Annotated in this window: 53 protein-coding genes and 1 pseudogene (2 of these 54 only partly in view); 25 read left to right on the top strand and 29 right to left on the bottom strand. The window is 58.3% G+C overall.

All coding sequences use genetic code 11. The annotated features are described in order from the left end of the window. Positions 1-190 carry the 5' portion of a hypothetical protein gene (locus GSQ77_RS15335; RefSeq protein WP_158903594.1) on the bottom strand. It extends 26 nt beyond the left edge of the window, so 190 of the gene's 216 nt are visible here — the first part of the coding sequence; its start codon is at positions 188-190; the stop codon falls past the left edge of the window. An 809-nt stretch (positions 191-999) separates the two neighbouring features. On the opposite strand from GSQ77_RS15335, the gene GSQ77_RS15330 reads away from it, so the two are divergent. The 3 genes and pseudogenes from GSQ77_RS15330 to GSQ77_RS29545 form a co-directional block, all read left to right on the top strand. Beyond that, entirely contained in the window at positions 1000-2136 is a 1137-nt protein-coding gene (locus GSQ77_RS15330; protein ID WP_174246445.1) for a sensor histidine kinase KdpD, read from the top strand. A 556-nt stretch (positions 2137-2692) separates the two neighbouring features. Then, positions 2693-3325, top strand: a complete 633-nt coding sequence (locus GSQ77_RS15325) for a LysE family translocator (protein ID WP_158903593.1) — start codon at positions 2693-2695, stop codon at positions 3323-3325. A 255-nt stretch (positions 3326-3580) separates the two neighbouring features. After that, positions 3581-3721 (top strand): annotated as a pseudogene (locus GSQ77_RS29545) (porin); the annotation flags it as partial. 35 nt (positions 3722-3756) lie between these two features. Here GSQ77_RS29545 and GSQ77_RS15315 read toward each other — a convergent pair. Continuing rightward, positions 3757-4668, bottom strand: coding sequence for a LysR family transcriptional regulator (locus GSQ77_RS15315; protein WP_158903591.1), 912 nt, complete (start codon positions 4666-4668; stop codon positions 3757-3759). 106 nt (positions 4669-4774) lie between these two features. On the opposite strand from GSQ77_RS15315, the gene GSQ77_RS15310 reads away from it, so the two are divergent. Further along, positions 4775-6079: an MFS transporter gene (locus tag GSQ77_RS15310; RefSeq protein ID WP_158903936.1), complete on the top strand. Its 1305-nt coding sequence runs from the start codon at positions 4775-4777 to the stop codon at positions 6077-6079. A gap of 25 nt (positions 6080-6104) precedes the next feature. Next, positions 6105-7430, top strand: coding sequence for an arylsulfatase (locus GSQ77_RS15305; RefSeq protein WP_158903590.1), 1326 nt, complete (start codon positions 6105-6107; stop codon positions 7428-7430). A gap of 271 nt (positions 7431-7701) precedes the next feature. Here the strand turns inward: GSQ77_RS15305 and prpF are convergent, their stop codons facing one another. Next, complete coding sequence (gene prpF, locus GSQ77_RS15300; RefSeq protein WP_158903589.1) at positions 7702-8898, bottom strand: 2-methylaconitate cis-trans isomerase PrpF; 1197 nt, start codon at positions 8896-8898, stop codon at positions 7702-7704. A gap of 102 nt (positions 8899-9000) precedes the next feature. Beyond that, the gene (gene acnD / locus GSQ77_RS15295) at positions 9001-11598 is read right to left on the bottom strand and encodes a Fe/S-dependent 2-methylisocitrate dehydratase AcnD (RefSeq protein WP_158903588.1); all 2598 of its coding nucleotides are present in this window, start codon (positions 11596-11598) and stop codon (positions 9001-9003) included. Positions 11599-12418: 820 nt separating this feature from the next. Here acnD and GSQ77_RS15290 point away from each other — a divergent pair. Together GSQ77_RS15290 and GSQ77_RS15285 are read left to right on the top strand one after the other, a co-directional pair. Further along, positions 12419-13144, top strand: a complete 726-nt coding sequence (locus GSQ77_RS15290; RefSeq protein ID WP_158903587.1) for a PAS domain-containing protein — start codon at positions 12419-12421, stop codon at positions 13142-13144. Positions 13145-13155: 11 nt separating this feature from the next. Beyond that, a complete protein-coding gene (locus GSQ77_RS15285; RefSeq protein WP_158903586.1) occupies positions 13156-13761 on the top strand; it encodes a nitroreductase family protein in 606 nt (201 codons plus the stop codon). 12 nt (positions 13762-13773) lie between these two features. Here the strand turns inward: GSQ77_RS15285 and GSQ77_RS15280 are convergent, their stop codons facing one another. Beyond that, positions 13774-14721 carry a LysR family transcriptional regulator gene (locus GSQ77_RS15280; protein WP_158903585.1) on the bottom strand — a complete coding sequence of 316 codons (948 nt, stop codon included), beginning with the start codon at positions 14719-14721 and terminating at the stop codon, positions 13774-13776. A 166-nt stretch (positions 14722-14887) separates the two neighbouring features. Between GSQ77_RS15280 and GSQ77_RS15275 the strand changes: the two genes are divergently transcribed. From GSQ77_RS15275 to GSQ77_RS15265, 3 genes are all read left to right on the top strand, one after another. Next, the gene (locus GSQ77_RS15275; RefSeq protein ID WP_158903584.1) at positions 14888-16075 is read left to right on the top strand and encodes a fumarylacetoacetate hydrolase family protein; all 1188 of its coding nucleotides are present in this window, start codon (positions 14888-14890) and stop codon (positions 16073-16075) included. A 34-nt stretch (positions 16076-16109) separates the two neighbouring features. Then, entirely contained in the window at positions 16110-17894 is a 1785-nt protein-coding gene (locus tag GSQ77_RS15270; protein ID WP_158903583.1) for an IlvD/Edd family dehydratase, read from the top strand. Positions 17895-17991: 97 nt separating this feature from the next. Further along, positions 17992-19293 carry an MFS transporter gene (locus tag GSQ77_RS15265; RefSeq protein ID WP_158903582.1) on the top strand — a complete coding sequence of 434 codons (1302 nt, stop codon included), beginning with the start codon at positions 17992-17994 and terminating at the stop codon, positions 19291-19293. Here GSQ77_RS15265 and GSQ77_RS15260 read toward each other — a convergent pair. Continuing rightward, positions 19197-21860 (bottom strand): MMPL family transporter, encoded by a 2664-nt coding sequence (locus tag GSQ77_RS15260; protein WP_254067669.1) that lies wholly within the window; start codon positions 21858-21860, stop codon positions 19197-19199. The two genes, GSQ77_RS15265 and GSQ77_RS15260, sit on opposite strands and share 97 nt — an antisense overlap. A gap of 61 nt (positions 21861-21921) precedes the next feature. Next, a complete protein-coding gene (locus GSQ77_RS15255) occupies positions 21922-22368 on the bottom strand; it encodes a hypothetical protein (protein ID WP_158903581.1) in 447 nt (148 codons plus the stop codon). A 333-nt stretch (positions 22369-22701) separates the two neighbouring features. On the opposite strand from GSQ77_RS15255, the gene GSQ77_RS15250 reads away from it, so the two are divergent. Together GSQ77_RS15250 and GSQ77_RS15245 are read left to right on the top strand one after the other, a co-directional pair. Continuing rightward, positions 22702-23754 carry an ABC transporter substrate-binding protein gene (locus GSQ77_RS15250; RefSeq protein WP_158903580.1) on the top strand — a complete coding sequence of 351 codons (1053 nt, stop codon included), beginning with the start codon at positions 22702-22704 and terminating at the stop codon, positions 23752-23754. A gap of 9 nt (positions 23755-23763) precedes the next feature. Then, positions 23764-24546, top strand: a complete 783-nt coding sequence (locus GSQ77_RS15245) for an ABC transporter permease (protein ID WP_158903579.1) — start codon at positions 23764-23766, stop codon at positions 24544-24546. 44 nt (positions 24547-24590) lie between these two features. On the opposite strand, the gene GSQ77_RS15240 is transcribed toward GSQ77_RS15245, so the two are convergent. Together GSQ77_RS15240 and GSQ77_RS15235 are read right to left on the bottom strand one after the other, a co-directional pair. After that, on the bottom strand, positions 24591-25460 hold the full coding sequence (locus tag GSQ77_RS15240) for an ABC transporter permease (RefSeq protein ID WP_158903578.1): 870 nt from the start codon (positions 25458-25460) through the stop codon (positions 24591-24593). Between the two features lie 14 nt (positions 25461-25474). After that, positions 25475-26266: an ABC transporter ATP-binding protein gene (locus tag GSQ77_RS15235; RefSeq protein ID WP_158903577.1), complete on the bottom strand. Its 792-nt coding sequence runs from the start codon at positions 26264-26266 to the stop codon at positions 25475-25477. 271 nt (positions 26267-26537) lie between these two features. Between GSQ77_RS15235 and GSQ77_RS15230 the strand changes: the two genes are divergently transcribed. Continuing rightward, positions 26538-27557 carry a LacI family DNA-binding transcriptional regulator gene (locus tag GSQ77_RS15230; protein ID WP_158903576.1) on the top strand — a complete coding sequence of 340 codons (1020 nt, stop codon included), beginning with the start codon at positions 26538-26540 and terminating at the stop codon, positions 27555-27557. A 103-nt stretch (positions 27558-27660) separates the two neighbouring features. Beyond that, positions 27661-28449 (top strand): glutaredoxin domain-containing protein, encoded by a 789-nt coding sequence (locus GSQ77_RS15225; protein ID WP_158903575.1) that lies wholly within the window; start codon positions 27661-27663, stop codon positions 28447-28449. A 44-nt stretch (positions 28450-28493) separates the two neighbouring features. Here the strand turns inward: GSQ77_RS15225 and GSQ77_RS15220 are convergent, their stop codons facing one another. The 14 genes from GSQ77_RS15220 to GSQ77_RS15160 form a co-directional block, all read right to left on the bottom strand. After that, on the bottom strand, positions 28494-28931 hold the full coding sequence (locus tag GSQ77_RS15220) for a nuclear transport factor 2 family protein (RefSeq protein ID WP_158903574.1): 438 nt from the start codon (positions 28929-28931) through the stop codon (positions 28494-28496). 64 nt (positions 28932-28995) lie between these two features. Then, on the bottom strand, positions 28996-29967 hold the full coding sequence (locus tag GSQ77_RS15215; protein WP_158903573.1) for a tripartite tricarboxylate transporter substrate binding protein: 972 nt from the start codon (positions 29965-29967) through the stop codon (positions 28996-28998). 58 nt (positions 29968-30025) lie between these two features. Then, a complete protein-coding gene (locus GSQ77_RS15210; protein WP_158903572.1) occupies positions 30026-30874 on the bottom strand; it encodes a 3-keto-5-aminohexanoate cleavage protein in 849 nt (282 codons plus the stop codon). Further along, a complete protein-coding gene (gene leuD / locus GSQ77_RS15205) occupies positions 30871-31380 on the bottom strand; it encodes a 3-isopropylmalate dehydratase small subunit (protein ID WP_158903571.1) in 510 nt (169 codons plus the stop codon). Before leuD ends, GSQ77_RS15210 begins: the two co-directional genes overlap by 4 nt. Next, positions 31380-32639 carry a 3-isopropylmalate dehydratase large subunit gene (locus GSQ77_RS15200; protein WP_158903570.1) on the bottom strand — a complete coding sequence of 420 codons (1260 nt, stop codon included), beginning with the start codon at positions 32637-32639 and terminating at the stop codon, positions 31380-31382. Before GSQ77_RS15200 ends, leuD begins: the two co-directional genes overlap by 1 nt. A gap of 345 nt (positions 32640-32984) precedes the next feature. Further along, on the bottom strand, positions 32985-34322 hold the full coding sequence (locus GSQ77_RS15195) for an ABC transporter ATP-binding protein (protein WP_254067638.1): 1338 nt from the start codon (positions 34320-34322) through the stop codon (positions 32985-32987). A 110-nt stretch (positions 34323-34432) separates the two neighbouring features. Further along, on the bottom strand, positions 34433-34834 hold the full coding sequence (locus tag GSQ77_RS15190; protein ID WP_216854906.1) for a hypothetical protein: 402 nt from the start codon (positions 34832-34834) through the stop codon (positions 34433-34435). A 59-nt stretch (positions 34835-34893) separates the two neighbouring features. Continuing rightward, the gene (locus GSQ77_RS15185; RefSeq protein ID WP_158903569.1) at positions 34894-35109 is read right to left on the bottom strand and encodes a hypothetical protein; all 216 of its coding nucleotides are present in this window, start codon (positions 35107-35109) and stop codon (positions 34894-34896) included. Positions 35110-35430: 321 nt separating this feature from the next. Then, a complete protein-coding gene (locus GSQ77_RS15180) occupies positions 35431-36459 on the bottom strand; it encodes an MmgE/PrpD family protein (RefSeq protein ID WP_158903568.1) in 1029 nt (342 codons plus the stop codon). Next, positions 36381-37046, bottom strand: a complete 666-nt coding sequence (locus tag GSQ77_RS15175; protein ID WP_216854905.1) for a tripartite tricarboxylate transporter substrate-binding protein — start codon at positions 37044-37046, stop codon at positions 36381-36383. The genes GSQ77_RS15180 and GSQ77_RS15175 overlap by 79 nt, the downstream gene beginning before the upstream one ends. 11 nt (positions 37047-37057) lie before the next feature. After that, positions 37058-37207 carry a hypothetical protein gene (locus GSQ77_RS15170; protein ID WP_158903566.1) on the bottom strand — a complete coding sequence of 50 codons (150 nt, stop codon included), beginning with the start codon at positions 37205-37207 and terminating at the stop codon, positions 37058-37060. Positions 37208-37355: 148 nt separating this feature from the next. Continuing rightward, the gene (locus GSQ77_RS29820; protein WP_301951157.1) at positions 37356-37484 is read right to left on the bottom strand and encodes a hypothetical protein; all 129 of its coding nucleotides are present in this window, start codon (positions 37482-37484) and stop codon (positions 37356-37358) included. A 36-nt stretch (positions 37485-37520) separates the two neighbouring features. Then, positions 37521-38408: a DUF1571 domain-containing protein gene (locus tag GSQ77_RS15165; RefSeq protein ID WP_158903565.1), complete on the bottom strand. Its 888-nt coding sequence runs from the start codon at positions 38406-38408 to the stop codon at positions 37521-37523. 142 nt (positions 38409-38550) lie between these two features. Then, positions 38551-38778 (bottom strand): hypothetical protein, encoded by a 228-nt coding sequence (locus GSQ77_RS15160; protein ID WP_158903564.1) that lies wholly within the window; start codon positions 38776-38778, stop codon positions 38551-38553. A gap of 348 nt (positions 38779-39126) precedes the next feature. Here GSQ77_RS15160 and GSQ77_RS15155 point away from each other — a divergent pair, with 348 nt between their 5' ends. The 8 genes from GSQ77_RS15155 to GSQ77_RS15120 all read left to right on the top strand — a co-directional run bounded on the left by GSQ77_RS15155 (position 39127) and on the right by GSQ77_RS15120 (position 48682). Then, positions 39127-40071 carry a MurR/RpiR family transcriptional regulator gene (locus tag GSQ77_RS15155; RefSeq protein WP_254067668.1) on the top strand — a complete coding sequence of 315 codons (945 nt, stop codon included), beginning with the start codon at positions 39127-39129 and terminating at the stop codon, positions 40069-40071. Next, the gene (locus tag GSQ77_RS15150) at positions 40068-41051 is read left to right on the top strand and encodes an isoaspartyl peptidase/L-asparaginase family protein (RefSeq protein ID WP_158903562.1); all 984 of its coding nucleotides are present in this window, start codon (positions 40068-40070) and stop codon (positions 41049-41051) included. Before GSQ77_RS15155 ends, GSQ77_RS15150 begins: the two co-directional genes overlap by 4 nt. A gap of 25 nt (positions 41052-41076) precedes the next feature. Then, entirely contained in the window at positions 41077-43074 is a 1998-nt protein-coding gene (locus tag GSQ77_RS15145) for a dipeptide ABC transporter ATP-binding protein (protein WP_158903561.1), read from the top strand. Positions 43075-43122: 48 nt separating this feature from the next. Next, positions 43123-44682 carry a glutathione ABC transporter substrate-binding protein GsiB gene (gene gsiB / locus GSQ77_RS15140; protein ID WP_158903560.1) on the top strand — a complete coding sequence of 520 codons (1560 nt, stop codon included), beginning with the start codon at positions 43123-43125 and terminating at the stop codon, positions 44680-44682. 140 nt (positions 44683-44822) lie between these two features. Continuing rightward, complete coding sequence (gene gsiC / locus GSQ77_RS15135) at positions 44823-45743, top strand: glutathione ABC transporter permease GsiC (protein ID WP_158903559.1); 921 nt, start codon at positions 44823-44825, stop codon at positions 45741-45743. Between the two features lie 7 nt (positions 45744-45750). Continuing rightward, positions 45751-46668, top strand: coding sequence for a glutathione ABC transporter permease GsiD (gsiD, locus tag GSQ77_RS15130; RefSeq protein WP_158903558.1), 918 nt, complete (start codon positions 45751-45753; stop codon positions 46666-46668). Beyond that, complete coding sequence (locus GSQ77_RS15125) at positions 46665-47849, top strand: P1 family peptidase (RefSeq protein WP_158903557.1); 1185 nt, start codon at positions 46665-46667, stop codon at positions 47847-47849. The genes gsiD and GSQ77_RS15125 overlap by 4 nt, the downstream gene beginning before the upstream one ends. After that, positions 47849-48682, top strand: coding sequence for a M55 family metallopeptidase (locus GSQ77_RS15120; RefSeq protein ID WP_158903556.1), 834 nt, complete (start codon positions 47849-47851; stop codon positions 48680-48682). The genes GSQ77_RS15125 and GSQ77_RS15120 overlap by 1 nt, the downstream gene beginning before the upstream one ends. Before the next feature lie 16 nt (positions 48683-48698). Here the strand turns inward: GSQ77_RS15120 and GSQ77_RS15115 are convergent, their stop codons facing one another. From GSQ77_RS15115 to GSQ77_RS15100, 4 genes are read right to left on the bottom strand one after another with little or no spacing between them, the layout of a single operon-like run. After that, entirely contained in the window at positions 48699-49511 is an 813-nt protein-coding gene (locus GSQ77_RS15115; RefSeq protein WP_158903555.1) for an ABC transporter ATP-binding protein, read from the bottom strand. A gap of 1 nt (position 49512) precedes the next feature. Continuing rightward, complete coding sequence (locus GSQ77_RS15110; protein WP_158903554.1) at positions 49513-50295, bottom strand: ABC transporter permease; 783 nt, start codon at positions 50293-50295, stop codon at positions 49513-49515. After that, positions 50295-51284: an ABC transporter substrate-binding protein gene (locus GSQ77_RS15105; RefSeq protein WP_158903553.1), complete on the bottom strand. Its 990-nt coding sequence runs from the start codon at positions 51282-51284 to the stop codon at positions 50295-50297. Before GSQ77_RS15105 ends, GSQ77_RS15110 begins: the two co-directional genes overlap by 1 nt. A gap of 55 nt (positions 51285-51339) precedes the next feature. Continuing rightward, positions 51340-52836, bottom strand: coding sequence for a chlorohydrolase family protein (locus GSQ77_RS15100; RefSeq protein ID WP_158903552.1), 1497 nt, complete (start codon positions 52834-52836; stop codon positions 51340-51342). 184 nt (positions 52837-53020) lie between these two features. Here GSQ77_RS15100 and GSQ77_RS15095 point away from each other — a divergent pair, with 184 nt between their 5' ends. The 3 genes from GSQ77_RS15095 (at position 53021) to GSQ77_RS15085 (ending at position 55270) form a co-directional block, all read left to right on the top strand. Next, positions 53021-53794: a MarR family winged helix-turn-helix transcriptional regulator gene (locus GSQ77_RS15095; RefSeq protein WP_254067637.1), complete on the top strand. Its 774-nt coding sequence runs from the start codon at positions 53021-53023 to the stop codon at positions 53792-53794. A 204-nt stretch (positions 53795-53998) separates the two neighbouring features. Continuing rightward, on the top strand, positions 53999-54217 hold the full coding sequence (locus GSQ77_RS15090; RefSeq protein WP_158903551.1) for a hypothetical protein: 219 nt from the start codon (positions 53999-54001) through the stop codon (positions 54215-54217). A gap of 159 nt (positions 54218-54376) precedes the next feature. Then, entirely contained in the window at positions 54377-55270 is an 894-nt protein-coding gene (locus GSQ77_RS15085; RefSeq protein ID WP_158903550.1) for a hypothetical protein, read from the top strand. A 29-nt stretch (positions 55271-55299) separates the two neighbouring features. Here GSQ77_RS15085 and hmpA read toward each other — a convergent pair whose 3' ends face one another. Together hmpA and GSQ77_RS15075 are read right to left on the bottom strand one after the other, a co-directional pair. Beyond that, on the bottom strand, positions 55300-56556 hold the full coding sequence (hmpA, locus tag GSQ77_RS15080; RefSeq protein WP_367889678.1) for an NO-inducible flavohemoprotein: 1257 nt from the start codon (positions 56554-56556) through the stop codon (positions 55300-55302). A gap of 117 nt (positions 56557-56673) precedes the next feature. Next, positions 56674-57671: the 3' portion of an MBL fold metallo-hydrolase gene (locus GSQ77_RS15075; protein WP_158903548.1), read on the bottom strand. The gene runs 19 nt beyond the window's last position; only the last 998 of its 1017 coding nucleotides appear in the window; its start codon lies off the right edge, out of view; its stop codon occupies positions 56674-56676.

Below are 57671 nucleotides of genomic sequence, written 5' to 3'. Positions count from 1 at the left end.
CAGTCGCGTTGGCCGCGTTGCGATTTTGCAATTCGAGCGCCATGCGTTCCCGAAACGGGCCGTCGCACTCCGCATAGTTGTCCCAGTCGCTATCGTAGACGTAGCCCTCTTGCGACACGGCCGATCTGAGGCGACGGATAGCAAAAAGGTGGCCCCAGTTATCGAGTTTCTGACTGACGAATGATTCCATGTAATTCTCCAGGAGCTCTTGTGTTTAATGGACGGGGTCTCGACTGTCGTCATTGGTGCGATCACAGGATCGGCTGTCCGGCCGCTGGCCGGACAGCGACAGCGAGATTGTTTCGCTTTGGCTCTAATCCTGGAGGCTGAGCACCGAATCTATGGTGCCGATGAGATAGGGTAGGGAGTTCGCAGGCAAGCTTCTGTTCTGGAGGAAGCGCAAAAAGGAGAGCATGCAAGTAACGTTCCACGGCGCGGAGGCGGCCTACGAGCAAATAGCCGACAGACACGCCACTCTTTTTACCTGTTAAGCGTTTTTTTACCGGTATGGTTGTTCGTCCGACGGTTGGACGGCATCTGCAACGGCGATCGTTGATGGCGGTGCCTGTAACCGTCCCAAAGCGCGTGACGCAGTAAGCCCCGCGAGTAGAGAACGCCATATTGCGTTGCGTTGGCGGCAGGGAGAGTGGGCCGTTCGGTCACGTCCTAATATTGGGGCGGTCGCCACGTCCCAGCGCATCGGTGATAAAAACGCAAACGGGTGCGAAGATTGCTTGCGCTAGTGCCATCTCGATACCCGTTTCGTTCCAATGCGTGTAGCTAGCGGGCGCATTTTCCTTAAGGTGCCAAAGGACTGCAATCTCACTAATCGATGCTTAAGCATCGATTATCTACAGAGCCGCGCCCTCCAATCTCGTGGAAGGTAATCGTCGAGTAGATGTTGCCCAAGCATGGCCCACTTCGCTTACGCAAATGTCCTGCCGCGACAATTGGCCAGTTGCCCCTTTACCTACGCAGAAAAATTCCAAGGCGCTGTCCATGATGCATGATTTTCTGGCTAACAACCGTCGCGATCTGATCGAACGGTGCCGGGCAAAGGTCGCACTGCGGCCTGGGCGTGCCGCAACCGCGCAGCAACTCGAAAATGGAGTGCCGCTGTTTTTGGAGCAGCTCATCAGGACGCTTCGGGTCGAGCAGACATCGGAGCCCATGGAAAGTCGTAAGATTTCCGGTCCCTCGGGAGGCGGAGTGTCTTTATCCGAAATCAGCGTGTCGGCTGCACAACATGGACGGGAACTACTAACCCTCGGGTTTACGGTGAATCAAGTCGTTCACGACTACGGGGATCTCTGCCAGGCTATTACGGACCTTGCATACGAGCGCGATGCCCCTTTCCTGGTCGATGAGTTTCGAACACTCAACCGCTGCTTGGACAATGCTATTGCCGATGCCGTCACGGAATTTAGCTACCAACGCGATTTTTCCATTGCAGACAAGCAGGCCATCGAGACCAACGAACGACTCGGATTTTTTGCGCACGAGCTGCACAATTTTCTTGGAAGCGCAATATTCGCCTTCACCGCTGCCAAGGTCGGAAATTTGAGTTTATCCGGGGCAACGGGTTCAGTATTGGAACGTAGCCTACTGGGAATGCGCGATCGAATTGATTATTCCCTGGCCGAGATCGGAGTGACAGCCGGAGACGTCGTGCAATCCCAAATCTTCTCTGTTGCGGACTTCATCGTGGAGGTCAAATACGCCGCAGACCTCGCAGCTCGGTCTCACGGGTACGTATTGACAGTTTCCACTGTCGATGCCCGACTCGCCTTCAGGGCGGATCGTGATCTACTCTTTTCGGCGGTTCAAAATCTCCTGCAAAATGCGTTCAAATTCACGGACCTTCACGCCGCGGTGACTTTAAACGCCCATGCGGTCGCCGACCGCATCCTGATAGATGTAAAGCACTATGGCGGCGCTCTTCCACTTGGCAACAACGAAAGAATGCTCTTACCTTTCACACAGAACGGCGAAGACACAACTGGACTCGGATTAGGACTGTCCGTCGCTCGGCGCGGTGTGGAGTTAAACGACGGCGTCCTCAGCGTGCGCGACGTACCTGGCACGGGCTGCATCTTTACGATTAGCTTACCCCGACATGCGGTGACTGAAACGTGAGGCAAGGCATAAAAGAATGGCAATAGGGTCGGTGCCACCTTCAGTCGCAAGCCACGGGATTGTGTGCCGCCCCGCGATTGCTTGACAGTGCTGGTCGTTGCACACAGTCGTGCGGGTTTCTGGGGCTTATCTATGGCTTCGTTGAAGGTCCGGTTGCCTAGGGCGGAGCGGACGTTCATCAGCGGATGACGATGGACCGCTTGTGGCCGAACGCGGAAGAACCCGACCGGTCTGAACATTGGCCGTCGCCCGATGCGGAACATCCGTATCCGGCCTCGTCACCTCGATCTCTCTGCCCCAGTGCGCGGACGTCCCTCGTCAAGCGATACGTAACACCAACGAACAAAATCAAAAAAAACGGCAAAGGAATCAGCAGAGGTTTCCAACCGGCTCCTTTTGCGACGGATATAGCGAAAAAGAAACCAACTACCGCGCCGATTGAAAGATAGGCCTTCGCATAGCGGGTAACAATTCTTGCTTCTCCGTGCCTAGCCCGACAATCGTGGCAAAATCAAGCTGTCGTTATTAAACCTTCCAACAAGGTAACGAACTACGAATGTCCCTTCATACTTGGTTTCTTTTTGCAACGGCATATCTTGTCACCACGATTTCGCCCGGTCCCAACGTTCTGCTCGTCATCCGTAACACGGTCAGGTACGGAAGCCGGGGGACCGCTTCCACCATTGCCGGGAACCTGCTGGCTCAGTTGGTAGTGGTCATCCTTGTTGCACTTGGCGTGGGCGCTGTGCTGGCTGCGATGCCCCCACTGTTTGTCGGCATGAAAGTGATCGGTGCCGTCTATCTCATGTATCTCGGCGTGAAGCAGTTAAGAAGTCAGGCGCCTAAGACGCCCCCTTCTGCCAACGCGCAGTTTGCGCACGTATTGAACAAAGGGAAGATTTTTCGGGAAGCGATTCTGGTTTCAGGCAGTAACCCCAAGACACTTATTTTCCTTTCGGCTTTCATGCCACAGTTCATCGCTCATGACCGTCCGTTGCCCGAGCAGTTCATCGTCATGTATTTGACCGTCGCTGCAATCGTGGCGCTTGTTCACACGATCTACTCGGTGAGCGTCCGTGGCATTCACAACGGCCTTGGGACGAGTCGGTGGCTAGGCGCAGTGAAACGCGGCAGCGGAGTGGTCTTTTTCGCCCTTGGTATCAAGCTGTTGACGGCCAAACGCGCTTGACGTCGCCCTCGTCGAATTGTCTACGATCTAGCCACCTCGGTCGACCGGCCGCTTATGGCCGAGGCTGTGTCAAAACAGTAAATCTAAAGGTTTCGACGGGTCGCTTTACCCTTACCAACATCTGCCGAGGCCGTTGTGGGCCATTCTCGCAAGCCGATTTCGACAGCCCTCGATTGAAGCATGCGTTTTGACACAGCCTCGGCCGGCTGCCACCGACCGTTGCGGCCAATCAACTCTTTTCCGGAGCTGGCGCGGGCCTATGACTATACCCATGGCTACGGTGTGAACGACGCGACATACGATCAGGTGAACATAGGCGCGGACTATTTCCTGTCGAAGCGAACCGCCCTCTATCTGGTCAGGCTTTATCAGCATGCATCGGGAACAGACTGGACCGGAAACGCGGCTCGCGCTTCATGAGCTGTACCAAGTCATCGAGGCGTCTTTGGTTGCGCGGCTTCGTCGCCCAGTTGCTCCATGAACGTGGTTGTCAGCGGAGACAACGAGCCATTCTTCCGCACAAGGCAGGCAATCTCCCGTGGCCAGTTTGCGTGACTTGCCGAGAGCACTTCCAACCCGAGTTGCTCGGCAATAGGCCGATGCTGGGTGCTGCAGATTCCCAGCATATCGGTGTTCGCGATCAGGAAGAACACGCCGACGGGCGAACTATAGTTACTTTGAACGTGGACTCGGGGCTCACCAAGGTGATACCGCTGAAAATACGCTTCGATCTGCTGCCGCGCTGACACGCTTCGACCTGGCAGGATCCATGGATAGCGGGCCAGATCTTTCGGCTCCACGGCTTTTCCCGTTGCACACAGCGGATGATCGTTTCTGCATACGATTGAGGTCGATTCACTCAATAACGGGACAGCGTGCAAGTCGTCTGGCAAGTCGACGGGCATGGGTGCAACAGCCAGGTCGATCTCTCCCTCCAGGAGGGCACGTATCAACGCGTCCGATAGCTGAACGGTGAGATCGAGGCGCAAGGCTGGGCGTTTCTTCAATAAAGACAGAAACGTGCGCCCCACCAGCGGCTCGGTCGCTGGCGTCGCGCCTACTCTGACCTTCGCGAGTTCACCGGAATGAAGTTCGGCGATTTGGCTCAGCGTGTCTTCGTACGTCGCGCGCAGCGTCATCGCGTGCCGCTGAAACTCAATGCCGTAGCGCGTCAGTTGCATGCCTTTGGGAGATCGCTCGAAGAGGGAGACGCCCAATTGGGTCTCTAGCCGGCGCACGGCCTTGGTCAGCGCCGGCTGGCTAATGCCGACCTGAGTGGCGGCACGATGCAGCAGACCGGTCTGCGCTACGGCCAGAAAATAAGTCAGGTCGTCCAGATTCACGATAACCAACAGTTATTGAATACGAAGGAAGTATGCTTGCCCCGCTAATTTTCGCTGTCAATACTTCTTTGATGTTTCGTACACACCAGCGGGAAAGGGCATGGAAATGACAAACGCAGCTTACGGGGCCGGCATTACCCCCCTCGACCAACAACGGCGTCTGCGCAGAGTGGTTGCGGCGGCCACGATCGGAACAGCCCTTGAGTGGTTCGATCTGGTGGTGTACGGCTTTTTCGCCGTGGTGATTGCGAAGCTGTTTTTCCCATCGGCAAACGAACTTACGTCGCTCCTTGTAGCGTTAAGCACGTTCGGCGGTTCGTATCTGATGCGTCCGCTCGGCGCGCTTCTGCTCGGGTCCTATGCAGACCGCTATGGCCGCAAAAAGGGACTCACGCTGAGCATTGCGCTAATGGCCGTTGGCACGCTAATGATAGCTGCAACGCCTTCGTATGCTTCCATCGGAATTGCCGCGCCGATTATTGTTGTAGCCGGACGGCTCGTTCAGGGGATCTCTGCGGGTGGTGAGTTCGGTGCCTCGACCAGTTTTCTCGTTGAACATTCGCCGCGCAATCAGCGCGGCTTCTATGCGAGCTTCCAGATGGCGGCTCAAGGCGGCACTGCTGTTATCGCCTCGCTATTCGGAACATTGCTCACCCACTATCTCACCCCTGAGCAGTTGCTAGCCTGGGGGTGGCGTATCCCGTTCATTTTCGGGCTGTTGATTATCCCCGTCGCTTATTTCATTCGTCGACACGTCGATGAAACGCCGGTCTTCGTCCATGACGCCCACGCCGGCAGTCCGGTACGGGAGACGTTCACCGACAACAAGATGCGCCTGCTGCTCGCGATCGGCATATACGTGCTCGTGACTGCGTCGTCGTATGTCATTGTCCTTTACATGCCGACATTCGCGATCAAGCAGCTCAAGCTGGATCCATCGCTGGCGTTTGCCGGGACGCTTCTGATAGGCGCCATGCAGATGTTTGCGTGTCCCCTTGCCGGCGCGGCTGCGGACCGCCTCGGCCGCAAGCGGGTGCTACTGGTTTGCGCTGTCGCTCTGGGTCTAATCGTGATACCGCTGTTCGTCTGGCTTATCGCGACTCCAACTTCTTTTGCGTTCATTGCCATCTGTGCGCTGTTGGGAGTCGTCATCAGTGGCTATCAAGGCCCGATGCCGGCCGTTCTCAGCGAGCTGTTTCCCAGCCGCGTGCGTACGACTGGGCTCGCACTGACCCACAACCTTGCCGTTGCCATCTTCGGTGGCTTCGCGCCGCTGATCTTGACATGGGGCGTCAGCGTCACGCATAGCAAGCTCGTTCCCGGGGCGTACGTCGCGGCAGCAGCGGCAATCAGCATCGTCAGCCTGCTGATCTGCATTCGTAAGTTTGGCGATCACAAGCCCACTGAATAACCCCGAATTTACCGTAGGTACAATCATGAGCACCAAACCGAACATCGTTCTTATCGTTGCAGACAACCTAGGCTGGGGCGAGCTGGGATGCTACGGTGGCGGCAAACTGATGCGCGGCGCAGCCACGCCGCGCATCGACGCGCTGGCTGAGAGCGGTATGCGTCTTCTCAACTACAACGTCGAAAGCGATTGTGTACCAACGCGTAGCGCGCTGATGACGGGCCGGCATCCGATCCGCACGGGCGCGTTCCAGTCTGTCCCACCGGGTCTGCCGCAGGGTTTGAAACGTACCGAATGGACGCTTGCCGAGATGGCATCTGAAGCCGGTTACACGACTGCGCATTTCGGCAAGTGGCATCTCGGCGACGTGCATGGTCGCTTCCCTTCCGACCGTGGCTTCGACGAGTGGTATGGCATTCCGCGCACCACTGACGAAACGCAATTCACGACCTCGATCGGATTCGACCCGGAAGTCGCAGATATTCCCTACATCATGGCAGGCAAGAAAGGGGAGCCGTCGACGAATGTGAAGGTGTACGACCTCGAAACGAGGCGCACGATCGACGAAGAACTGGTTGAAAGGTCCAAGGAATTCATCCGGCGAAACGCGCGGGCATCGAAGCCTTTTTTTCTATACCTACCACTGGTCCATCTACACTTTCCAACGTTGCCGCATAAAGACTTCGACGGTTCGACCGGGATGGGTGAATTTGCCGACTCGCTGGCGGAAATGGACTTCCGGGTTGGTCAGATCATTGATGAAATCGATGCACCGGGTCTGGTAGAAGACACGCTGTTCATCTTCTGCAGCGACAATGGCCCTGAGTTTCGCGCACCTTATCGCGGCACGGCCGGTCCGTGGACGGGGACTTACCATACCGCGATGGAAGGGAGCTTGCGCGTGCCGTTCATCGCGCGGTGGCCGGGAAAAATCCCGGTCGATGTCAACAATCAGATCGTGCACGTGGTCGACCTGCTACCGACCCTCGCTGAAATCATTGGTGGCAACGTACCGCAGGACCGGCCTATCGATGGCGTCAGTCAACTCGATTTCTTGACTGGCAAGAAGCCGGTGTCCAACCGTGAAGGGTTCCTGTTCTACATCAAGGACGAACTGCGAGCCGTGAAGTGGCGCGACTGGAAGCTGCATTTTGTCTGGGAGCCCTTTGTCAATGCAGGCGCGAACAAGTTGGAATCGCCTTATCTGTTCCATCTGATACAGGACCCGAAGGAAGAAACTGACATTTTGGTGCGGAACACCTGGGTGCTCGGACCGATGCTGAAGATGGTCAAGCGATTCAAGGAAAGTGTTAAAGCGTATCCGAACACAGCACCCGGTGAGCCTGACTGACACTCCGCAGTCAAGCGTCGGTCATCCATTGGACGGTGGCTGAATGTCCGATCCGGCCGATCGGCTCTCCCCAGAGTTGACCGCATGGCTGTCCTTGCGAGGAACAGTTCCGCCATAGATAAGGCTAGTGGCATATGTTGACCTTACCCTTAACACTGATTATCCTACGGACATTAGCTCTGGGTCTTGTTGGCGAAAGCCTCCCCCTGGAGACAAACGACAAAAAGCGGCCCACTTCGGTGGGCCGCTTTCATTCCTGGGTTGAATTCTGCTATCGCGTAATAGTATCCCCAGGTACGCGCACCCATCCCTCCATCAGCACACGAGCACTACGGCTCATGATCGCCTTAACCACAGTCCACTCGCCATTCGACTGAGTAGCTTGTGCGCCCACACGCAAGGTCCCGGACGGATGCCCGAATCGCACCGCCTCCCGTGCACCGCCACCCGCAGCAAGATTCACCAGCGTGCCCGAAATCGCGGCCGCCGTACCAATTGCGACCGCCGCCGTACCCATCATCGCGTGATGCAGCTTACCCATCGACATCGCCCGCACGAGCAAGTCAGCGTCACCAGCGCCAATGCGCTTGCCACTAGAGGCGACATACTCGACCGGCTTGGCAACAAACGCGACCTTAGGCGTGTGCTGGCGCGTAGCGATTTCGTCGATGTGCTTGATCAGCCCCATGCGCACCGCCCCATGCGCGCGTATGGTTTCGAACATCGCGAGCGCCTTGGGGTCGCTATTAATGGCATCCTGCAACTCCGCACCCGTGTAGCCAATCGCTTCCGCGTTGACGAAGATCGTCGGAATGCCCGCATTGATCATCGTGGCCTTCAGCGTACCGAGACCCGGCACTTCAAGGTCATCGACTACGTTACCCGTGGGAAACATCGCGCCGCCGCCGCCTTCTTCCTCGGCCGCCGGATCCATGAATTCGAGCCGCACTTCCGCGGCAGGGAAGGTCACGCCGTCGAGCTCGAAGTCGCCGGTTTCCTGCACGGCGCCGTTGGTAATGGGCACGTGCGAGACGATGGTCTTGCCAATGTTGGCTTGCCAGATCCGTACCGTGACCACGCCATTTTCAGGCACGCGGCTGGCATCGATCAGCCCGCTGCTAATCGCGAACGGCCCGACCGCCGCGGAGAGATTGCCGCAATTGCCGCTCCAGTCCACAAACGCCGTGTCGATCGAGACCTGGCCGAACAGATAATCGACGTCGTGATCGGGCCTGCTGCTCTTCGAGATGATGACCGTCTTGCTGGTGCTGGAGGTCGCGCCCCCCATGCCGTCGATCTGCTTGCCGTAAGCGTCGGGGCTGCCGATCACACGCATCAATAGCGCATCGCGAGCCGAGCCCGGCACCTGTGCCGCTGCGGGCAAATCCTGCAGACGGAAGAACACGCCTTTACTGGTGCCGCCGCGCATGTAGGTGGCGGGAATTTTGATTTGAGGTGCGTGTGCCATGGGAATGTTGTCCTGGTAAGGGCGGGCGGTACGGGTAGTAAGTCCCGATACCGCCCGAATACAATGAACGATGCGTTTTTACGTGATCTCTTGCGTTATATCTTAAGCAGCAGCCTTGGTCGATTCGAGGAAATCCTGTGCGAAACGCTGCAGCACGCCACCGGCTTCGTAGATCGACACTTCTTCTGCGGTATCGAGGCGACACGTCACCGGCACGTCGACACGCTCGCCGTTTTTGCGATGTATCACCAGCGTGAGGTCGGCCCTGGGCGTGCGCTCGCCAACCACATCGAAAGTTTCAGTGCCGTCGATGCCCAGCGTCGTGCGGTTCACGCCAGGTTTGAACTCCAGAGGCAACACGCCCATGCCGACCAGATTGGTGCGGTGTATGCGTTCGAACCCTTCGGCGACGATCGCTTCAGCGCCGGCGAGGCGTACGCCTTTGGCCGCCCAGTCGCGCGACGAACCCTGGCCATAGTCGGCTCCAGCAATCACGATCAGCGGTTGCTTGCGCTCCATGTAAGTTTCGATCGCTTCCCACATGCGGGTGACGCGGCCCTCAGGTTCGATACGAGCGAGCGAGCCCGCCTTGACCTTGCCATTTTCAAGCACCATCTCGTTCTTCAGCGTGGGATTGGCGAAGGTGGCACGCTGTGCGGTCAAGTGATCGCCGCGGTGGGTCGCGTAGGAATTGAAGTCTTCCTCCGGCAGGCCCATTTTCGTCAGATACTCGCCTGAAGCGCTGTCCGCCAGAATCGCGTTGGATGGCGACAGGTGGTCGGTCGTGATGTTGTCGCCTAGCACCGCCAGCGCACGCATGCCCTTGAGCGTACGCTCGCCGGCCAGCGCGCCTTCCCAATAGGGAGGACGGCGAATATACGTGCTCATCGGGCGCCAGTCGTACAGCGGGTTGGCCTTTTCTCCCGTGTCGGCCACCACGGCGAACATCGGCCCGTACACCTTGCGGAACTGCTCCGGCTTCACGCTGGAAGCGAACAGGGCGTCGATCTCTTCATCGGACGGCCAGATGTCCTTGAGCGTCACGGCGTTGCCATCGGCATCGATGCCCAGCACATCCTTTTCGATATCGAAGCGGATCGTGCCGGCAATGGCGTAAGCCACCACGAGCGGCGGCGAGGCGAGGAAGGCTTGCTTCGCATAGGGATGGATACGACCGTCGAAGTTTCGATTGCCGGACAGCACGGCGGTGGCATACAGATCGCGGTCCACGATTTCTTTCTGGATGACAGGATCGAGCGCACCGGACATCCCGTTACATGAAGTGCAGGCATAGGCGACTACGCCGAAGCCCAGTTTTTCCAATTCCCGCATCAGGCCGGCTTCTTCCAGATACAGCGTGACGGCCTTCGAGCCCGGAGCTAGCGAGGTCTTCGCCCACGGCTTGCGTGTCAGTCCGCGTTGGTTCGCGTTGCGGGCGAGCAGGCCGGCCGCGATCATGTTGCGCGGGTTGTTGGTGTTGGTGCAACTGGTGATGGCGGCGATGATCACTGCGCCGTCCGGCATGAGGCCCGGTTCGTTCTCGACCTTGCCGCTGATACCGCGGGCGGCCAGCTCAGACGTCGGCACACGCTTGTGCGGGTTCGACGGGCCGGCAATGTTACGCACCACGGTAGATAGATCGAAGCGGATGACGCGTTCGTACTCGGCGTGTTTCAGGGTATTGGCCCAAAGACCGGTTTCCTTCGCATACAGCTCCACCAGCTTGACCAGCTCGTCATCGCGGCCGGTGAGCTTGAGGTACTTGATGGTTTGTTCGTCGATGTAGAACATCGCGGCAGTGGAACCGAACTCCGGCGCCATGTTGGAAATCGTGGCGCGGTCGCCCAAGGTCAGATGTGAGGCGCCTGTGCCGTAGAACTCCAGGTAGGACGACACCACCTTCTGATTGCGCAGGAACTCGGTCAGCGCCAGCACGATGTCCGTCGCGGTAATGCCGGGTTGAGGCTTGCCGCTCAGCTCGACGCCGATGATATCGGGCAGACGCATCCACGAGGCGCGGCCCAGCATCACGCTTTCCGCTTCCAGGCCACCCACGCCGATCGCCATCACGCCCAGCGCGTCGACCATCGGCGTGTGCGAGTCGGTGCCGACCAATGTGTCGGGGAACGCTACGCCATCCTTGACCTGTACCACCGGGCTCATGCGCTCGAGGTTGATCTGGTGCAGGATGCCGTTGCCGGGAGGTATCACATCGACGTTCTTGAACGCCTTCTTGGTCCAGTCGATGAAATGGAAGCGATCTTCGTTGCGCCGGTCTTCGATGGCCCGGTTCTTCGCGAACGCATCCGGGTCGAAGCCACCGCGCTCCACGGCCAGCGAGTGGTCCACCACCAGTTGGGTCGGCACGACCGGGTTGACCATGGCCGGATCGCCACCCTGGGCTGCGATGGCATCGCGCAGGCCAGCGAGGTCGACGAGTGCGGTCTGGCCCAGAATGTCATGACAGACCACGCGCGCCGGGAACCACGGGAAATCCAGGTCGCGCTTGCGTTCGATGATCTGTTTGAGCGAAGCCGTCAGCGTTGATGGGTCGCAACGCCGCACGAGATTCTCGGCCAGTACGCGCGATGTGTAGGGCAGCTTTTCATAGGCGCCCGGCTCGATTGCCTCCACGGCAGCACGCGTGTCGAAGAAATCCAGCGAGGTACCGGGAAGGGGTTTGCGATTTGCAGTATTCATGGCTTAAGGGACAAAGACGGTGATGGTCAGGTGGCGGCAGTGGCCGAATTCAGCAGTCAGCGGTGCTCGGTCCTCCGGCGGGCTTGTTTCCCGTTGACGCTGGCGGGAAGCAAGGCGGCCGGGTTTGGTTCTCGCGCTGAGAGGAACGTCAATTAAGTGCAAAAAATGGGCCACACGGGGAATTCAAGCTAAGTGCTTGATTTTGCATGGGGCAGACGGGTCGTTTCAACGATTCTATTTCATAAATGAAACGTTCGGTTTCGTATTTGAACTAGGGTGCACACGTGGCGTTCGTTAGGTCGCCTCGTTGCGGGCCGTCTTGCCCTGAGCACTCAAGCCTTAGAGTGTACCCAACGTCGGCGCATTTAGAGAAGAAGGCGAATAGCGTGGGATGCCTGCGCTGCGCGTCGAGCCTTTGTAGATTCCGTGGGCACGGCGCGATCAGCCGCGGCGCGTTTTGAGGAAGAACGGCGAGGAGAACCGCGAGGAGAGCCGTACAGCAGCATTGCCGGATCAGGATCGCGATCAGTATGGATATAGCAGGCCGGCGATAACAGGTACCGTCAAGTGACGTACCGCCTGTAACACGGTTAATCGTATCGACGAGTGCTGCCGTGGGCGGTTGCCGATGAACCGCACTCGTGTGTTTCTTGATTGTGACTCGCTATCTCAAATGTATCGGGATTTCACATTTACAATGCTATGCGCAAATCGAATTTGCGATGCCAATTGATATTAATGAGATTCCGCCCTATAGAAAACGCTATATTGATTATAGCGATACATTCTACGGTTTCTTTATGTATACGAGGAATGCAGCATGATAAATGAGATGGCACTTAGGAAGATGGTCGATGAATCATCATGCTGCTTTGCGGGATACAAGGGTACCGATTATATCTTTCATCACGCGAATGCTGAATACGCAAAGATAGTTGGACTAAAACACCCGTGCGAGGTCGTGGGCAGAACCGCCTACGACATGCCTTCGCGAACCGCTGAGTGTGCTGCCCTGTTCCACGCTCAAGATGACAAAGTGATAAATACCAGGAAAGCGATTAACGTACTGGGCATTCACCCTGATGCTGATGGTGGTTTTAGAGCGTATAAGCATTTCAAAGAGCCGCTACGCGACGAAGCCAAAAATATCGCAGGTATATTTTTCTCCAGCAATAACATAACTTCCAGGGCGACGTATGAGCTCAGTATTTTTTTGCAAAAAATGCCCATTGCCACAGGCGGGAAATTGCTTCTCGACAGCGGCTGTTATCTTATTGGTAGAGACCATGTCGAAGTAAATATCACTCAACGAGAGCATGAGGTTTTGTTTTATTCAATCAGAAGAAAGCAGGCAAAATTCATTGCGAGCGTTTTAAACATAACACCAAGGACAGTTTATAAATACACGGAGTCACTGCGCAGAAAATTCGATGTTCGCACTTCTTCAGAATTAAAGGATAAGGCGAGAGAAATGGGATTGTTGGATGTCATTCCTTTGGGGGTGTTTAATGAAAGTATCTCAATTTCGTTAAATCAAAATAAGTAGGATTACTGATAATGAACGTGCTCGATGCAGTACACGCAAGACGATCTATCAAGCGCTTTGATCCGCAACACGAAATGCCTGCAGCCGACGAAAAGCAGCTGTTTTCGGCGGCCCTATGTTCCCCGACGGCCTTTAATATCCAAAACTGGCGGTTTGTCATGCTGCAAGACAGGGGGCTGCGCAATGCTGTGCGTGCAGTCGCATGGGATCAGCCGCAGGTAGCCGACGCCTCTCTGGTGATCGCGCTCTGTGCTGATCTCAATGCTTGGGAGCGTGAACCGAGGCGCTACTGGAAAAATGCGGCAAAGCCTGTGCAGGAAATGATCCTGCCTGCGATTGACCAATACTACCGGGACAAGCCGGCGGTCCAGCGTGATGAGGCAATGCGCTCATGCGGCATCCTGGCGCAGACGTTGATGTTGGCGGCCAAGTCTCTCGGCTACGACTCCTGTCCGATGGATGGGTTTGATTTCGACGCCGTCGCGAAACTTATCAATTTACCGGATGATCATGTGATTACGATGCTGCTCGCGATAGGCAAAGCCACCGATGCGCCCTGGCCGCGTGGAGGTCAAATCCCGTTGAGCGAGGTCATGGTTTTCAACCGATTCGAGTAGCAAGCCTTTTACTTATGCCCCGTAAATTTCCCTGGCAAGCTCGCGCACAATCTGCAGGAAGATTTTCGCGCCCGGTGACAGCAACTGATTGCGTCGGGTGATGATGCCGAATCCATCCATCTTGAAGGGCAGCTCGATGGGCAGGATGCGCAGTTTGGCGAAATCCATGTAGCGGCGTGCGATGTCGCGCGGCACCAAATGCAGGAAATCGCTCTGCTGCAGCAAACTGATGATGACCATGGTCGCGGTCGTATCGACCACGTGGGTAGGCGGTTCCAAACCGTTCCGACGGAACATCATATCGAAGCGATGCCGCAGGATGCTGCCGTGCTGCGACAGTATCCAGCTTTGCGTCGCCAGCTCCTGCAAGCTCAGGCGCTTGCGTGATTGCAGCGGATGCCCATCGCGCACGACCACGCAGATCGATTCATCCGACAATTCCTCGTAGAGCAGACTGGCCTTGTCGACATGGTCGATGACGCGTGCGATCAGAAAATCCAGATCGCCGCGCTTGAGCCTTTCCAGCAGCACGATGCTTTCTTCCTGCTGCACCCCGATGCGCAGCAGTGGCGACTGCTTGTTCATCTTGGCAATAGCCGGCGGCATAAGCGCCATGCCGGGCCCCATGATCACGCCGACATTGACCTGGCCCGAGAGTCCTGATTTCAGCGAGGCGATCTCGTCCTGCGCTTGCGTGAGACTGGTCAGCGCCATGCGCGTATGGCGGATCATGGCTTCGCCATAGCCGGTCGGCGCAATGCCGCGCGGCAGGCGTTCGAACAGCAGCACGCCCAGTTCGTCTTCCAGATCCTTCAGCAATTTCGACGCGGCCGGCTGGCTCATGTTGAGCTGCGCCGCTGCGCCATTGATGTTGCGCACATCGTCCAGCGCGACGAGCAGCACCAGTTGGCGCGTCTTAAGACGCATGCGAATCAGCGAGTTTGCGTCGTGATTATTCATGGGGGCCTTGCGTAGCGCAGAGGATCGGATCAGCCGAAGTATATAAAAATTCACATAGATTTCGCCAAATATTTCATTTGTTGCATATCCGTCTACTCGCTACCATCAATCGGATCTGCGCTCGAGATGCGCGCACGTAGAGTCGGTCACCCCATTAGAGAATCCTATGCAATCGATTTCCGCAGTTTCAGCATTGCCCGACGATTTGTCCGATGCCTTGCTCATTGGCCGGGTTTGGCGGGACGGTCATATCAACGGTCCCTGTGTTGTCGTGGTGCGCAAAGGGGAGGTGTTCGATATATCGTCAGCGGCACCGACGGTAGCGGATCTACTGGATCGTGAAGATGTCTTGGAGATTGCCCGTTACGCGCAAGGCGAATCGCTAGGCTCTGCTTTGACCTTGATCGACGACGCATTGGCGGCTCCTGCGCGGCCGAACGCGCCCAGGTTGCTGGCGCCGTGCGATGTGCAGGCAATCAAGGCATGCGGTGTCACGTTCGCCATTAGTTTGCTGGAGCGCGTGATCGAAGAGCAGGCAGGAGGCGATGCTTCACGCGCGCAAGCGTTACGAAGCGAGATGCAAGCGACGCTCGGTTCCGATCTGTCAGCCATACGACCCGGCTCGGACGCCGCCGAGAAGCTCAAGCAGGATCTCATCAGACGCGGTGCATGGTCTCAGTATATGGAAGTCGGCATTGGTGTCGACGCCGAGGTGTTCTCTAAGTCGCAGCCGATGTCGTCGGTGGGTTTCGGTGCGGACGTAGGGTTGCATCCTGAATCCGAATGGAACAATCCCGAGCCCGAGATTGTGCTCGCGGTCAACAGTCGCTCGCGGGTGGTGGGCGCGACCCTGGGCAACGACGTCAACCTGCGCGACATCGAAGGACGCAGCGCCTTGCTGCTCGGCAAGGCAAAAGACAACAACGGTTCGTGCGCAATTGGCCCGTTTATCCGGTTGTTCGACGAACGTTTCACCCTCGACACGCTACGCACGGCCAAAGTCACGCTGCTCATTGAAGGCGAAGACGACGGCTTTCAGCTCGACGGCGTCAGCCTCATGAGCGAGATCAGCCGCGATCCACTCGATCTGGTCGAACAGACCGGCGGAAGCCACCATCAGTATCCGGACGGTTTCATGCTCTTTCTCGGCACGATGTTTTCGCCGATCAAGGACAGAGACGCTCCAGGCGCCGGATTCACGCACCACCTCGGCGACCGCGTAACCATCGCAAGCGCATCGCTGGGAGCACTGATCAACCACGTGCAGCGCAGCGATGCCATTCCGCCCTGGACATTCGGCGTTCGCGCTTTGTATCGCAACCTGGCGCTTCGCGGGCTGCTCGCTGCAAGTTGAAGATGAGCATTGAACACGACAAGAGGAACACAGAATGACGGATAACGCGCAGAAGCCGCGGCGGTTTCGGTCGCAAGACTGGTTTGCGAATCCGGAGCATATCGATATGACGGCGCTGTATCTCGAGCGCTTCATGAACTACGGAATAACGGCGGGAGAGTTGCGTTCGGGACGGCCGATTATAGGGATAGCGCAAAGCGGCAGCGATATCAGCCCATGTAACCGGATTCATCTGGAACTCGCGCGGCGGGTGCGAGATGGGATCCGCGATGCGGGCGGCATTCCGATGGAATTTCCCTTGCATCCGGTGTTCGAGAATTGCCGCCGTCCGACTGCTGCGCTGGACCGTAATCTGGCGTATCTAGGGCTGGTCGAGATTCTGCACGGCTATCCGCTCGATGCGGTGGTGCTCACCACCGGCTGCGATAAAACCACGCCGGCGCAAATCATGGCGGCAGCGACGGTCGATATTCCTGCCATCGTCTTGTCCGGCGGTCCGATGCTCGACGGCTGGATGGATGGCGAGTTGGTCGGATCCGGTGCGGCCATATGGAAAGGCCGCCGTCAACTGTCCGCAGGCGTGATCGATGAAGAGAAATTTCTGCAGATCGCCGCAGCATCCGCGCCATCCGCCGGACACTGCAATACGATGGGCACGGCGTCGACGATGAACGCGCTGGCTGAAGCACTGGGCATGTCGCTGACAGGTTGCTCCGCGATTCCGGCGCCGTATCGCGAACGCGGGCAGATCGCCTACGAGACCGGGCGGCGCATCGTCGAGATGGCCTATGAGGATCAGCGGCCGTCGACGATCTTGACGCGCGACGCGTTCCTCGACGCCATCGTTGTCAATGCCGCTATCGGCGGATCCACCAATGCGCAACCGCACATCATGGCGATGGCGCGCCATGCGGGCGTCGAGCTCAGTTCCGACGACTGGATGGCCTACGGCTATGACGTGCCGTTGCTGCTCAATATGCAACCGGCGGGCAAATACCTGGGCGAACGGTTTCACCGGGCCGGCGGCGTGCCGGCGGTGATGTGGGAACTGCTGCAAGCGGGCAGGCTGCGCGCGGATCGTGCCACGGTGACAGGGCAGAGCATGGTGCACAACCTGGAGGGTCACGAAAGCGCCGACCGGGAAATGATTTGCCGCTATCAAGCGCCGCTCAAGGAGCATGCCGGTTTTATGGTGCTCAAGGGCAATCTGTTCGATTTTGCCATCATGAAGACGAGTGTGATCTCGCCCGAGTTTCGTGCGCGCTACCTGAGCGAACCGGGCCGCGAGGGCGTGTTCGAGTGCACGGCAGCGGTATTCGATGGATCGGCCGACTATCACGCCAGGATCAACGACGCCTCGCTCAATATCGATGAGAACACGATGCTGGTGATACGCGGTGCGGGGCCGGTGGGATGGCCAGGGTCAGCCGAGGTGGTGAACATGCAGCCGCCGGCCGCACTGCTCAAGCGTGGCATCACGAATCTGCCGACGCTCGGAGACGGCCGGCAGTCGGGCACATCCGACAGTCCGTCTATCCTCAATGCGTCGCCGGAAAGTGCGGTGGGCGGTGGTCTCGCCTTTTTGCGCACGGGCGACCGGATCAGGGTGGACCTGAATACAGGGCGTTGCGACATGCTGGTAGCGGACGCGGAGTTGGCGCGGCGCAAGAGCGAAGCGCTGCCGGCGATACCGCCGAGTCAGACGCCATGGCAGGAAATCTACCGTGCCACCGTGGGGCAACTGGAGTCGGGCGCTTGCATGGAGCTGGCGGTGCAGTATCGCGGCGTCGGCAATGTCTTGCCACGACACAATCACTGAGGTATTGCAACGGACTCACTGCAACCAAGGCAACGCATGTGACGTAACTCGGGCTGGCGGCAATAAAAAATCTTATAAAAAAACAGGAGACATCTTCATGAGCAGCAGCAGCTTCAGCAACGTAGGCGCTATACCGAATGCGCGCTGGTGGCGCATCATTCCGCCGGCAATTCTGGTCTATATCTTCTCATTCATGGACCGTACCAACATCGGCTTTGCGATGGCGGGTGGCATGAATGAAGGGCTGAAACTGACGGCTTCAATGTCCGGCCTGGCGGCCGGTATTTTCTTCATCGGCTACATCGTCTTGCAGGTCCCGGGCGGACACTGGGCCGAGCACCACAGCGCCAAGAAATTCGTCGGCATTTCGATTTTTATCTGGGGCGGCTTGTCGGTGTTGTGCGGCTTCGTGCAAGACGCCAACCAGCTTCTGATAGTCCGCTTCCTGATCGGCGTGGCGGAAGGCGGTGTCTGGCCAGCCATGCTGATCATACTCAGCCACTGGTTTCCCAGCGAAGAGCGTGGCCGCGCCAACGCGTACTTCATCATGAGCCTCGCACTTGGCTCGATCCTCACGGGGCCGCTGTCGGGCTGGATCATCAGCCACTACGATTGGCGCGGATTATTCATCGGTGAAGGCCTGCTCTCGATCGGCCTGATATTCATCTGGTATCCGCTGATCAGCGATTCGCCGTCGACCGCGAAGTGGATTTCCCCGGAAGAGCGCGACTACCTGATCGAGCGGCTTGCTGCGGAACAGGAGGCACTGAAAAAGAAACACGCCGAACCGGCCTCGTATCGTGAAGTGCTGCGCGATACGAATCTGTGGAAACTGATTTTCCTTTATTTTTTCTACCAGGTCGGCATTTACGGCTTTGCCATGTGGCTGCCCACCTTGCTCAAGGAATTGACGAAGACGGGGATGACCAACGTCGGTTTGCTGTCGATGTTCCCTTACATTGCGATGATCTTCGGACTCTATGCGTTCGCGCAGTTTTCGGACCGCAGCGGAAACCGTCGTCGGTATACGGCGCTGCCTATCCTGTTGTTCGCTGCATGCTTCCTGCTTTCCACGCTGCTTAAAAATCAGATTTGGGTATCGTTCGGTTTCCTCGTCGCTTGCGGTTTGTTCATGCAATCCGCTTCCAGCATTTTCTGGACGATTCCGCCTATGTTGTTTCCTGCGGAGGTGGCCGGAGGCACGCGCGGCATCATCAATGCCATCGGTAATTTGGGCGGCTTCGTCGGTCCGTTCGCGGTAGGTTGGCTGCGCACCTCGTTCGATAGCTATGATGCCGGCGTCTATTTCCTGGTCGTCATGCTAGCAGCGGGTTTCCTGCTCGCCTTGAGCCTGCCCGCCAAGACTGCCGGTCGTGGCTTGCCCATCAAGACAGGCTGAAATATCACCGCGCCGACCAGCATGCAGCACAGCGACAACGTGAGCAAGCGCCCCATGCTGGCGGTACCGGGCAGGTGCGATAGCCACAGGTTGCCGAACGCGGTGGCGGTGGTGGCCGCACTGAATATCACGGCGTGCGTAAGGCTAGACTGTAATAGACCAGTCTGGCCGTTACGCCAAGCCATCACGTAATAGATCTTGAATGCCACGCCCACGCCGAGCATCAGCGGTAGCGCAATGATGTTCGCGAAGTTGAGCGACATGCCGAGCAGCACGCACATTTCGAGCGTCACGGTCGCGGACACCAAAAGCGGAATCAGCGTACGCAATATGTCGTCAATACGCCGCAGCGCCACCCACAACAGAATCGTGATCGTCAACAAGGCCCAGCCTGCCGCTTGCAGGAACGCATCGATGATCGTCTTAGCCGAATGCAGGATCGATATGGGGCCGCCGATCGCCCCTGGCGCGGCAGCCTTCACGGCGTTCGCGAAGTGGCGCAGCATCGCGTCGTCGCCGGGATCGGCGCCCGGGGCGACCTTGGGGCTGATGTCGATTAGCGCGTGTGCGTCGGGCGAGATCCAATCGCGGGCGATAGTCGGCGGCAGGTTGGTGCGCGTGATCTCGCTGGGCTGCAGTAGCGCGGCCAGTTGCGCGAGTGCGATCTTCAGTGGCGCAGCCAAGGCAGTCTCTGCGCGGTCACGCGTGGCGGCGTCGGCTGCGGCGAGTTTGAGCAGCCCAGTGGAAAGATGTTCGGCTTGCGCGGCACCCGGGCCCGGGTGATCTTCGGCCGCGAGTGCGAGTTGCTGCGCCGCCTGTTTGAGCGCGGCAACGCGTATCGTGTCGGCGGCGGGCGGCGCCGGGAGCTGGGTCAGCACCGGCAGCAATGCTTGCGCGGCACTGGCGATGAGTGCGAGTTTCTTCGACTGGTCCTCGGGAATGAAGGTGGACAGTGTGGTGACGCGGCCGACTTCCGGCAGCGTTCTCAGACGTGCGGCCAGGCGGTCCGCGTCCGCGAGCGACGGCGCTAGCACTTGTACGTCGTTCACCGCGGCCTCGGGCGTGCCCTTCAGGGACAGTAGCGTAGCCATCGATTCCGTATGCGGATCGTTCAGATGCAGGGGATTGAAGTCGAAGTGCAGATGCAGCAACAGCGGCAACGCGCCGATGACCACCACGAGCGACGAAATCAGCACCGGCTTGCGGTAGCGTTCAAGAAAATCGTCGACCGGCGCCATTCGCTTGAAACCCGGCGATACCACTTCCGATGGCAGATTAAATACCGTCAATAACGCGGGCAGCAAGGTGATGGTGGTCAGATAAGCGACGAGCATCCCGACGCCGGCAATCACACCGAGTTCCGATACGCCTCGGTATGCGGTCGGCAGAAACGAGAAGAAGCTCGCCGCCACGGCAACGGCGGCCAAGGTGATCGGCACGCCGACCTTATGAGCGGCCTTGAGCAGTGCGGCCGGAAGACGGTCGTCGCGATACCGCTGCTCGCGGTATTTGACACTGAACTGCACGCCGAAGTCGACCCCCAGTCCGACGAACAGTACGATGAATGCGACCGAAATCATGTTGAACGAGCCGACCAATAGCAAGCCAAGCGCAGTGGTGATTGCTAGTCCGACGAACAGCGTGATGAATAGCGCGGCGATCATGCGGCCCGAGCGTAGCGCAAGCCACAGGATGGCAAGCATGAGGATCAAAGCCACAGTGCTATGGAGCGCCGCTCCGTCCTTCACCGAGGCGAACTCCTGGTCGGCGAGCGGCTGTTGGCCGGTCAAGCGGATCGTCGCGCCGTAGCGTGCGGCCAGCCCCAGGGAAGCGGCCGTGGCATGGATCGCTGAAGAAGCGCGGGCGCCCGGCTCAAGCGCGCCGTAGTCGACTATGGGATCCACGGTGATGAAGGCTCGCGCCGGGTCGGTCTTTACGTCCTTGTCGACCAGCGAGCGCCACGAAAACGCCGCGAACTGCTTGGCCAGCACACGATCGACAACGTTGGCACTTTGCGACAGTAGAGGGCTCATGTCGCTGAGTTTGACCTGACCGATCTGCAGCGGCAGCAGCAGGCTCGCGGTGAGCATGTCGGCGAGGCCGGTCAGGCTCGGGTCCTTCGCCAGCGCGTTGACCAGGGGGCGGGCCTGGGCCAATTGCCCGGTCGTGGACTGAACCTCATCCGCAGGCAGAAACAACAAACCATTGTGCTCGAAGAATGGGCCCGCCGCCGGCTGCGTGACCGCGGCGAACTCTTTGGGTTCGTTCTGCAACTGGGCCGCCAAAGCATCGGCTGCGGCGTCGGCGAATTCGGGCGCGTTGGCTTCGACGACGACTAGAAGCGTCTGGGCGCGCTGCGGGAACGCCTTGTCCATCGCGTGGTCAAGCGTGGCCCAAGCTTCGTCCGACTTTACAAGGCTGCCAATGTCGGTATTGAGCTTGAAATGGTGCGTGACATAGTAGCCGCTCAGAACGGCAAGCGCGAGCGAGACCACGATGACGTGCGCCGGGCGGCGTACCGCCAGGGCAACAACACGGACGATAGACGACTTCAGGTGGTAGGCGATGTTCAACCTCCGTCGCCAATGCTAGGCGAATTTTAGGGCACGGATACAGTCGTGTAACGCATCATGGACCGCTGCAGAAGACGACAGTAAGCAGCAGGGGTACGATTTCGCGCACGACCGCGTCGCTGCCAGCATCGCGTACCTTAGCTTTCACGGTGTCGGAGGGGCCGAACACTACGACACCATACCCCGATTTCGCAATGGGCTTGCCACTGCCTTGTTTGAAGATCGAGTCCCCTTGTTCATAGCCGAGCACGGCGTCGACGCGATAGCCGAAAGCGGTCAGATGGCTGTCGTGCATTGGTCGAAAAGCGTTCACCGAGTTCGCTTCGACACGCATCGGCATCGGATCGATGTCTCGACTGTCGAGTAGCGGCTTGATAAATGCGTGCGCGCTCAGTTGACAGTCTAGTTGGTCATCGAGCGCGTGCGCCCAGCACAACGCCGGCGTGCAGCCGATGGCGGTCACGACAGACAGGGCAATGGTGTTAAGAGCGACCTTCGTCATAGGGGCAATGGATTCGGGGTTGCGCCAGAGTGGCATGTCTGAGGGCTGCTGTCTATACGTTAGCGGCCGGCCGGCACGGCTTCCAAAGGCCGCGAAATTCCATTGTGCTCCCACAGCCGATTGCTTGCGCGCAAAGCGCCGGGGTTGGTGGGTAAGCAGGTGGGTAGGTGGGCGGGTAAAGCAGGCCGGTAAAAAATGCAGCGTGTGGGATCCAGCGGCTGCGCGGCACGATCCTTGACAAACTCTAAGCGGGGTCATACGATGGCTTAGATACCGGTAACATTGCTCTTTGAAAATGCTAGTGAGGAGCACCACGGCGCAGAGGAGGCTATCGTGCATAAATGGTGCAAGGCACTTTTGGTGCTGCTATTGATCGCCGTCGCGCCGGGCTTTGCCGCCGCGAAGGCCGACCAGAAAGTGACGATTACCAACGGCGGCGACGCGCTGCAATATTTCCCGATCTACATCGCCCGTGGCGGCGGCTTTTTCGCCAAGGAAGGCATAGACGTCGACTGGGTGAACGTGAATTCCGGGTCTCGACAGGCCGCATCGGTGATGGGGGGTAGCGCCGATTTCTCCGCGCTGGCGCTGCTGCATGTGATCAAGGTGGCCGCTCAAAACGGCAACGCGGCGGGCGGTGACCTGGTCGCTATTGCCAACGTGTTCAATGTGTACGGCATGACCTTGGTTCTTTCGAACGACGCCGTCGCGAAGTCCGGCATCAAGCCCGGCATGAGCATCGACGAGAAAGTGCGACGATTGCACGGGCTGAGGATAGGCATTTCCTCTCCAGGCAGCAGCACCGATGCTTTCGTGCGCAGCCTCTTCCTCACGCGTGGTCTCAAACCGGATTCCGAGGTCAAGCTGCAGCCTTTCGGTACCGGCGCTGCGATCTATGCCGCCTTTGAGAACAAGCTTACGGATGGGTTCGCCTACCCCGCGCCGATTCCGGAAACCGCGGCGGCGGCGGGGCTCGGCCAAGTGATCATTGATCCCTTTACGGGCGAGGTGCCGGAGCTCAACGGCGTCCCGTATGTCGTCTTGGCGACCAGCCGTGAGACCTTGTCCAGCAAACCTGCCGTGGTTGCCGCTGTGATGCGTGGACTGACAAACGCAGTCAACTTCATTGCCCAGCATCCGGATCAAGCCAAGAAAATGATGCGACAGTATTTCCCCGATATTGACGCGAAGGTGTTCGATCTCGCGGTCTCGAACTATATCAAGGGCTCCCCGCAAAGCCTGCTCATTACGCCGGACCAGATCAACAAAGCTGTCACCTGGATGAATGCCGGCGAGGAGAAGAAGATCAACGTCAATTACAACAGTGTTGTCGCGGCGCAGCCGGCGCAACAGGCCGCCGCCGCTGCCGCTGTTGTCAAGCAGTAGGGCGGTGGAATGTCGGACGTAGTGACCCCCCGCGACCGCGCTCGGCAGAGTGTGATGCTGCCGCGTGCGCTCGTTCTGGTCGTGCTTATCGTGCTCTGGGAAATTGTCGGCCGGACCAGCAGCGAACGGAAATGGATTAGCGCGCCCAGCCTTATCGCGGCACGTCTCTTGAAGTGGCTCACGGGCAATCTCTGGTTGCATGTCGGAACGACGCTGGCAGAGATGGCGATGGGGTTGCTCATCGGCGTCCCGGTGGGGATTTTCGTGGGTCTGGTGCTTGGCCGCTCGCCCTTGCTTGCGAGGCTGCTGCGGCCGTTCATCGTTTCTCTTTACAATGTTCCGCTCATCGCGATGGCGCCGATTTTTATTCTCTGGTTCGGCCTCGACATGCAGCCCAAGGTGATCCTTGTGGCGCTCGTGACATTCTTTCTGTTGTTCTTCAACACCTTCTCGGGGGCGCAGTCGGTCGACCGCGACCTGGTGCAGACCTTGCAGTTGATGGGTGCCTCACGTCGCGAAGTGTTTCAGAAGATCGTTTTGCCGGCAAGCGCCGTCTGGATTTTCACCGGGATCAAGATCGCGCTGCCGTATTCGCTCGTCGCCGCCACGACCGGAGAGTTGATGGCAGGGCGGCAGGGACTGGGTTTTTTGCTCAATCAAGCTTCGACTCAGCTCGACATGACCGGCGTGTATGCAGCTCTGGTTGTGCTGATGGCGGTTGGGGTTGCCATCGGCGAAAGTGCCGCGTGGCTGGAACGACATGTGCTGCGGTGGCGCTGTCGTTCGGTTTGACGGATGGCGTGTGGCGTACGTTCGAATCGAGCGCATGCAGCGATCTAGTTTTTCCAGCGTTGCGCCGATCCTTCCACTCGCGTCAGCGCTTCGGTAAGGAACACGCTCACCACGACGAGAACGAATATAGCGGCGAACACGCCCGCGGCATCGAACTGTCCCGCGGAATAGTCGATCAGAAATCCGATCCCGCTATTGCTCGCGATCAACTCGCCCAGGATCGTCGCAGTAAAAGCGTAGCGCACAGCGATGCGCAAGCCTGCAAATATCCAGGGCAGCGTTGCCGGAACCAGCACCTTGCGGATCACTTCGCCGCGTGTGGCGCCCATGACTTCCAGCCCTTCCGCCAAGTCCGGATCGACATCCTTGATTCCATCGAGCGTGTTGTACAGCAGCAGAAAAAAAACCGTGACGGCGACCAGCATGATCTTCGATTCGAGGCCGATGCCGAACAGAATGACGAAGAGCGGTGCAAGCGCGATTTTTGGCAGTGAATAAAGTGCCGTCACGAACGGCGCGGCCACCCGCGCGCCATAGGGCGCGAGGCCGAGCAGAAAGCCCGACACGATGCCCACCGTGCTCCCTACTATGTACCCGATACCCATAGCCAGCAGCGTCGCTGCGAGGTGGTGCCACAAAGAGCCATCGAGCACCCAGCCGCGTAGCACTTCAAAAACGGCTGAGGGCGAGCTGAACCAGAACCTAGGCAGGATCGAACCCGAACCCCATTGCCAAAACAGTAGCAAGCCCAGGAGAATCAGGACGCGCCCGAGTATCGTGAACGCCGGATGCGAGAGCATGCTTTTGCTATGCCATGCGCGCACGGCCACATCTCGCCGCGCATCTTGCGCCGTATTTTGCCCCGCATCTTGCTCCGCATCTTGCTCCGCATTTTGTTCACTACTGATCGTCATTTTTAGCACCGCCTTCATGCTTCCGTTCCCTTACGGACTTCGTCCTTGAGTTCCTCCCAAAGAATTTCATGCAGACGGCAGAATGTTTCCGTGAAGCGAATGCGAAAGACATCTCTGTCGCGGCCCAGCGGAATGTCCTTGATGACTTTCACACGCCCCGGCCGCCCACTGAAGACGACCACCCGATCGGCGAGCGCGATTGCCTCGCCCAGATCATGCGTGACGAAAACTACCGTCATTTGCCGCTGACGTGTGAGTCGCAGCAGTTCATCGTGCAGGACGAGCTTGAGTTGCGCGTCGAGCGCGCCGAATGGCTCGTCCATCAGGAGCGTCTCGGGCTCGTAAATGAGACTCCTCGCGAGCGCGACGCGCTTGCGCATCCCTCCCGACAATTCACCGGGATAGTGGCGCTCGAAGCCGCTGAGTCCGACGAGACTGATCATCTGCGCCACGCGAGCGTCGCATTCTTTACGTGAGACGTAGCGAGCTCGCAGTTCGAGTGCGATACCGATATTGTCCGCGACGGTTCGCCATGGCAACAGCGTATCTTTCTGCGTCATGTAGCCCACCGCGCGATTCGCGCCGCTGATCTGTTGGCCGTCGTAAGTGATATGGCCGCTGGACGGCTGCAACAGCCCGGCCATCAAGTTGAGCACGGTCGACTTGCCGCATCCAGACGGCCCGACGAGCGCAACGAAGTCCTGCTCGCCCACAGCGAGACTCACGGGCTGGAGCGCCGCGATCTGCTTTCCATGCGCAATAAAATACTTGCTGGCACTGTGCAACTCTATCTTGCTGTCCGACATGGATGTCTTCCTTGGCAAAGAAGCGACTGCATCGCGCCAGATTGCCACGCGTGACCATTCTCTTTTCGAGTTGATGTTACCGGTATCTGATGTATGCTATGACTGGCCTCCTGCTTTGTCAAGTTGGGGGTACCGAGGTCGCGGCCGAGGTTCAAGGTCGCCGCAGGGCGGCCAATGCACTTGTTAATGTACTTGTTGATGCGCTCGTGAACAAAGCACTGACGAGCTGCGATATTTCCTATTTCCCGATTGAGTTACCTGCTTCCCGCCTATGCCCAAGCGATCCGTCACCAGCTCCAATACCAAACTGATCGATCTCGCAAACCTTGCGGGCGTTTCGAAGATGACGGTATCGCGCGCGCTACGCTTGCCCGAGACGGTATCCGAGCAAACGCGACTGAAGATAGCTGCGGCAATCGAAGAGCTCGGCTACGTGCCCAACCAGATCGCCGGCAGCCTCTCTTCCAACCGCACCAACGTCGCGGCCGCCATCGTCCCGAGCATACGCAACTCGCTGTTTTCGAGCATGTTGCAAGGCATGGCCGAACAACTGGGCAGCAGCGGCTACTCGTTGATGGTCGGCGCATGCGGCTATTCGGAGGAAGCCGAAGAGCGGATGATCGAAAGCTTCCTGGCCCAGCGCCCCTGCGGCTTGCTGTTGCACAGCACGACACACAGCGAGCGTGCCACGCGACTGCTTGAGCGAGCCGGCATCCCTATCGTCGAGACGGGAAATGTGGTTCGCCGACCGTTGGATAGCGTCGTGAGCTTTTCGAACTTCCTGGCCGCAAAAGCCATGACCCTGCATCTGCTCGAGCGCGGTTATCGTCAAATTGCGTTGGTCACCGTTTTTATCGACAACAACGAGCGGTCTCGTGAGCGGCGCCGTGGCTACCTCGCAGCGCTTCGCCAAGCGGGTAAGAAGCCCGACACGGATTTGATGATGGATACGTCAGGCGGCTTTGACGCGGGGGCTACAGCGCTGGTCGAGCTATTGGAGAAGCGCCCGCAGATCGACGCCATTTTTTTTTGCGGTGACGTGTTGGCGATTGGCGCGCTGTTCGAGTGCCAGAGACGTGGTTTGAGCGTACCGGGCCGCGTTGCGATCGCCGGGTTCGACGATTTCGAAATGGCGACGCAGGTCGTTCCTACCCTAACCACGTTGGAAATTCCGCGCGGTGAGATCGGCAAGATCGTCGGTCGTATTATTCTCGCCCGCATCGAGGGCAAAAGTGTCGGACCCGAGCGCGTGGATGTCGGCTTTTCCGTGATGCCGCGCGCAAGCACTTGATACAAGGCAATCGGAGAGTCTGATCGTGCGATGGCAGGTGCAGGAAGTCCTATACTAGTTAAGCCGTTTTCTATCTTGAGGGTGACGGCATGAAGGAGTAGCCATGACTGACACAGCGATCCGTCCTCCGGTCAACGTCTATTGGGTGCCCGGGTGCAGCAGTTGCCTGCGCGTCAAGGAATATCTGACCTCGCATGGCGTTGCTTTCGAATCCAGAAATATCCATGACGATCTGACCGCCCTGGCCGATTTGGCATCACTCGGAGTACGGCGTGTTCCTATCGTTCAGATAGGCCAGCAATGGGCCGATGGCCAAGCGCTAAAAGATGTCGCTCAGCTCTGCGGGATCGACTTCACTGCACCGGGGCCATTGTCGCCTGAGGTCTTGGGCGAGCGGGTAGAGGCTATCCTGAATAAAGGGCTTGAAGAAGGCCATAACCTGAAGCCCGAAATCCTGGCCGAGGAGATACCCGGCGGTCAAGGGCGAACCTATGCGGACCTGTACTTTCACGTATTCCACATCGTCGAGACCTTCCTCAAACATGATGAGGGCGTGCCGGTGACGTTCGCGTCCTATCAACATCTCCCGGCGCCGGAGCGCAAGACGCTGGAGGACTTGTTGGCCTATGGCAACGATATCAAGCAATGGGTCTGCGCGTGGCTCAAACAGAATGTGCAAAGCTATCCGTGGGATGCCCCGGCAGACGTTTACTACGGTCAGCAAAGCATCCATGGTTTGCTCGAGCGCACCGCGTGGCATAGCGGGCAACACCTGCGACAAGTTTTGTGGCGTTTGGACAAAGTGGATCAACAAAACCGACTCGCCGCGGCCCAGCCGTTGTTCGAGCGCTTGCCCATGCCGAACGCAGTGTGGACCCAGCAAACCGAATAGGAAGCAACCGAATCGGGCCCGCGTCCCGCGAACGCTACGGCCAATCAAGCCCGCTTTGGAATCGCACTTGACGGCGGGGGCGCATCAAGATGAAGTTTGCGTTTCTTGAACGCCCATCGGCCATTTTGCTTGACGATCTCGTCCTGATAGATGCCGAGATGGGTCGTAACATATTCGCCGGTGTCCTTCATTTTGACAACGCGAGTCATATAGCACATCCCATACGCCGTTTCTTCGTTGCCCTCGATGACGAGATTGGTGTTCCAGTGTTGGGGATAGGTCCAGGGTTCAGTCGCGCGCGCTTCAAAGCGCGCTCTTCCATGTGCAATCAATGCAGCGCGCCCCTGCGTTAGGGTGCTTGTATGAGAAATGCCGTCTTCGGTGAAGCAGTTCGCCCAGTTCTCATAGTCGCCTAGATCCACGAAGATGTTATGACGGGCATAGAGTCCCTGGATGGCAAGTCGGTCTTCGAGGCTTAGCATGATCTCTCCGAGAGCCGGGCACGACTGCGCGCATTCGCACCGTTGTGGGTCTAAGGCGGCAAGCTCAGTCAGCATGCATATTCGCAGTGCGCGTGACCTTGCGCCAAAGTTCGGTCTGCTGCTTGATGAACGCGGTGTAGTCGGCGGTGGACATCACCGCGACGTCCATGGATAGGCCATTAAAATACGCCGTCACTTCTGGGCGGTGCATGACCGTAGCGACATCGCGCTGCAGTTTCGCCACGATCTCCGGCGGTGTTTTTGCCGGCGCATGCAAGCCGTGAAAAGACACCGCGTCGTAGCCGGGGACCACGCTGGATACCGGTGGCACGCCGGGCAAAGCTGGAAGCGCGCGAGGCCCGGTAACGGCAATCCCGCGAAGTTTTCCCGCTTGAATCTGTGCCTGCGCGGTCGATGCGGAACTCTCCGAAAATTCCACGTCTCCCGACATGAGGCCCATGATCGCCGGGGCCGCACCTTTGTATTGGATGGCCTCGGTGTTGATGCCCGCCATCTGATTCATCATTTCGATGAAAACGTGTGGCGATGTGCCCACGCCGGCCGAGCTATACCTGAGCATGCCGGGCTTCGCCTTTGCTTGCGCGATCAGGTCCTTAAGCGACGTGATTGACGAAGAGGTGGGCACGACCAACACGAGCGGAAACGTGACGAGCCGCGTGACTTGGACGAAGTCGTTGATGGGATCGAACGGCAAATGCGTGTACAAGCTTGCGGCAATCGCGTTGGTGCTGATATCACCGAGCAGCAGCGTATAGCCATCAGGCGGCGCCTTGGCTACCAGGTTTGCGCCGATGAGGCCGCCGGCGCCGGGGCGATTGTCGACGATCACCGACTGTCCCCACAGGTCGCCCAGGTTTCTCGCAAGCATTCGCGCGACGGTATCGCCCGATCCACCCGCCGAAAAGCCCACCACGATACGCACCGGCTTGTTTGGATATTCCTGTGCGACCGCGACAACTGAACCGCAGCAACAGAGTGCTGCACAGAGCAGCAAGATGGCGCGGACGTGTGTCATTTCGTTTGCCTCACCAGGCGGTAAATTACTACACGGCTACACAACTACAGCGCTACGACTACACCGTGGAGTGTTGCACGTGTTTTATCCCGAGCATTTGACGGGCGGTTTCGGGAGAGGCGACGGGACGGCCCCAGATCTGGGCGGTTGCGACCCACTGCTCCACCATGTCGGCGTTGGTCTTCGCGAGTTCTCCAGGACGAACGTGGACATAATCTTCCATTCCCGTGCGCACATGGCCGTCTTGGGTGAAGGCGCACATCTCGAGCGCGAGATGTTTTTGATGGTCGCCGGTCTGGGCCGAGACCGCCCACTGTGCGCCGCTGGGCAGGTGCTCCAGAAGCAATGGCAATAATCGCACATCGGGCGGCAGTGCACCCGGTGCGCCGAAGACGAACTGAATGTAGGCGGGCGCGCTCAACAGTCCTTCGGACACCAGCGTCTGGAGGAAGTGGAAGTGACCGAGGTCGAACAGCTCGACCTCCGGCCTGATGCCTAGCGCCTTCATGCGCGTTGCCATCTCGCGCAGATAGCTGGGCCGGTTGTCGTAGAGTCGCTCGCCGATATTGAACGAGCCCGCATCGAGCGAAACCATGTCGGCACCCGATTCGGCGATGCTCAGTCGTTGCGTGTGGTCAGCGCGCCCGCCATTATCGCCGGCGCTCAGATTGATGATAGCGTCGCAACCGGTGGCCGTAATCCGGTCGACGGTCTCGCGATAGTCGGCCAGGTCCATTGTCGTGCTGCCGTCCTCGCGTCTGGCGTGGAGATGAACCATGGCGGCACCGGCACGCCAGCAGGCGACCGCCGCCTCGGCAACCTCATGCGGCGTGACCGGGTGGTGGGGGCTTTTCGAGCGGGCGGGTGCGCCGCCGGTTACCGCAGCGCAGATGATGAGCGGGTTCATGGGTGAATCTCCGTTTGCCGTGCCATCCATTTCTTTTTCATGGAGGCGACGAGTCCACCGGCCTCGATGATGGCCAGGACTTCCGGTGAAAATGGGGCGATCGTGTATTGCTGATCGCCAACGCTGACGGTACCGGCTTCAAGATCCACCACGGCGCGCATACCGTCCTTGGCCGCGGCAACCGCGGCAGGACACACCACAGCCGGCAGGCCGATATTGATTGCGCTGCGATAGAAGATGCGCGCGAAGCTCGCGGCGACGACACAACTGATGCCGGCTGCCTTGATGGCGATGGGCGCATGCTCGCGCGAACTTCCACAGCCGAAATTCTCTCCGGCAAACACGAGATCGCCCGGCGTCACTCGTGCCGCAAAGTCGGGTGCCACCGGCTCAAAGCAATGCCGTGCCAAATGTGCGGGGTCGTCCACTGTCATATAGGTGGCAGGAATGATCACATCCGTGTCGATATGATCGCCAAAGCAATGGATGACACCTTCGTAGCGCATCACAGCATCTCCCGTGGATCGGCGATCGCGCCGGCAACTGCGGTTGCCGCGGCGACATAGGGGCTCGCCAGGTAAATCTGTGCGTCCTTGTGACCCATGCGGCCGTGGAAGTTCCGGTTGTGCGTGGCCAGACAGACGTCGGTCTCGCCGAGCACGCCCATGTGGATGCCGGCACAAGGTCCGCACCCGGGTGGGTTGACGATGGCCCCGGCTGTCAGGAAAACGTCGAGCAATCCCTTTTCCCTCGCCTGCTGGTAGACGATGTTGCTTGCCGGCGTGACAAGCAGCCTTGTGCCTTTGGCGACTTTCTTGCCGCGCAGAAGCTGCGCCGCCTGTTCCAGATCGATGATGCGACCGTTCGTACAGGTTCCGATCGTGACCTGCGTGACCTTGGTCCCGGCGACTTCTGTGACAGGCACGACGTCGCTCGGGTTAAAAGGCCTGGCGACGACCGGGGGGAGGTGGGAGACATCGATCTCTATGGTCTGCTCGAAAACAGCGTCCGTGTCGCTAAGCACCGGCGCCCAGGGCACAGGGGTGCGCGTGGCGAGATAAGCCGCGGTGACGGCATCCGGCGCTATCATCCCGGTTTTTGCGCCCATCTCGATCGCCATATTGGTAATCGTAAAGCGCTCGTCGACGGAAAGTTTGGCAAGCGCCGGCCCGCTGAATTCGATTGCCTTATAGCGGGCACCGTCCACGCCGAGGCGGCCGACGGTCGTGAGTATCATGTCTTTGCTGGTCACGAAGGGCTGCAGCTCGCCGCTATATACGACCCGGATCGTTTCGGGCACGCGTAGCCATGTTTCGCCGAAGGCGAATATGTAAGCCATGTCCGTGGAACCCATCGGCACGCCGAAGGCGCCTAGCGCGCCGTAGGTGCACGTATGGGAGTCGGCATTGCATACCAGCATGCCGGGCCGGATCAAGCCAAGTTCGGGAACGAGGGCGTGATCCATGCCCTCGCCGTATCCAAAGAAGTTGTGTATGCCCTGCGATTTGCAGAAGCGCTCGAGCGAGGCAACGGCGCCCGCGAGGGCGCTATCGCGAAATGGAGCGTGACGACCGGCCACGATGCAGACGCGCTCGGGATCGAACACGCGGTCTATCCCGGCGGAACGCATACTCTCGAGAGCAAGGGGTGCGGTGAAGTCGTTTGCCATGGCCAGGTCGACCCGCGCCGTCACGATTTCGCCCGCCATCACCTGATTCCGCCCGGCTGCCACGGCGAGGATCTTCTCCGACATGGTGCTGCCCATAGTCCTCTCCAGAGAAAAATGTTACCGGTATCTAAAAACCATCCTATGACCGCGATCAGGGTTTGTCAAGGTAGGGCTTACCGGTGTCTCTGTCGATGTTTAAGGCTTGCGTCCGTCGCTGACACGACACTTCCTTTGACCATCATATCGGCCAATGCTTTGATTGTCGGATGGTGCGGGTAATTCTTCGGAGGAGCCAATCGTCACGAAAGTGAGGGCAGCGATTATCGTTCGATGGCGTGCGTGGCGATCACAGCAAGTGCGGTCGACCTCGAGGACCATAGGCGGGCATGAGGAGATGTTTGATCTGTGCCTTTTTCTACTCTCAGTTCATCGATGACGTCGTCAATGTCGAACCTCAACAATCGTTTTGCTTTTGCCAAGCTCATCCAATATGTTGTCGATGGCACGTCTTTTTTCACTGTCCAAATTAGCGTCCCACTCGTCGAGTAAGAGATATTTTATCCCCTCAATTTCGAATATTTCCTTAAGAAAATTGCCGGTCTTTTGTCCCGTCGATAGAGCCGAGCCGTCCGATTTCCACATCAAATCACCGTGATGTGCCGGGAAAAGAAAACTCGCATCTTGAAATATATTTTTTAATGAAACCAGCACAGTCGACTTTCCGCTGCCATTCGCACCCGTTATCTTGAATCGACCGCTACCGGCTTGTGCCACGATTTGCGCCACTTGCATTGCACTTGCGACTGGCTTTCCGTTGATTTCAATGCGGCTTACGGTACCGGCGCCTGTACCCTTGCTTGCAGAAATCAATGATCCGGTATCAAACAGAACGTTCAACCTTACTCTCATCGAGGACGAGTCGAGCACTTTGTAAACAAGCGAGCTGAGGGAATTAATGATCAAAAATATGCGTGTAAGACTAACGATTACTGCAGCGAAAATAGATGAAACTGCATGCCCCTCGCGCGCAATGGAAGCTATCAAGAAAATTGTTGGTCCGAGCGAAGCCGCGGCCAAGAGAACGTTTCCACCTTGTTTCAGAATCTGCAACGTGTAAGACGCTGCGTAGAAAGAGTTCCCTGTGGCGCTTTTGTGTTGCTGCCATATATCCTGATTATGCCTGTTGCCTAGAGTGATATTTTCCCAACCCCGATCTAATATTTCAGAATAGGCGATATATCTATTTTCATAATTGGCGGAAGCCGCAGAAATTAATTTCCTCAAGCCGGCCACGATAAATAGACAGAATATCAAGCTTAAAACGTACCCCCACAGCAGACGCGAAGGAAGCAAAAATCCTATAACAATCATACTAAGCACACTGTTCAATGAAAAGCTTGCTAGATCATGAACAAACGAAATGTAATCTTTTAAGACGGAAAACGAATTTCTTGATAGAACAGATCCAACTCGATCCTTCAGTTTGGTGTCTCGGTATTTTTCAATTTTTCCAAACATATTCCCAACAAAATTATCGACGAAGCTTAAATGGGCTTCATTGATCCATTTCTGCAGAAATACAAAAGATAAACATCCCGGAAGGTATGGAATTGCCATTGATGCCAGGAACAGGTATAGGCAGGTCAAAAAATCCTGATTCGCCTGGAATCGCTCAATGGTTTTGGTCAAAAAAAAGTCGACCCGGCGACGATGCACTGATGCGTGAAAACTAGTGACAACGCTAACAGTGCGGCCGGGTGACAATAAATAATTTTCCATTTATCATTTTTGAAATTCACGTTACGCCCTGCGTCCAGCCTAGAGAAAGTTCATACAATTCCAGCGGATTTGTACCGGTTAGCGCCTATGCTGCGAATTTTTGATTGTCGTTAGTCTCTGCCTCTAATGTCGGTTATTATTACCTTAAGAAGGGTTGAGTGCTCCGTTGAATATAATGAGAGCTCATTTAAGGCGCAAAGTATTTTATCTTCTTTCTCAATAGTCTCATCGTCTTGCTGCTCATCTATAACGGCGGCTTGAGCTTTATCGTCCAATAGCGAATCATTAGAAAAGAATACGCGCAATTTCTTTGCATCGTCTGCGTCTTTTACAAAAGAAGGGTTCGTTTCCGTGACGTTGATATCTCGCTGCCCGAGTGACTGCAAAAATGTTCTGTACCCCCGCCTAAGGTTGTCAACGGAAGAATATTTTTTGATGCTTTCTCGGTCGGTTACGCCAGCGAGGGTAATGATGGTCTCTATCTGCTTGGAAAAACTGGTCTGCAAAATCATCGACGTCCTCCTACGGAAATCAAAAAAGGGCGCAAATTCAGTTTGCGCCCTTCCGCTACTTAATTTTGATCTTCGTACGCGATCATATTGAGCGCTTGATTCATGTGCCAATCGCGGCCTTCAACCTGAGTCTCAACGCCCGCCTTCGCGATCCGGACGTCGGCTTCGGTGACCTTCTCAGCAGCAGCTTTGACAAATGAATCAAAATTGATCTTCGACAGTGCAACTCCTTTGATTAGCGCCGCCGAACTGACGGCAGTACTGAGGATAGTCATATTCGCTCCACCGTACATCCGTAAGAGATACGGATGTAGGGTGGGGCGATCGCAATGTCGAATCAGATGGAAGAAGCGACTTTCAATCGCTCACTTGCAACACAAAGGGATGGCAAGACGTGACTCATCGCGACTTGGAAAGCACAGCTGTTCCGGTGGCGCGGTGAAACCATTCGAGCGGTGGAATTGAGGTTTGCAGCCCATCGGGTGAATGATTTGAACCACAGAGCGGTCCCAGATCATTCATCTGAAATCCGAATATTCCGACGACGCTTGAGATGGTAAGCGTTGACGTGTTCTCCTCGATCGTAAATAGGACGATCACAACGGCCCCGTCGCGGCAAGCCGCGCGATCTCGCCGGCATCATCCATCGCAGCGATTTTCCAGCAGCCGTCGATCAGTGCGTTGGCGCGATCGATAGGCAGGATACCTTCGACGAGGGCCAGAAATTTCTGTTCCAACTCATCGTTGCTCATCGGATGCGCCAGACTGCAGACCGCGTTCTCGACGCGGCGCTCGAACACGCGTCCATCGTGAAGTTCGATCCGTACGTGACCTTCCAGCTTGCGCAGGGCGGCATCGGGTTGCGTGCTCACGCGCTCGCGTAGCGCAATAACGCGCGGATCGCTCACGACGTCGATGCTGAATTCTGCCTCACCCGCGGCGCCGTATATCAGCGCCACAGCAAGCGCATGGTAGACGCTGAATTTGCTTTCCAGGCCGGTGGTCGGCGCACGCTTGGCGGTGAGCTCCATCACCAGCGGGTTCACGCGCGCCACGACCTGCGAGATCTGCGCGGTATCAAGTTGCAGCTCGCGGCGTAATTGCAGGCAACCATCGATCACCGGATGCACCACCAGGCCGCAGGCGAACGGCTTGTACATGTTCTGCATGATTTCGTAGCGCTCTCCGAGCCCATTGACTACGAACTCGGGATCGAAGCGCGAGGACATCACATGACCGAAACCCCGTGGTGCCTCGATGCCGCGTTCGGAGCTGGTAAAACCGCTCTTGGCAAGGAGGGCCGCTGCCATGCCGTTTTGTGCGGCGCGGCCGGGGTGCAGGCTTTTGCACATGCTGCCGAACATCTCGCGCAGCCCCGACGATTGCGTCGCGGCGATGCTCAAGGCCCAGGCCATGCGTTGCTCGTCCAGACCCAGCAGCTTGCCGACTGCGGCGGCCGCGCCGAACACGCCGGCGGTCCCGGTGATATGCCAGCCACGGTCGTAGTGCACGGGAAACACCGACAAGCCGACGCGTTCTTCGACCTCTACCCCGAGCACATACGCGTGCACCAGTTCCGCGCCGCTGACCTTTTGCCATTCGGCGTAAGCCAGCAATGCTGGCAATACCGGCGCACTCGGGTGGATCGCGCGGAAGTGGGCAGCTCGGGCATCGTATCGCTGCGTTGCGCGCTGGAGACCGCCAGGCCTTTCAGTAAGCCGGCCTTGATCTGCGGCAATACCGACACCGCGTTGGCGAACATCAAATTGACACGGCCCGCGATCAAGTCTTGCATGGCCGGCGCGGTACCGCGATAGGGCACATGGATCATTGCGATATTCGCCTGCATTTCGAACTGTTCGGCGGCGATGTCGGGTGCACTGCCGTTGCCTGTCGAGGCGAACGTCAAGGTGTTGGGCTTGGCCTTGGCCAGCGCGATCAGTTCGGCCACCGAGTTGGCCGGTACCTTCGGATTGGTCACCAGGATGAACGGCACCGACGCGAGCATCGCAATGCCACTGAAATCTTTCTCAAGTTTGAATGACAGGTTGCGGTACAGCGATTCGCTGGTGGCCAGCGAAGACGGTGCCGCGAGTAGGGTGTAGCCGTCCGGTTTGGCGCGCGCTGCATCCGCGGCGCCGATCGTACCGCTGGCGCCGGAACGATTATCGATGAAGAAGTTTTGGCCCGTGACGACCGAAAGCTTGGACATGATCAGCCGAGTCACGATGTCGACCCCGGCGGGAAAGGCACAATGCCCCGCACTGGCTCGCTCTTGTCGAGCTCGTCGCTGTCCGCGCGTGTTTGCGCGATTGGGACCGCGCACAGAATAATCAGGGTGAGTCGCAACAGCACCATCGGTCGGCGGTTCATGGGCGTCCCCTGCCTATTTTTATCGGGTAGTGCAGATCATTAGAGCATGGACTACACGCGCCAACAAATTCATAGAGGGTTTGAATTCATAGGCGTTACCTATAAATAGGGTATGGCAATGCGCAGGCGCATTGCTGCTGCGTTGGTATCAGCGTCGCGTGGCGACCGTGGCGTGTTCGGCCAGCAGCATGCGCCTGAACAGGTCCGCGGCGCGCGAAAACGTGAGGGTGTCCGCTGCGGCGAGAAAGCCTTCGACCTGGCGCAACTTGATCCGCATGGCTATCGTTATCAGGTTCGGCGTTTCAAAACTGACTCAGAACCTATACTGCGGGTTCTTCGGGTCGAATGCCGAGTCATCGAAATGTTTGGGGGTTACGTCGGCGAACGTAAACTTCTCGAGGAGTTCTCCGCTGTTGTCCCACGCTTCGCTGGTACGGAAAAAGGGGTGCCGCAAGTCGAGCCCGAGGCGCACTTTCTTTGCGTAGAACTGCGGTTGTCCGGTGGGCGTTTCCCAAGTGAGTGCCACGACGCGTTCGCCGGACTCGGTCGACACTTCAATCTTGGAAGGCTTGTCGATGCCCACTGCGTGATACTTTTTCAGCTCCGAAAGATACAAGTTCGTGACGTAGCCGATGTTCAGTTCCCGTACGGTGTGACGCGACTGCGCGAGGGCGCGCCCGCTATCGATCGGTGTCCATATCGCCACGAAACTGAAAGTGCCACCTTGATGGGCGTAGAGCTGCTTCGGGTCCTTCGTTTCGTCATAGATCATTTCTTGCCCCGCGTTCCTGCCGTCGGCTAACCACTTGACGTAAACCTGCCTGGGATCCTGGCGATAACGCACCAGCAGGTGGGCTGGTTCGGCTTGCCACACGCCTTTTATGCGCTGTTGGCCATAGGTGTGAAACTCATATTCCCGGTAGCGGGCGCTACCCGCTTCGAGGTAGCGCGGGAGCGTATCGGGGGACAGCGATTGAAACAGTTCGACGAGTTGCACGTCACTCAATTTTTCCAGATCACCGCTTTGCGCTGCGTGATTCAACCACGCTACCTGGCGTTCGACGGGTAGGCTGCCCACCTGGAGCAGGGTGGCCGAGGAGGAAGCATTGCTCGATGCCGCGGTGTCACCGCCTGGGGCCGACACGGGGGTGCTACCACTTGGTGTCGGCGTGTCCTGGGCGCGCGCCGGAAGAACTATCATGACAGCGGACGCGAGTACTAAAGAAAACAGTTTTGCGCAATGGATTGCGCGGAAAGGGTGGGGGATCTGGATAGCTCGCTGCACGCAGCACCTTGGGTTGGGTTATGGCTGGTTAAGAAGCTAAGACGGGGCTAAAGAACCATCAAGACAAAGCCGCAAGCAAATTGGACAGCCTGCGCAGGTGAGCCTTGAGCGCGTCGGCGGTTTCGCGATCGCTGGTTGTACTCAAGTGCGAAGTCTCCGAGATTTCGACCTGCTCATGAAAATCGTTGGCGATCTTACTCCTGATGTCTGGGGGCAGCGATCGCACGATGGAGACCAGTAAAACCTCTTCAGCGTGCACCATGCCCAATATCGAACGGGTATCCATGCGAAGCTCCTTTGATCACATCGTGCTGACAATCTAGCATGAATCTTGTTTCGGGCGTTCTTCCTGGCTAGGGCTACAGGAGCGCCGAACTTTCCAAGCGAAAGCCAAGCCGATGCCATTGATAGTCTGTGGGCGCGCCTTCTTGGCAAATCCGGATCTAGTGTATCGGCGAAGCAGAGCGGGCTCCCCTTCGTATAAACCCGACACACCTCAAAAATGTATTTTCTTTGTATTTTTTCCATGTAAATATATTTACATCGAAAACTTGGCACGTCACTTGGAATCGGCATGACACGTACGCCGCCTGCTGTCGCAGACCAAACCATCTCAGCTTTGATCGCAACGCAGATGCGGAACTTGTCGCCGATTCATCAGCGTATGGGGGAATACGTCCAGGCGAATCTGTTCCGTGCGGCAACAATGCGCATCGATGAATTGTCGGACGTGGTTGGCGCGTCGGTGGCGACCGCGAATCGGTTTGCGCGAGCGCTGGGCTTCGACGGATATCCGGCATTTCGGGCCGCTTTGGTACGCGGTTTTGAAGCGACACTGGCGCCCGTCGAACGTTTGCGATCGTCCCAAGCATCGCCGACCACCGGGGACGAAGTGTTTGACGCGACACTCGATTTAGCGTCGGCCAACCTGCAGCGAACCCGCAGCGTGACGCACGGCGACGCCATACAAGCCGCCGTCGAGGCGATACTCGCGGCCCGGCGCGTGTTTGTCCTGGGTTACGGTTCCAGTGCCTTTCTTGCCGGGCTGATGGATCATGGCCTCACGCCGTATCACGGCAATGTGCAATCGCTGGCGCTAGCCGGCGGACCGAGCCATGCGGCGCGGCATTTGTCTAATGTGAGCAGCAGCGATTTGCTGATCGCCATCGCCTTTCCGCGTTATGTCGAAGACACCATCAAGTTGGCCCGCGCCGCATCAGGCCGGGGCGCTCGGGTGCTGGCGCTGACTGACAGCGTCGCCTCGCCGCTGGTCGATTTCGCTGACCTGACGGTGTACGTGCGCGCTGAACGGCGGCTTGCCGCCAATTCGGACGCGACTGTGCTGGCGGTGATTGAAGCGCTGTGCGATGCGGTCGCCCATAAGGTCAAGCATTCGGTCGAGGTCGCCATGGACCTGACCGAGTTCGTGCTGCCCTGGCTTTCGAAACCGCGTCGGCCGCCGGCGTCAGCACAGGGCGAAACCGGCGGGCCTGGCCGACACGGTGAACCCGGTGAATCCAGCGAACTCGATGCGAAAACCTCATCCCCAACTCGTGTACCTCGTCGGAAAAAAATATGAAAGCCCAAGCAGTCCTAGCGATACATGGTGGAGCAGGCACCATTCTGCGCACCACCATGCAACCGGACGCCGAACAGCGTTACCACGCGGCATTGCATGAAGTACTGAGCGCCGGACAGCAGATCCTGGCCGATGGCGGCAGTGCGCTCGATGCGGTCAGCGAGGCCGTGCGTCGGTTGGAAGATTGTCCGCTTTTCAACGCGGGCCACGGTGCGGTCCTGACCGCCGACGGCACCCACGAGCTCGATGCATCGATCATGGACGGCCGCACGCTGGAAGCCGGTGCGATCAGTTGCGTCAAGCATGTGCGTAATCCGATATTGCTCGCGCGCCGCGTCATGGACCATAGCGAACATGTGATGTTTACGGGGGGCGGCGCCGAAGCCTTTGCGCAGGCGCAAGGTATCGAAATGGTCGAGTCGGGTTATTTCCGCACCGAAGCGCGCTACCAGCAATGGCTGGCCGCGCGCGGCCAAGCCGGCATGTTGCTCGATCACGATGCACAGACACTGGCCGCACAGGCCGGTGTAGAGGTGTTGCCACACGAACCGCTGGACCCCAATCGCAAATTCGGCACAGTGGGCGCGGTTGCGTTCGATAGCCATGGGCATTTGGCCGCGGCAACCTCGACGGGCGGCGTCACCAACAAGCAGGTCGGACGGGTTGGCGACGCGCCCCTGATCGGTGCCGGCTGCTATGCGAACGATGCGACCTGTGCGGTTTCCACGACGGGGTCTGGCGAGATGTTCATGCGCATGGTGGTCGCCTATGACGTCTCGGCGCAGATCGAATATCGCGGCGTATCGCTGGAGCAGGCCGCAGCCGATGTGGTGATGAATAAATTGCCGCGCATAGGCGGGCGTGGCGGACTGATCGCGGTCGACGCGCAAGGCAACGTGACGCTGCCATTCAACACAGAAGGGATGTATCGCGGTTACGCGCGCGTGGGCACTGCACCCGTCACGGCGATCTATCGCTGAACGCCTCGACCATTCGTTACCAAGGATGCCCATAGTGCAGACCCCTTCGTCCTCCGCCAGCCCAACGTCCAGCGTGCTGCAGTCTGTGCTGCCATCGGAGCTGCCGTCTGCGCTACCCCCGAAGCGCGTACTGGAAGTCGACAATCTGTCGGTCGGTTTTCGCCAGGACGCCGGTACCTTTGAAGCGGTGCGCCACTTGTCGTTCGGGATCGATCGCGGCGAGACCCTGGCGATCGTGGGCGAATCGGGTTCGGGCAAATCGGTGACTTCACTGGCCCTGATGCGGTTGATCGAGCACGGCGGCGGCCGTATCCTCAACGGCAGCATGATGTTCCGCCGCCGCGACGATCGCGTACTGGATCTGGCGCAGGCTAGCTCGTCGGTGCTGCGCTCGATACGCGGCGCCGATATCGCGATGATTTTTCAGGAGCCGATGACCTCGCTGAATCCGGTGTTTACCGTCGGTCACCAAATCACCGAAGCGATTGTATTGCACCAGCATAAAAGCCGTGGCGAAGCACGCAACGAAACGCTGCGGCTGCTGGACCTGGTGCGTATTCCCGAGGCGCGCCAAGTGTCTGCGCGGTACCCGCATCAATTGTCCGGCGGCATGCGGCAGCGTGTGATGATCGCGATGGCGTTGTCATGCAAGCCCGCGTTGCTGATCGCCGATGAGCCGACCACGGCGCTCGACGTGACCATCCAGGCGCAGATACTGCAATTGATACGCGGCTTGCAGCAAGAGATGAATATGGGCGTGATCTTTATCACGCACGATATGGGCGTAGTGGCGGAAATGGCCGACCGCGTGCTGGTCATGTACCGCGGCGAGAAAGTCGAGCAAGGGCAATCGGATGCTTTGTTCGCGGCCCCGCAGCATCCGTATACCCAGGCATTGCTGGCGGCGGTCCCCAAGCTCGGTGCGATGCAAGGCACTACGCGGCCGGCCAAATTCCCGGTGCTGCAAGCCTATGTGGCGGAGGTTGCCGAGCAAACCCCGGCGCTCGACGATACCGCGACATTGCCGGCAAGCAAGGCGCCAGCGGCCGAAGGTGCCTCGTCAGGGCAGCCTGCATTGGACGACACTGTTTCGCCCATTTTGCGTGTGCGCAACCTGGTGACACGCTTCCCAGTCAAGACGGGCGTGTTCGGCCGCGTCACGCGCAATGTCCATGCGGTCGAGAGCGTCAACTTCGACTTACATCCCGGCGAAACACTGGCGCTGGTTGGCGAATCGGGTTGTGGCAAGTCGACCACTGGGCGCTCGCTGTTGCGGCTGGTGGAAAGTCAAAGCGGCTCGATCGAATTTGCCGGACAAGAAATCAGCACCCTGCAAGGTCCCGCGCTGCAGGCGTTGCGCCGTGATATCCAGTTTATTTTCCAGGACCCGTTTGCGTCGCTGAACCCGCGCCTGACCGTGGGCTTCTCGATCATGGAGCCGCTGTTGGTGCATCGCGTAGCCCAGGGCGCGCAAGCGCAGGCACGAGTGGCGTGGTTGTTGGACAAAGTCGGTCTGCCGGCCGACGCCGCGAGGCGCTATCCGCACGAGTTCTCCGGCGGCCAGCGACAGCGGATTGCGATTGCGCGTGCGCTCGCGTTGAACCCGAAGGTCGTGATTGCCGATGAGTCGGTGTCGGCGCTGGACGTGTCGGTCCAGGCGCAGATCATCAATCTGATGCTGGACCTGCAGCGTGAGTTGGGCGTCGCCTACCTGTTCATCTCGCACGATATGGCGGTGGTCGAGCGTGTCAGCCATCGCGTGGCGGTGATGTATCTGGGGCAGATCGTCGAGATCGGTCCGCGTAATGCGGTGTTTGAAAATCCACGCCATCCCTACACCAAGAAGCTGATGAGCGCGGTTCCGGTTGCGGATCCGTCGCGCCGCCATGCGCAGCGCATATTGGCGGCCGACGAGTTACCGAGCCCGATACGTCTGATCGGCGATGAACCGTTGGTCGCGCCGCTGGTGGCGGTCGGCCTCGACCATTTTGTCGCCGAACATCGGGTCGGTGGCGCTTACTAGTTGTTGCATCTTCCCCCCTCACATATTTTGTCCTGGGAGTTTAATCGTATGTATGCTTCTTTTTCTTCCGAGTTTCGTTTGCGTAAGCTGATCGCCGGTGGTGCCTGCGTGTTTGCGATGCTCGCCGCCGGTGTCGCGCATGCGCAGCAACAGGCCGTGATGGCCGTGGCCTCGACCTTCACCACACTCGATCCCTACGACGCGAACGACACACTGTCGCAAGCCGTTTCCAAGTCGTTCTATCAAGGCCTGTTCGGCTTCGACAAGGACATGAAACTGGTCAACGTACTGGCCGTCAGTTACGAAGCCAGCCCGGATGCGAAGGTCTACACGATCAAACTGCGCCAGGGCGTGAAGTTCCAGGACGGTACCGATTTCAACGCGGCGGCGGTCAAGACCAACTTCGATCGCGTCGCCGATCCGGCGAACAAGCTCAAACGCTACAACATGTTCAATCGCATCGAGAAAACGGAAGTGATCGATCCGTACACGGTGAAAATCACGTTACACGCGCCGTTCTCAGCCTTTATCAACGTGCTGGCCCACCCGTCTGCCGTGATGATCTCGCCAACCGCGCTGAAAAAATGGGGCAAGGATATTGCATTCCATCCGGTCGGCACCGGGCCGTTCGAGTTCGTGGAATGGAAACAGACCGACGACCTGAAAGTGAAGAAGTTCGCGGGCTACTGGAAGACCGGTTATCCGAAAATCGATGCGATCGACTGGAAACCGGTGGTCGACAACAATACGCGTGCAGCGCTGATGCAAACCGGCGAAGCCGACTTCGCATTCCAGATTCCTTATGAACAGGCGGGGGTGCTCAAGAGCAATCCCAAGGTCGATCTGATCGATTCGTCCTCGATCATCGAGCGCTATATCAGCTTGAACATGAACCAGAAGCCGTTCGATAACATCAAGGTTCGCGAAGCCTTGAACTATGCGATCAACAAGGATGCGCTGACCAAAGTGGCGTTTTCGGGTTACGCGGTACCGGCCGATGGCGTGGTGCCGCAGGGCGTCGAGTTTGCGGTCAAGCAGGGGCCCTGGCCGTATGACCCGGCCAAGGCGCGTGAATTGCTGAAGGAAGCCGGTTATCCGAACGGCTTCGAAACCGTACTGTGGTCGGCATACACCTATTCCACCGCCGTGAAGGTGATCCAGTTCGTCCAGCAGCAACTGGCGCAGGTGGGGATCAAGGCGCAGGTGCAGGCGCTTGAAGCAGGCCAGCGCGTATCGACGGTCGAAAGCGCGCAGGATGCGATGACGGCGCCGGTACGGATGTATTACGCGGGATGGTCGTCGTCGACCGGCGAAGCCGATTGGGCGCTGACACCGTTGCTGGCGTCGGTTTCGTTTCCGCCGAAGATGGTCAATACCGCGTACTACAAGAACGACATCGTCGACAGCGACTTGAAGCAGGCGCTGGAAACCACCGATCAAGCCAAGAAGGCGACCTTGTACGCGGATGCACAAAAGCGCATATGGAACGATGCACCATGGATTTTCCTGGTCCAGGAGAAAGTCGTCTATGCACGCAGCAAGCGTTTGTCCGGAGCCTATGTGATGCCTGACGGCTCGTTTAATTTCGACAATATCGCGATCAAGTAAAACAGCAACCCGGCATCGACGCGCATCGAACCGGATGCTTACCGAGCCCCTGAGCACCTGAGCGAAAACTCGCTTGGGCGCTCTAGTGTGATCGGGCGGCGTGTGCCCGTCGCCGCATGCATCAAAGCCAGATACACCTTATGCTTATTTTTATTGTCAAACGCTTGTTCGGCCTGCTGCCCACGCTGCTGATCGTGGCCGTCCTGGTGTTCCTGTTCGTGCATCTGCTGCCGGGAGATCCCGCTCGCCTGGCCGCCGGTCCCGAAGCCGATAGTGCTACGGTAGCCTTGGTGCGCGCCGACCTCGGGCTGGACCAGCCTTTGCCGACTCAGTTCGTCCATTTTTTCGTGCGGATGGTGCATGGCGACTTCGGCGTCTCGACCCGTAGCAAACGGCCGGTCTCGACCGAAATTGCCGAGCGCTTTATGCCGACCTTGCTGCTGACTTTCGTCAGCATGATTTGGGCGGTCATTTTCGGCATGGGTATCGGGATTGCGTCGGCGGTCTGGCGCAACCGCTGGCCAGACCGGCTCGGCATGACCCTGGCGGTGTCGGGCATCTCGTTCCCGGCGTTTGCCATGGGCATGCTGCTGATGGAAATTTTCTCGGTCAAGCTGGGCTGGCTGCCCATCGTGCCCGACGGTACATGGCAAAGCTATGTACTGCCGGCTGTTACGCTGGGCGCGGCCGTCGCGGCCGTGATGGCGCGCTTTACTCGCGCCTCGTTTGTCGAAGTGATGAATGAAGATTTCGTGCGCACCGCGCGCGCGAAAGGCGTGTGGGAACCTACCGTCATCGCCAAGCATTGCTTGCGTAACGCGATGATTCCGGTCGTCACCATGATGGGGCTGCAGTTCGGTTTCCTGCTCGGCGGTTCTATTGTGGTCGAGGTGGTGTTCAATTGGCCCGGCCTCGGCCGCTTGTTGATCGACGCGGTATCGATGCGTGACTACCCGGTGATCCAGGCCGAGGTGCTGCTGTTCTCGCTCGAATTTATTCTGATCAATCTGGTGGTCGACGTGTTGTACGCGGTCATCAACCCGACTATTCGCTTCAAGTGAGATTCCGATGAGCCTAACTGTCGATCCTGTTGATGCCAGCCCGAGCGCCGTGGACACGCGCGCCGGGTCGCGAGTGATCCGTACGCCATGGAGCGAATTCCGGCGCAAGTTCCGCAAGCAGCCGGTGGCGCTTGCTGCGGGTATATTTGTACTGCTGCTGGTGTTGATCGCGATTGTCGCGCCATATATCGTGCCTTACGATCCAAGCAACTATTTCGACTACGATGCGCTTAATGCGGCGCCTTCGCTGGCGCATTGGTTCGGTGTCGATTCGCTGGGGCGCGATATCTTCAGCCGGATTCTGGTCGGCAGCCGGATCTCACTCGCAGCCGGTTTCCTGTCGGTGGCGATTGGCGCGTTGATCGGCACCTTCTTCGGTCTGCTCGCCGGTTATTACGAAGGCTGGTGGGACCGCATCGTCATGCGTATCGCCGATGTGCTGTTTGCGTTTCCCGGCATCTTGCTGGCGATCGGGGTCGTTGCCATCCTCGGCAATGGCATGATCAACGTGATCTGCGCGGTGGCGATTTTCAGCGTACCGGCTTTTGCGCGGCTGGTGCGTGGCAACACACTGATGCTCAAGCATTTGACGTATATCGAGTCGGCTCGCAGTATCGGCGCGTCGGATTGGACTATCATCATGCGGCATATCCTGCCGGGCACGATTTCGTCGGTGGTGGTGTATTTCACCATGCGTATCGGCACTTCGATCATCACCGCGGCCAGCTTGTCGTTTATCGGCCTGGGTGCGCAGCCGCCGACACCGGAATGGGGGGCGATGCTCAATGAGGCGCGCGCGGACATGGTGACCGCACCGCATATCGCGCTGTTCCCCAGCTTGGCCATCTTCCTGACGGTGCTGGCATTCAACCTGCTGGGCGACGGCCTGCGCGACGCGCTGGATCCCAAGTTGGATCGCTCATGAGCGCCACGGGTCACGTGCCCCCGCACGCCCCCGAACGCGGCCCCGGGTGCAGCCCCGGATGTGCCCCCTACATTGGCGTGCTGCCGAGCGGGCCGACCGGCACCATCGTTGATGTAGCCGGTGTGCGCGTGGGTCATTGCACGCTGGACCGCGGTGCGATCCAGACCGGTGTCACGGTGCTGTACCCCCATGCGGGCAACCTCTATTGCGACAAGGTGCCGGCGGCCGCCACCGTGATCAACGGCTTTGGCAAAAGCGTGGGGCTGATCCAGGTCGACGAACTGGGCGTGCTCGAAACGCCGATTGCGTTGACCAATACCTTCGGCGTCGCGGCAGTCGCTCAAGCACAGATCCGCGCGGCGATCGCCGAAAATCCGCAAGTGGGCCGCGATTGGCCGACAGTCAATCCGCTGGTGCTGGAATGCAATGACGGTTATCTGAACGATATCCAGGCGATGGCCATAACCGAGGCCGACTATCTGAGTGCATGCGGGAGTGCTTGCGCGAAGGCCCAGCAGCGTGCTCCTGATGCTGCGTACCCTCCATTTGCGCGCGGCGCAGTGGGGGCGGGCCGCGGCATGTCGTGTTTCGACTTGAAAGGGGGGATAGGCACGGCGTCGAGAATGGTGACCGTTGCCGGGCAGCCATACACTGTCGGAGCACTGGTGCTGGCCAATTTTGGGCGACTGCCGATGTTGACGCTGGCGGGTGTGCCGCTCGGGCGCAAGCTGGAGCAACGGCGTGCCCAATCTCAAGCGGTGGCCGCAACGGGCGGCAATCCTGAGCTCGACACGGGATCCGCGCCCGAACAAGGTTCCATCATCATGCTGCTGGCGACCGATGCACCGCTGACCGCGCGGCAGTTGAAGCGCTTGTCGCTGCGCGCCGCAGCGGGGCTCGCGCGCACCGGCTCGGCTTATGGTCACGGCAGCGGCGATATTGCACTGGCATTCTCAACCGCATACACCGTGCCGCATCACGCTGACTTCATTGCGTTTCCGCCTTGCTTGGCCGACGCGCGCCTGGATCCCTTGTTCCATGCCGGCGCCGACTGTATCGAACAAGCCATCGTCGATGCACTGTGGTGCGCGACCTCACTCACAGGCCGGGACGGCCACCATCGCGCATCGTTGCGCGACGCCGTACCTGACTTGGCTTACCTGCTGTCACCCACACCTTGATGAAAATTCTGATCTCCACTGATATTGAAGGGGTCGCAGGCGTATTTCATGCTGAGCAGACCCGCCCCGGCAACGGCGAGTACGAACGTGCCCGGCGCTGGATGACGCTGGAAGCGAATGCGGCCATAGCCGGGGCGTTTGCCGGTGGCGCGAGCGAAATCTGGGTCAATGATTCGCATGGCGGCTTTCGCAATCTGCTGCCCGATCTGCTCGACCCGCGCGCTCGGGTCATCCTGGGAAAGCCGCGTAACTTGGGCATGATGGCCGGGCTCGAATACGAACCGGTGCTGGTATTCATGATCGGCTATCACGCCAAATCACAAAGCCTCGGCATTCTTGCGCACACGATCAACAGCTTCGCTTTCACGCGCGTGCTGCTAAACGGAAACGAGGTCGGGGAGGCCGGGCTGTATGGTGCGCTTGCGGCGGATTACGGCGCACGGGTGGTATTGCTGACAGGGGACGATGCTTTTGTTGCGGAAACTCGGCCGGCTTTCCCCGAGGCCACCTTTGTTACCTCGAAAACGGCAACGGGGCAAGCCAGTGGCGCCACGCTCAGCTCAGCGCACGCTTGTAAGGAAATCGAACGTGTCGCTCATGAGGTGGTGGCGCGGCATGTTGCTGCAGGTACGCCAAGAACTGAAAGATTGCACGCAGCCGAGCCTGTTACGGTGGAGCTGCGCGTGCAGACAACGGGCTTGGCCGATCTCTTTTGTCAGTGGCCGACCGTCGAGCGTCTCGATGCGGTGACGTTGCGGTTTCACGCGGCTTGTGTCGAACACGCGGTGCGCATGCTGAACTGCTTTTCCGCGATGTCTTTTATGCTGCGCTAAAGCGAGGCCCTCGGCCTCAGCTTTGCAAGTCTGCTGCACGTTGTTCGTCGAACGCCTTCATCGATTCGACGCGAATGATCTCGCGGCACTGACGCTTGATCTCAACGAAATCAGCCGAATCGATGACGTCCGGTGCACGTGGGTAAGGAAAATCGACCGCGATATCCGCAATGACCCGACCTGGGCGAGAACTCATGATGATGATGCGTTCGGAAAGGAAAACCGCTTCCTCGATGTCATGAGTGACAAACACGAGCGTGACCCGGTTCTTCGCCCATATCCTGAGCAAGTTGTCCTGCATCAGCTCACGGGTCTGCGCGTCCAGCGCGCCAAATGGTTCGTCCATCAGCAGCACGCTGGGATCGTTCGCGAGCGCGCGCGCGATGCCTACGCGTTGCTGCATTCCGCCCGATAACGAGTCGGGATAATGATCGCCGAATTCCAGCAGGCCCACTGTGCGCAGCAAGGTATCAGTGCGTTCCTCGACCCGCGCTTTCGGCCAGCCCTGCATGCGCGGACCCAGGGCCACGTTTTCACGTACGGTTTTCCAAGGAAAGAGCGCGGGCTTTTGGAACACGACGCCGCGATCGGCACCCGGCGCACTGACGGGAGCGCCGTCGATCAAGACGCGTCCGGCGGTCGGCTTGAGAAAGCCCGCGATCATGTTCAACACGGTGGACTTCCCACAACCGGAAGGCCCGAGCAGTGAAATGAATTGGCCCGGGGCGACGCTCAGACTCATTTCCTCGACCGCACGCGTTGCGGCACGGCCAACGCCGAAATCGAGGTGCACGTCCTGCAGTTCGATGGAACCCTTGTTGGAACTCATGTCATTTCCAGAAGATGATGCGCTTGATAACAAACTCGAACAACTTGTCCGCCACCGCCGACACCAGGCCCAGCACTAGCAACGCGCCTATCATCAAGCCAGTTTGCATGTTCTGATGCGATACGCTGACGCGATAAGCAATGCCCGCGAACGCGCCGGCTACCTCGGCGGCGACTAGTGAGTAAAACGCGATGGTGACCGATGTTCGCAAGCCGACTGCGATGTACGGCAAAGCGCCCGGAAACAGCACCTCACGCATCATCTTGTGCTCTGGCACCCCGAGGCTCTGCGCCGCGCGCAGCAGCAGCGCGTCGATACGCTGCACCCCCATGAAAGTCGCGACCCACACGACAAAAAACACGCCCCACGCGATCAGGAAGTATTTAGACCACTCGGTCAAGCCAAACCACAGGATAGTCAACGGCACGATCGCGATCGGGGGAATCGGTCGCAGCGCCTGCAGGATAGGAAGGATCGCCTCGCGCATCAATGCGTAGCGGGCAGTGATCAAGCCGACCAGGATCCCCATGACGGCGCCCAAGAAGTATCCAACCACCACACGCGACACGCTCCACAGGACATCGGCGATCAGCGAGCCGTCCTGCAGCGCATGCCATAGCGAGAGCGCCACGTCGACGGGCGAGGGGACGAGGGCGGAGTCGACATCGGTCGTCATGCACGCGATCTGCCAGAGCAGAATCACGACCGGCAGTGAGACATAGCGGACCCATCGCAGGTCCGATGGCCCCGCAGCCGTGTAAATGCCGTTACGGACGCGCTGCATCACAACGTTCCGATCGTCACGCGTGCGGCGTCGATCGACTTCAACGCGTGCGGCGCAAGCGCGGCATCGAAGTCCGGTACGGCTGTCACATTGGGCGGCACGTTGCCGGTTGCGAGACGCCAACGGGCATTACCGTCCAGCGCCGACATCAGGCTCGCGTCGAGAACCACGTGAAACTCGGATTTCGGCAGCGACTGTTCAATCGTGGCGCGACTCACGCCGATGACTTTGGCCAGTATGTCGAGACTCTGGTCGCGGTTGGTTTTCATGAACTGTTCCGCTTCGATCAGCGATTTGACCACCGCTGTGATCGCGGCGTCGTCCGGCTGTACGTTCTTACGCATTGTCACGAGATTCCATGTCTCGCTGTAAACGTCGCCCGTGGGCAAAAGTTCGACCTTGTTGCCACCGAGCTTCTGCGCATAGGAGATAAACGGTTGCCAGGTGCTGATGGCGTCGACCGAATGGCTGGCCAGCGCACCGGGCATATCTTCGGGACCGATGTTGACCTCCGAGACATCGCTGGGTTTGAGTCCAACGGAGGCCAGCAAATTGAACGTGTACACCTCGCTGCCACTGCCGATATTGACGCCGATCCGCTTGCCGCGCAGGTCGGCGACCGTGTTGATGCCCGCGTCCTTGCGTACCAGCGTCAAAGGTATCGTTCTGGCGATCCGGGCCACGATGGCGATAGGTCGCTTCGCCATCACCGCCGCTGTGATCGGCGTCTCGGCAACCGTCGACAGGTCAACCGCTCCGGCCATCAGGGCATCGAGCGCCAGTCGTCCGCTGGTGAAGATTCGCGGCGTGATCGTGACGCCGTTTTTTGTAAAAAATCCTTGGTCCTGCGCAATGATGACTTCGCTGGAATACAGGTCTTTGGTATAGGCAAGCGACAACTCCGCACCGGCTGCATGCGACGCAATCGGAACCACACAGAGTGCTGCGAGGAAAGTGCCCGCGAACGGTTTGGATAGCCAGTGCAACATCAATACTCCTGAATTCGGCATACAAGGTTGATGAGTGAATGAGCGCTGCGCCTCGTCATTCTCTGAAGCAGGTCGGGCAAAACGAAGGCGGACACATTTCGGCGGCAGTACGGCCTAGCGGGTCGGAGCCACTCCAGCCGCCCCAGATCTCCTCGCCCTGGGCCTGGGCGCGACGCCGGATGTCATCGAGATCGATACCTGGAATCACGCCACCCTCCATGCGTACAACGCCGTTGACGATGACGGTATCCACATCGTCGCCGACACCGCATTCCACGATGGCCTGGACCGGGTCCCGAACCACACCCATGCGCAGCGTGCCTTTAGCCGTCAGATCGATCAGGATGATGTCGGCCAGCGCGCCGGGCGCGAGCCGGCCGAGGTCGTCGTGCCCCAGGGATGTTGCGCCGTTCAAGGTCGCAGCCGAAAAGACGTCTGCCGCGGTCGCCGACTTGTAGTCGTGGCTCATGGTCTTACCGTGGTAGGACGCGGTGCGCATGTTCAAGATCATGTCGCGTGGGTAGGTGTCCGTTCCCAGCGCGATGTTGATGCCCAGCTCTTGGTAACGGCGCCAGTTGTCGAGCACGCGCGCGCGGCGCACGATGTTGATAGCGCAATGAGAAATCGAGACTTTGGCTTCGCCCATCAGCTTGAGGTCTCGTGCGCCCGGATAATTGAGCCGGACACTGTCGGAGGGCAGGTTGCCGTGTCCGATGTTCAGGGTCGGGCGCAACATGTCGAGTTCGGCCAGCAACTCGATCGGGGTCTTGCGATGCTCACGCACCACTTCGTAGAATTCGATAATGCTGTAGGCGGCGTGCGTCGCCATCGGCATGTTCATTTTGTCGGCCATCTCGCGCGTCATGCGCAACAGGTCCAGGCTGGTGGTTTCGACTTCACGCGGCACCAGTATGCCGTTGATCAATCCGGAGCCGGCACCGTGATTGCGCTCTATCCACTGGATCGCTTCGGCGAATTCACGCTGCCCGTTTTCTTCGTCCACGATACGTTTGAGGCGGCCGTGTTCGTCTCCGACCCAGCGCCCTGAGTCATATCCCGGGCCGAGAAAGCCGCGTACACCAAGTTTCATGCACTGCTCCATCAGTGCGTCCTGGATCAATCGCTGGCTGCCGTATTCAACGAAGGAGGTGATGCCATTGCGCAGAAGTTCGGCAACCGTGAATAGCGCGTGAAATTCGCGCGCACCATCGGCACCCGTTTCCCCAGGTTTCAGATAGCGCACGTCGCCGTGGACGCGGGTGCCCTCGCGAGGAACGCTGATCTCGAGAAACGGCTGACCCAGGTAATCTCCGCGGCCTGAGTCGCTGATCAGGCGATGCGAGGCTCTGTGCCCCGAATGCACGTGCGTGTCAATGAACCCGGGAGCAACCAGCTTGCCTGCGGCATCGATCTCTTTGTCGACAGGGCCATCGAAGCGTGGCCCCACATAGAGGATCCGCTCTCCCTCGATCACGACTTCGTGCTTTTCGTCGAGCGTGTGTTTGCCGTTGAGGTGACCAAGCACCCATCCGCCAGAGATACGTGTTCGCATCTGAATATTCCCGAGTTCGTTAAAAAATAGCGTGACGGTCGTACAGTGATAAGCGCATCCGACCAGCGAAGAACACTGTTGGAATGCTCTTAAAAAATATCGTATGCATACTGACGAATAACCACCGATACGCAATTTACGTACCAACTCGCTCGTCGGTAGGCCACGTCTCGAACTGCGAGAGATGAACAAAACAAGGACGCTGTTTGTCAGACAAATATTGCACCACCGAAGCGCGATTGCCATGCAAAAAGGTGCTTTGTGGCACCACATTGGGATCGTCTCGTTTGCTAAATGTAATTTTAGTCGGCAAATTGACAGCGTTACTATTCGTTATCCTAATTATAAAAAACGAAAAATAGTATCGCCGATAATTAATACGATGAATACTGACGATTCACGGTATAAAGTGCGGTCGTCACGAATAGAGGAAACACATTCAATGGTAACGAGACGCAAATCCGATACGGTGGCAGAACTTCATTCTGCGTCAGGATGGCGCGACACGACACTGGAGGCGCGCCCCGGCTTCCTGATTCGACGGCTGCATCAGATTCATGTCGCCTTGTTTGTTGAAGAGTGCGCGCCGGAAGGCATCACGCCGGTGCAATACAGCATCTTGACGGCCCTAGAGCAGTTGGGGCCGTCTGAGCAGATTGCGCTTGCGCGGGCGGTCGGGATCGATCGAGCCAGCACAGCTGATGTCATTGGACGGCTGATCGAGCGCCGATTTATTCAGCGGCGTGTCTCCACGACCGACAAACGCATGAAGGTTGCCGAATTGACTGCGGTGGGGCGCACACTGCTAGTGCGTCTGGAAGAGCGTGTCGAGCGCGCGCATGCGCGCACGATAGACGCATTGGAACCGGCTGACCGTGAGCAGTTCATGAAATATCTACGGCTGCTGGTCGAAACCAATAACACGCTAAGTCGCACTCCGGTTCTTCCTGTGCCATGAGTTCGGTCGCTGGTTCGATCAAGCGCAGGGGCCTACGCCCTGAGCCGCTTCGCTTATAACCTCGATTGCGTCATAAAACGAAATAATCAATCTCATCGGGTGTGCTTAATTGCTTCTTGCGGCCCCTTTACACTGGCATCACACGGGAAAAAAACGAACGATCGAAGTTCACGTCTCGATAGATGGCTACCTGGAAAAACTAACATGACCGCGAATCTTATTGCTGCTTTTGCCTTTAGGAAATCAAAGACGCCTTCGGCGTTGCGACGAAAGTCGGCGAAAGTCAGCGTGCTAGTGAAGCTGCATCCGGCTGATTACAACCGGGCTCTCGGTCTCGCCCGAAAAATGGGAATCAAGTTCGCGGAGTTCGGTGCGCTGGCGCTGCATCTGGGTTGCGTCGAAGCGGCCAAGCTCTGCAAATAAGAATAGGCGCTCTTAATGTCATGAGCGTTGTTAGCTCGGCGCGCCCAAATCTTTTCGGATGGTTCTACAATAGGTGAGAACGCCCAGTGGCTGGAAAATGGCGACAGACATCGCGCTGACTATCCCGCCTTCGGCTTCAAACCTATGAGGAGTCAATCCATGCGCAGCCGTCCTCGAATCCTGGTGCAGACGACGATTCCGACAGCGGACGACGATTGGTCGGTCACGCGCTTCAGTCTGTTGGTGAATCTGTTACGCAGCGCAACAGATGCGGATGGCGGCCCTGCGTACGAGGTGGTGGCACGCGACCGAGAACCGCTGGGTAAGCCTGATAGTGTGCTGTCGACGTTGGACGAAAGCGACTTCGACGCGCTTTGGTTGTTCGCGGTCGACGTGGGTAATGGGTTAGTGGCTGCGGATTGCGAGGCGATCTCCCGTTTTCGGCGTAAGGGAAGAGGGTTGATGGTGACACGCGACCACATGGACTTGGGGTCGTCACTGTGCTTGCTCGCAGGCGTAGGCAAAGCGCACCATTTCCATACGCGTAACCTCGATCCGGACGTTCGACGTCGCGTGATCGACGATCCCTACACGACCGACATTTCGTGGCCGAACTTTCATTCTGGAAGCAATGGCGATTTTCAGAAAATCGAGCCTATCGGCCCGGTACACCCCGTCCTCGAAGATCGTGAATCGCCAACAGGCGCAATCCGCTTTCTTCCGTCACATCCGCACGAGGGCGCCGTGAGCGCACCATCCGATGAGCCTGCGCGCGTGATTGCCACCGGTCGCAGCAAGATCAGCGGCGCACCCTTCAATCTCGTGGTTGCTTTCGAGGCATCGGAGGGCGGGGGACGGGCTATCGCCCAAAGTACGTTCCATCACTTTGCCGACTACAACTGGGACCCCGCGTACGGATGCCCGAGCTTCGTCAGCGAGCCTGCGGGCACCGGGATGGCGTCGGAGCCTGGCGCATTAAAAGACGTGCATCGATATGCTCTAAACGTTGCGCGCTGGTTGGTGGCGGATCCCAGCCCAGCCTCGCAGCCCTGATGCGCGGCTGTTCAGCACGCCCATCTGTCTCACTCGGCGAACAGGTCCGGCCCAAACACTTCATAGTGAATGCGGGCCTCATGAATACCCAAACCTTTCAACGCGTCGTGCTGCATCCGCATGAACGGGATGGGGCCGCAGATGTAGTAGTCGGCGTCGGGTAACAGAATGGAATCCTTGATTGATTTGACATCGACGAACCCTGCGTAATCGTAGTCTCGTCCCTTGATATCCGCCGGGAGAGGGGCGTCGTAGAACACGATCAGATCGATATTGGCACAAGCCTTGGCGATCTCGCGCAGCCGCTCGCGCATGGCTTGCACGCCACTGTTGCGCGCGCCATGCACGAACACGACCTGTCGTTGCGGATCCTTCAACGCTACTTTGAGCATGCTGATCATCGGCGTCAGTCCCACGCCACCGCTGATCAGTACGATGGGCGTCTTGGCATTGACGTCGATATGAAAATTGCCATACGGCGCGGCCAGCTTGACCTCGTCTCCAACATTGACGTGATCGTGCAACAAGCACGAAACATACCCCGGCGGCAGCGTGCCGCCGCTTTCGCGCTTCACCGAGATTCGATAGGTGCGGCCATTCGGCATGTCAGAGAGGCTGTACTGGCGAATCTGCTGCAAACCCAATGTGGGCACGTTGACTGCGACGCTGGTGTATTGACCGGGTTGAAAGTTCAGCACGGGTTTGCCGTCAGTCGGTTCAAGGATGAACGACGTGATCACGCTGCTTTCGGGCCGCTTCTCGCGCACCACAAAAGTGCGCCAGCCAGTCCAGCCGCCCACTTGCCCTGAGGAATACTCTCGCAACTCACATTCCATGCCCATCAGGATATCTGCGAGGTTGCCGTAAGCTTGCGCCCACGCCGAGATGATCTCGTCCGTTGCGGCATCGCCTAACACCGCCTTGATTGCGCCCAGCAGATGTTCCCCGACTATGGGGTATTGTTCAGGTCGCACGCCTAGGCTCGCGTGCTTGTTGGCAATGTTTTTCAGCACTGCCGTGAGGCTTGCCGGATCTTCGATATTTTCTGCATAGGCGTAGACCGCACGCGCAAGCGCCTGCTGCTGCTGGCCCTGTTCCTGATGCGCCATATTGAACACGTTTTTCAGTTCGGGATGCGCTTCGAGCAGGCGCTTGTAAAAGTGCTGGATGATCGGGTAGCCATGCTCTGCCAGCACCGGCGCGGTGGCCTTTACGATGTCCTTGGTTTGCTGCGTCAACATAACCGGTCTCCTTTGCGAGGCGGTGGACCTGAACGTGAATTTCAGTCTATACCACCGGATTGCAATGTCACGTCGAAGTTCGATGACGCGATACCACAATCGGTCAGGGTCGCTTTCCTGTGATCGCCGGTGCGGGACGGATGTTGCGCGTAAGCGCCGATACTACGGGCTAGATTTTTTTACAGTCGGCGCTTCGTTTTTCGCTGGATCGGCGTCGTAGTTCACAGGTATCCAATCGTAGGTATTGCCGTTAGCACGAACATGCCCCAGTCCCGGAAATGCAATGTGGGCGGCAGCAACCATATAGTGTTTGCTCGCAGCGAGCGCCAGCATGGTCCTGCGTGATCGTTGAGCCGCAATGGCGTCGGTATCGTATTCGACCGACGCGGTAGGGTTTTGCAGTTGGATCGAAGCAACATGAATCATGTCACCCCACACGAGCAACGTCTGGGACGAACTTTGGATCAAATAAGCGGTGTGGCCGGGTGTGTGCCCAGGTGTTGCTATCGCAGTTATCCCCGGCTCGAGGCGCTGATTTGCGGCGAAAGGAACGAATCGGCCTGCGGCCTGATACGGTGCGACGCAGGCGATAGCGCTATCAAAGAATGAACTCAGGAAAGCCGGTGCCGTCGCTTTGTTGGCGGAGTTAAGCCAATAGTCGGCTTCCGTTTGGGACGTCCTCAGGACGGCATTAGGAAATGCCATTTTAGTACCCAGGATAATGCCGCCAACGTGATCCTTATGAAGATGCGTGAGCAGCACCTCATCGACTTCATCGGGTTCATAGCCGGCGGCACGCAAGTTTTCCAACAGATGGCCACAGCAATCACCGTAGAGAACACCCGCCCCGGTATCAATGAGGATGAGCTTTGTCCCGGTATTGATCAGGAAAGCATTTATCGAGCCTTGAACGGGAACAGTAAGGTCGTCGCGCGCCAGGTCCCGTTGCACGTCCTCTTTGGATACATACGTCATAACAGAGTCGATCGGGAAGGGGTGTGTCCCGTCAAGAAGGGCTGTGATCTCGTAGTCGCCCAGCATCACTCTGTAAAACCCCGGGCCTTGAGTCCGAACCTGCGGTGCGGCTGCATTCGCGCTAAAAGCAAAACTCAAAGCGATAACAAATAGTGTGAAAAACACGGGCTCTCTGGCCTTCCAAA

This window comes from Burkholderia sp. L27(2015) (genome assembly GCF_009765705.1).
Classification (GTDB): Bacteria; Pseudomonadota; Gammaproteobacteria; order Burkholderiales; family Burkholderiaceae; genus LMUX01.
The sequence above is the reverse complement of the archived record's forward strand: the minus strand, read 5'-3'. Positions and strand labels throughout refer to the sequence as shown.

Bases quoted from the DNA above. Each gene is read 5' to 3' on its own strand.
- GSQ77_RS15330 (WP_174246445.1), top strand. From the start codon at position 1,000: ATGATGCATGATTTTCTGGCTAACAACCGTCGCGATCTGATCGAACGG.
- GSQ77_RS15325 (WP_158903593.1), top strand. From the start codon at position 2,693: ATGTCCCTTCATACTTGGTTTCTTTTTGCAACGGCATATCTTGTCACC.
- GSQ77_RS15310 (WP_158903936.1), top strand. From the start codon at position 4,775: ATGACAAACGCAGCTTACGGGGCCGGCATTACCCCCCTCGACCAACAA.
- GSQ77_RS15305 (WP_158903590.1), top strand. From the start codon at position 6,105: ATGAGCACCAAACCGAACATCGTTCTTATCGTTGCAGACAACCTAGGC.
- prpF (WP_158903589.1), bottom strand. From the start codon at position 8,898: ATGGCACACGCACCTCAAATCAAAATTCCCGCCACCTACATGCGCGGC.
- acnD (WP_158903588.1), bottom strand. From the start codon at position 11,598: ATGAATACTGCAAATCGCAAACCCCTTCCCGGTACCTCGCTGGATTTC.
- GSQ77_RS15290 (WP_158903587.1), top strand. From the start codon at position 12,419: ATGATAAATGAGATGGCACTTAGGAAGATGGTCGATGAATCATCATGC.
- GSQ77_RS15285 (WP_158903586.1), top strand. From the start codon at position 13,156: ATGAACGTGCTCGATGCAGTACACGCAAGACGATCTATCAAGCGCTTT.
- GSQ77_RS15280 (WP_158903585.1), bottom strand. From the start codon at position 14,721: ATGAATAATCACGACGCAAACTCGCTGATTCGCATGCGTCTTAAGACG.
- GSQ77_RS15275 (WP_158903584.1), top strand. From the start codon at position 14,888: ATGCAATCGATTTCCGCAGTTTCAGCATTGCCCGACGATTTGTCCGAT.
- GSQ77_RS15270 (WP_158903583.1), top strand. From the start codon at position 16,110: ATGACGGATAACGCGCAGAAGCCGCGGCGGTTTCGGTCGCAAGACTGG.
- GSQ77_RS15265 (WP_158903582.1), top strand. From the start codon at position 17,992: ATGAGCAGCAGCAGCTTCAGCAACGTAGGCGCTATACCGAATGCGCGC.
- GSQ77_RS15255 (WP_158903581.1), bottom strand. From the start codon at position 22,368: ATGACGAAGGTCGCTCTTAACACCATTGCCCTGTCTGTCGTGACCGCC.
- GSQ77_RS15245 (WP_158903579.1), top strand. From the start codon at position 23,764: ATGTCGGACGTAGTGACCCCCCGCGACCGCGCTCGGCAGAGTGTGATG.
- GSQ77_RS15240 (WP_158903578.1), bottom strand. From the start codon at position 25,460: ATGACGATCAGTAGTGAACAAAATGCGGAGCAAGATGCGGAGCAAGAT.
- GSQ77_RS15235 (WP_158903577.1), bottom strand. From the start codon at position 26,266: ATGTCGGACAGCAAGATAGAGTTGCACAGTGCCAGCAAGTATTTTATT.
- GSQ77_RS15230 (WP_158903576.1), top strand. From the start codon at position 26,538: ATGCCCAAGCGATCCGTCACCAGCTCCAATACCAAACTGATCGATCTC.
- GSQ77_RS15225 (WP_158903575.1), top strand. From the start codon at position 27,661: ATGACTGACACAGCGATCCGTCCTCCGGTCAACGTCTATTGGGTGCCC.
- GSQ77_RS15220 (WP_158903574.1), bottom strand. From the start codon at position 28,931: ATGCTAAGCCTCGAAGACCGACTTGCCATCCAGGGACTCTATGCCCGT.
- GSQ77_RS15215 (WP_158903573.1), bottom strand. From the start codon at position 29,967: ATGACACACGTCCGCGCCATCTTGCTGCTCTGTGCAGCACTCTGTTGC.
- GSQ77_RS15210 (WP_158903572.1), bottom strand. From the start codon at position 30,874: ATGAACCCGCTCATCATCTGCGCTGCGGTAACCGGCGGCGCACCCGCC.
- leuD (WP_158903571.1), bottom strand. From the start codon at position 31,380: ATGCGCTACGAAGGTGTCATCCATTGCTTTGGCGATCATATCGACACG.
- GSQ77_RS15200 (WP_158903570.1), bottom strand. From the start codon at position 32,639: ATGGGCAGCACCATGTCGGAGAAGATCCTCGCCGTGGCAGCCGGGCGG.
- GSQ77_RS15195 (WP_254067638.1), bottom strand. From the start codon at position 34,322: ATGGAAAATTATTTATTGTCACCCGGCCGCACTGTTAGCGTTGTCACT.
- GSQ77_RS15190 (WP_216854906.1), bottom strand. From the start codon at position 34,834: ATGATTTTGCAGACCAGTTTTTCCAAGCAGATAGAGACCATCATTACC.
- GSQ77_RS15185 (WP_158903569.1), bottom strand. From the start codon at position 35,109: ATGACTATCCTCAGTACTGCCGTCAGTTCGGCGGCGCTAATCAAAGGA.
- GSQ77_RS15175 (WP_216854905.1), bottom strand. From the start codon at position 37,046: ATGTCCAAGCTTTCGGTCGTCACGGGCCAAAACTTCTTCATCGATAAT.
- GSQ77_RS15170 (WP_158903566.1), bottom strand. From the start codon at position 37,207: ATGAACCGCCGACCGATGGTGCTGTTGCGACTCACCCTGATTATTCTG.
- GSQ77_RS29820 (WP_301951157.1), bottom strand. From the start codon at position 37,484: ATGCGGATCAAGTTGCGCCAGGTCGAAGGCTTTCTCGCCGCAGCGGAC.
- GSQ77_RS15165 (WP_158903565.1), bottom strand. From the start codon at position 38,408: ATGATAGTTCTTCCGGCGCGCGCCCAGGACACGCCGACACCAAGTGGT.
- GSQ77_RS15160 (WP_158903564.1), bottom strand. From the start codon at position 38,778: ATGGATACCCGTTCGATATTGGGCATGGTGCACGCTGAAGAGGTTTTA.
- GSQ77_RS15155 (WP_254067668.1), top strand. From the start codon at position 39,127: ATGCGGAACTTGTCGCCGATTCATCAGCGTATGGGGGAATACGTCCAG.
- GSQ77_RS15150 (WP_158903562.1), top strand. From the start codon at position 40,068: ATGAAAGCCCAAGCAGTCCTAGCGATACATGGTGGAGCAGGCACCATT.
- GSQ77_RS15145 (WP_158903561.1), top strand. From the start codon at position 41,077: ATGCCCATAGTGCAGACCCCTTCGTCCTCCGCCAGCCCAACGTCCAGC.
- gsiB (WP_158903560.1), top strand. From the start codon at position 43,123: ATGTATGCTTCTTTTTCTTCCGAGTTTCGTTTGCGTAAGCTGATCGCC.
- gsiC (WP_158903559.1), top strand. From the start codon at position 44,823: ATGCTTATTTTTATTGTCAAACGCTTGTTCGGCCTGCTGCCCACGCTG.
- gsiD (WP_158903558.1), top strand. From the start codon at position 45,751: ATGAGCCTAACTGTCGATCCTGTTGATGCCAGCCCGAGCGCCGTGGAC.
- GSQ77_RS15125 (WP_158903557.1), top strand. From the start codon at position 46,665: ATGAGCGCCACGGGTCACGTGCCCCCGCACGCCCCCGAACGCGGCCCC.
- GSQ77_RS15120 (WP_158903556.1), top strand. From the start codon at position 47,849: ATGAAAATTCTGATCTCCACTGATATTGAAGGGGTCGCAGGCGTATTT.
- GSQ77_RS15115 (WP_158903555.1), bottom strand. From the start codon at position 49,511: ATGAGTTCCAACAAGGGTTCCATCGAACTGCAGGACGTGCACCTCGAT.
- GSQ77_RS15110 (WP_158903554.1), bottom strand. From the start codon at position 50,295: ATGCAGCGCGTCCGTAACGGCATTTACACGGCTGCGGGGCCATCGGAC.
- GSQ77_RS15105 (WP_158903553.1), bottom strand. From the start codon at position 51,284: ATGTTGCACTGGCTATCCAAACCGTTCGCGGGCACTTTCCTCGCAGCA.
- GSQ77_RS15100 (WP_158903552.1), bottom strand. From the start codon at position 52,836: ATGCGAACACGTATCTCTGGCGGATGGGTGCTTGGTCACCTCAACGGC.
- GSQ77_RS15095 (WP_254067637.1), top strand. From the start codon at position 53,021: ATGAACAAAACAAGGACGCTGTTTGTCAGACAAATATTGCACCACCGA.
- GSQ77_RS15090 (WP_158903551.1), top strand. From the start codon at position 53,999: ATGACCGCGAATCTTATTGCTGCTTTTGCCTTTAGGAAATCAAAGACG.
- GSQ77_RS15085 (WP_158903550.1), top strand. From the start codon at position 54,377: ATGCGCAGCCGTCCTCGAATCCTGGTGCAGACGACGATTCCGACAGCG.